The sequence below is a fragment of the Roseovarius sp. B-10 genome, assembly GCF_056859295.1.
On the sequence record NZ_JBSXOE010000044.1, the window covers coordinates 109,969 to 165,265 of the forward strand.

53 protein-coding genes (2 of these 53 running past the window's edge) are annotated in these 55,297 nt (G+C 65.8%); 28 read left to right on the forward strand and 25 right to left on the reverse strand.

Annotated elements, in window-relative coordinates; genetic code table 11:
* From AC13D8_RS19740 to AC13D8_RS19750, 3 genes are all read right to left on the reverse strand, one after another.
* A protein-coding gene (locus tag AC13D8_RS19740) for a phosphodiesterase (RefSeq protein WP_482970245.1) crosses the window boundary here: on the reverse strand, window positions 1-398 show its 5' portion. The gene continues 403 nt to the left of window position 1, outside the view; 398 of the gene's 801 nt are visible here — the first part of the coding sequence; the start codon lies at window positions 396-398; its stop codon lies off the left edge, out of view.
* Window positions 399-563: 165 nt separating this feature from the next.
* The gene (locus AC13D8_RS19745) at window positions 564-4,001 is read right to left on the reverse strand and encodes a pyruvate carboxylase (RefSeq protein WP_482970246.1); all 3,438 of its coding nucleotides are present in this window, start codon (window positions 3,999-4,001) and stop codon (window positions 564-566) included.
* Window positions 4,002-4,149: 148 nt separating this feature from the next.
* On the reverse strand, window positions 4,150-5,289 hold the full coding sequence (locus tag AC13D8_RS19750) for an alpha-hydroxy acid oxidase (RefSeq protein WP_482970247.1): 1,140 nt from the start codon (window positions 5,287-5,289) through the stop codon (window positions 4,150-4,152).
* Window positions 5,290-5,397: 108 nt separating this feature from the next.
* Here AC13D8_RS19750 and AC13D8_RS19755 point away from each other — a divergent pair, with 108 nt between their 5' ends.
* Complete coding sequence (locus tag AC13D8_RS19755) at window positions 5,398-7,734, forward strand: ATP-dependent helicase (protein ID WP_482970248.1); 2,337 nt, start codon at window positions 5,398-5,400, stop codon at window positions 7,732-7,734.
* Between the two features lie 94 nt (window positions 7,735-7,828).
* Here AC13D8_RS19755 and AC13D8_RS19760 read toward each other — a convergent pair whose 3' ends face one another.
* Together AC13D8_RS19760 and AC13D8_RS19765 are read right to left on the reverse strand one after the other, a co-directional pair.
* Complete coding sequence (locus AC13D8_RS19760) at window positions 7,829-10,930, reverse strand: valine--tRNA ligase (RefSeq protein ID WP_482970249.1); 3,102 nt, start codon at window positions 10,928-10,930, stop codon at window positions 7,829-7,831.
* Between the two features lie 136 nt (window positions 10,931-11,066).
* The gene (locus AC13D8_RS19765) at window positions 11,067-11,501 is read right to left on the reverse strand and encodes an Lrp/AsnC family transcriptional regulator (RefSeq protein WP_129431534.1); all 435 of its coding nucleotides are present in this window, start codon (window positions 11,499-11,501) and stop codon (window positions 11,067-11,069) included.
* A gap of 108 nt (window positions 11,502-11,609) precedes the next feature.
* Between AC13D8_RS19765 and AC13D8_RS19770 the strand changes: the two genes are divergently transcribed.
* Together AC13D8_RS19770 and AC13D8_RS19775 are read left to right on the forward strand one after the other, a co-directional pair.
* Window positions 11,610-12,740: a type III PLP-dependent enzyme gene (locus AC13D8_RS19770; RefSeq protein ID WP_482970250.1), complete on the forward strand. Its 1,131-nt coding sequence runs from the start codon at window positions 11,610-11,612 to the stop codon at window positions 12,738-12,740.
* A gap of 110 nt (window positions 12,741-12,850) precedes the next feature.
* Window positions 12,851-13,939: a DUF2235 domain-containing protein gene (locus tag AC13D8_RS19775; RefSeq protein ID WP_482970251.1), complete on the forward strand. Its 1,089-nt coding sequence runs from the start codon at window positions 12,851-12,853 to the stop codon at window positions 13,937-13,939.
* 290 nt (window positions 13,940-14,229) lie between these two features.
* On the opposite strand, the gene AC13D8_RS19780 is transcribed toward AC13D8_RS19775, so the two are convergent.
* A complete protein-coding gene (locus AC13D8_RS19780) occupies window positions 14,230-14,721 on the reverse strand; it encodes a PaaI family thioesterase (protein ID WP_482970252.1) in 492 nt (163 codons plus the stop codon).
* 130 nt (window positions 14,722-14,851) lie between these two features.
* Window positions 14,852-15,718, reverse strand: coding sequence for a methylenetetrahydrofolate reductase [NAD(P)H] (gene metF / locus AC13D8_RS19785; protein WP_482970253.1), 867 nt, complete (start codon window positions 15,716-15,718; stop codon window positions 14,852-14,854).
* A 103-nt stretch (window positions 15,719-15,821) separates the two neighbouring features.
* Here metF and AC13D8_RS19790 point away from each other — a divergent pair, with 103 nt between their 5' ends.
* Entirely contained in the window at window positions 15,822-16,727 is a 906-nt protein-coding gene (locus AC13D8_RS19790; protein WP_104017542.1) for a LysR family transcriptional regulator, read from the forward strand.
* Between the two features lie 46 nt (window positions 16,728-16,773).
* On the opposite strand, the gene AC13D8_RS19795 is transcribed toward AC13D8_RS19790, so the two are convergent.
* From AC13D8_RS19795 to AC13D8_RS19805, 3 genes are all read right to left on the reverse strand, one after another.
* A complete protein-coding gene (locus AC13D8_RS19795) occupies window positions 16,774-17,676 on the reverse strand; it encodes an EamA family transporter (RefSeq protein ID WP_482970254.1) in 903 nt (300 codons plus the stop codon).
* Between the two features lie 313 nt (window positions 17,677-17,989).
* Complete coding sequence (locus tag AC13D8_RS19800; protein WP_241691051.1) at window positions 17,990-18,895, reverse strand: fatty acid desaturase; 906 nt, start codon at window positions 18,893-18,895, stop codon at window positions 17,990-17,992.
* Window positions 18,888-19,094 (reverse strand): DUF2061 domain-containing protein, encoded by a 207-nt coding sequence (locus AC13D8_RS19805; RefSeq protein WP_129431527.1) that lies wholly within the window; start codon window positions 19,092-19,094, stop codon window positions 18,888-18,890. Before AC13D8_RS19805 ends, AC13D8_RS19800 begins: the two co-directional genes overlap by 8 nt.
* A 108-nt stretch (window positions 19,095-19,202) precedes the next feature.
* On the opposite strand from AC13D8_RS19805, the gene AC13D8_RS19810 reads away from it, so the two are divergent.
* Window positions 19,203-20,063, forward strand: a complete 861-nt coding sequence (locus tag AC13D8_RS19810; RefSeq protein WP_482970255.1) for a helix-turn-helix domain-containing protein — start codon at window positions 19,203-19,205, stop codon at window positions 20,061-20,063.
* A gap of 12 nt (window positions 20,064-20,075) precedes the next feature.
* Here AC13D8_RS19810 and AC13D8_RS19815 read toward each other — a convergent pair whose 3' ends face one another.
* Window positions 20,076-20,783, reverse strand: a complete 708-nt coding sequence (locus AC13D8_RS19815; RefSeq protein ID WP_482970256.1) for an NUDIX hydrolase — start codon at window positions 20,781-20,783, stop codon at window positions 20,076-20,078.
* A 27-nt stretch (window positions 20,784-20,810) separates the two neighbouring features.
* Window positions 20,811-21,209: a DUF983 domain-containing protein gene (locus AC13D8_RS19820; protein ID WP_482970257.1), complete on the reverse strand. Its 399-nt coding sequence runs from the start codon at window positions 21,207-21,209 to the stop codon at window positions 20,811-20,813.
* 218 nt (window positions 21,210-21,427) lie between these two features.
* Here AC13D8_RS19820 and AC13D8_RS19825 point away from each other — a divergent pair, with 218 nt between their 5' ends.
* The 4 genes from AC13D8_RS19825 to AC13D8_RS19840 are packed head-to-tail and all read left to right on the forward strand — an operon-like array spanning window position 21,428 to window position 23,559.
* Window positions 21,428-22,063 carry an EF-hand domain-containing protein gene (locus AC13D8_RS19825; protein ID WP_482970258.1) on the forward strand — a complete coding sequence of 212 codons (636 nt, stop codon included), beginning with the start codon at window positions 21,428-21,430 and terminating at the stop codon, window positions 22,061-22,063.
* A 56-nt stretch (window positions 22,064-22,119) separates the two neighbouring features.
* Window positions 22,120-22,710: an RNA polymerase sigma factor gene (locus AC13D8_RS19830; RefSeq protein WP_482970259.1), complete on the forward strand. Its 591-nt coding sequence runs from the start codon at window positions 22,120-22,122 to the stop codon at window positions 22,708-22,710.
* A complete protein-coding gene (locus AC13D8_RS19835) occupies window positions 22,697-23,062 on the forward strand; it encodes a hypothetical protein (protein WP_482970260.1) in 366 nt (121 codons plus the stop codon). Before AC13D8_RS19830 ends, AC13D8_RS19835 begins: the two co-directional genes overlap by 14 nt.
* Complete coding sequence (locus tag AC13D8_RS19840) at window positions 23,062-23,559, forward strand: periplasmic heavy metal sensor (protein WP_482970261.1); 498 nt, start codon at window positions 23,062-23,064, stop codon at window positions 23,557-23,559. The genes AC13D8_RS19835 and AC13D8_RS19840 overlap by 1 nt, the downstream gene beginning before the upstream one ends.
* 100 nt (window positions 23,560-23,659) lie before the next feature.
* Here AC13D8_RS19840 and AC13D8_RS19845 read toward each other — a convergent pair whose 3' ends face one another.
* Window positions 23,660-24,034, reverse strand: coding sequence for a hypothetical protein (locus AC13D8_RS19845; protein ID WP_482970262.1), 375 nt, complete (start codon window positions 24,032-24,034; stop codon window positions 23,660-23,662).
* Between the two features lie 95 nt (window positions 24,035-24,129).
* Here AC13D8_RS19845 and AC13D8_RS19850 point away from each other — a divergent pair, with 95 nt between their 5' ends.
* Entirely contained in the window at window positions 24,130-24,888 is a 759-nt protein-coding gene (locus AC13D8_RS19850; protein ID WP_482970263.1) for an alpha/beta fold hydrolase, read from the forward strand.
* 9 nt (window positions 24,889-24,897) lie between these two features.
* Here the strand turns inward: AC13D8_RS19850 and AC13D8_RS19855 are convergent, their stop codons facing one another.
* Complete coding sequence (locus tag AC13D8_RS19855) at window positions 24,898-25,083, reverse strand: CTP synthetase (RefSeq protein WP_482970264.1); 186 nt, start codon at window positions 25,081-25,083, stop codon at window positions 24,898-24,900.
* Between the two features lie 245 nt (window positions 25,084-25,328).
* On the opposite strand from AC13D8_RS19855, the gene AC13D8_RS19860 reads away from it, so the two are divergent.
* The 3 genes from AC13D8_RS19860 (at window position 25,329) to AC13D8_RS19870 (ending at window position 28,084) form a co-directional block, all read left to right on the forward strand.
* Entirely contained in the window at window positions 25,329-26,210 is an 882-nt protein-coding gene (locus AC13D8_RS19860; protein WP_482970356.1) for a GAF domain-containing protein, read from the forward strand.
* Window positions 26,211-26,318: 108 nt separating this feature from the next.
* The gene (gene adh / locus AC13D8_RS19865; protein WP_482970265.1) at window positions 26,319-27,839 is read left to right on the forward strand and encodes an aldehyde dehydrogenase; all 1,521 of its coding nucleotides are present in this window, start codon (window positions 26,319-26,321) and stop codon (window positions 27,837-27,839) included.
* Window positions 27,840-27,964: 125 nt separating this feature from the next.
* Window positions 27,965-28,084: an entericidin A/B family lipoprotein gene (locus AC13D8_RS19870; RefSeq protein ID WP_104017707.1), complete on the forward strand. Its 120-nt coding sequence runs from the start codon at window positions 27,965-27,967 to the stop codon at window positions 28,082-28,084.
* 24 nt (window positions 28,085-28,108) lie between these two features.
* Here the strand turns inward: AC13D8_RS19870 and AC13D8_RS19875 are convergent, their stop codons facing one another.
* From AC13D8_RS19875 to AC13D8_RS19885, 3 genes are all read right to left on the reverse strand, one after another.
* Window positions 28,109-28,354, reverse strand: a complete 246-nt coding sequence (locus AC13D8_RS19875; protein ID WP_129431515.1) for a hypothetical protein — start codon at window positions 28,352-28,354, stop codon at window positions 28,109-28,111.
* 202 nt (window positions 28,355-28,556) lie between these two features.
* Entirely contained in the window at window positions 28,557-28,793 is a 237-nt protein-coding gene (locus AC13D8_RS19880; protein ID WP_482970266.1) for a hypothetical protein, read from the reverse strand.
* Window positions 28,794-28,957: 164 nt separating this feature from the next.
* Window positions 28,958-29,614 carry a GntR family transcriptional regulator gene (locus AC13D8_RS19885; RefSeq protein WP_104017706.1) on the reverse strand — a complete coding sequence of 219 codons (657 nt, stop codon included), beginning with the start codon at window positions 29,612-29,614 and terminating at the stop codon, window positions 28,958-28,960.
* Between the two features lie 141 nt (window positions 29,615-29,755).
* Between AC13D8_RS19885 and dctP the strand changes: the two genes are divergently transcribed.
* The 5 genes from dctP (at window position 29,756) to AC13D8_RS19910 (ending at window position 35,451) form a co-directional block, all read left to right on the forward strand.
* On the forward strand, window positions 29,756-30,739 hold the full coding sequence (dctP, locus tag AC13D8_RS19890; protein WP_482970267.1) for a TRAP transporter substrate-binding protein DctP: 984 nt from the start codon (window positions 29,756-29,758) through the stop codon (window positions 30,737-30,739).
* 77 nt (window positions 30,740-30,816) lie between these two features.
* Window positions 30,817-31,365: a TRAP transporter small permease gene (locus AC13D8_RS19895; RefSeq protein ID WP_129431511.1), complete on the forward strand. Its 549-nt coding sequence runs from the start codon at window positions 30,817-30,819 to the stop codon at window positions 31,363-31,365.
* Window positions 31,365-32,678: a TRAP transporter large permease gene (locus AC13D8_RS19900; protein ID WP_482970268.1), complete on the forward strand. Its 1,314-nt coding sequence runs from the start codon at window positions 31,365-31,367 to the stop codon at window positions 32,676-32,678. Before AC13D8_RS19895 ends, AC13D8_RS19900 begins: the two co-directional genes overlap by 1 nt.
* Window positions 32,678-33,922, forward strand: a complete 1,245-nt coding sequence (locus AC13D8_RS19905) for a malonyl-CoA decarboxylase (RefSeq protein WP_482970269.1) — start codon at window positions 32,678-32,680, stop codon at window positions 33,920-33,922. The genes AC13D8_RS19900 and AC13D8_RS19905 overlap by 1 nt, the downstream gene beginning before the upstream one ends.
* A gap of 11 nt (window positions 33,923-33,933) precedes the next feature.
* A complete protein-coding gene (locus AC13D8_RS19910; RefSeq protein ID WP_482970270.1) occupies window positions 33,934-35,451 on the forward strand; it encodes a malonate--CoA ligase in 1,518 nt (505 codons plus the stop codon).
* Window positions 35,452-35,568: 117 nt separating this feature from the next.
* Here AC13D8_RS19910 and lepA read toward each other — a convergent pair whose 3' ends face one another.
* Entirely contained in the window at window positions 35,569-37,368 is a 1,800-nt protein-coding gene (gene lepA, locus AC13D8_RS19915) for a translation elongation factor 4 (protein WP_482970271.1), read from the reverse strand.
* Between the two features lie 80 nt (window positions 37,369-37,448).
* Between lepA and AC13D8_RS19920 the strand changes: the two genes are divergently transcribed.
* A complete protein-coding gene (locus AC13D8_RS19920) occupies window positions 37,449-37,727 on the forward strand; it encodes an acylphosphatase (RefSeq protein ID WP_129431507.1) in 279 nt (92 codons plus the stop codon).
* A gap of 124 nt (window positions 37,728-37,851) precedes the next feature.
* Here AC13D8_RS19920 and metG read toward each other — a convergent pair whose 3' ends face one another.
* Complete coding sequence (gene metG, locus AC13D8_RS19925; RefSeq protein WP_482970272.1) at window positions 37,852-39,582, reverse strand: methionine--tRNA ligase; 1,731 nt, start codon at window positions 39,580-39,582, stop codon at window positions 37,852-37,854.
* 210 nt (window positions 39,583-39,792) lie between these two features.
* Between metG and AC13D8_RS19930 the strand changes: the two genes are divergently transcribed.
* The gene (locus tag AC13D8_RS19930) at window positions 39,793-41,061 is read left to right on the forward strand and encodes an MFS transporter (protein ID WP_482970273.1); all 1,269 of its coding nucleotides are present in this window, start codon (window positions 39,793-39,795) and stop codon (window positions 41,059-41,061) included.
* Between the two features lie 5 nt (window positions 41,062-41,066).
* On the opposite strand, the gene AC13D8_RS19935 is transcribed toward AC13D8_RS19930, so the two are convergent.
* The 6 genes from AC13D8_RS19935 to uvrB form a co-directional block, all read right to left on the reverse strand.
* A complete protein-coding gene (locus AC13D8_RS19935; RefSeq protein WP_482970274.1) occupies window positions 41,067-42,290 on the reverse strand; it encodes an MFS transporter in 1,224 nt (407 codons plus the stop codon).
* 201 nt (window positions 42,291-42,491) lie between these two features.
* On the reverse strand, window positions 42,492-42,773 hold the full coding sequence (locus tag AC13D8_RS19940) for an aspartate aminotransferase (RefSeq protein ID WP_482970275.1): 282 nt from the start codon (window positions 42,771-42,773) through the stop codon (window positions 42,492-42,494).
* A gap of 126 nt (window positions 42,774-42,899) precedes the next feature.
* Window positions 42,900-43,826, reverse strand: a complete 927-nt coding sequence (locus AC13D8_RS19945; protein ID WP_482970276.1) for an HNH endonuclease signature motif containing protein — start codon at window positions 43,824-43,826, stop codon at window positions 42,900-42,902.
* A gap of 82 nt (window positions 43,827-43,908) precedes the next feature.
* On the reverse strand, window positions 43,909-44,181 hold the full coding sequence (locus AC13D8_RS19950; protein WP_482970277.1) for a type II toxin-antitoxin system RelE/ParE family toxin: 273 nt from the start codon (window positions 44,179-44,181) through the stop codon (window positions 43,909-43,911).
* Window positions 44,174-44,395, reverse strand: coding sequence for a hypothetical protein (locus AC13D8_RS19955; protein WP_482970278.1), 222 nt, complete (start codon window positions 44,393-44,395; stop codon window positions 44,174-44,176). Before AC13D8_RS19955 ends, AC13D8_RS19950 begins: the two co-directional genes overlap by 8 nt.
* 32 nt (window positions 44,396-44,427) lie before the next feature.
* Window positions 44,428-46,629 (reverse strand): excinuclease ABC subunit UvrB, encoded by a 2,202-nt coding sequence (gene uvrB / locus AC13D8_RS19960; protein ID WP_482970279.1) that lies wholly within the window; start codon window positions 46,627-46,629, stop codon window positions 44,428-44,430.
* Window positions 46,630-46,913: 284 nt separating this feature from the next.
* Here uvrB and acs point away from each other — a divergent pair, with 284 nt between their 5' ends.
* From acs to AC13D8_RS20000, 8 genes are all read left to right on the forward strand, one after another.
* Window positions 46,914-48,848 carry an acetate--CoA ligase gene (gene acs / locus AC13D8_RS19965; protein WP_482970280.1) on the forward strand — a complete coding sequence of 645 codons (1,935 nt, stop codon included), beginning with the start codon at window positions 46,914-46,916 and terminating at the stop codon, window positions 48,846-48,848.
* Between the two features lie 13 nt (window positions 48,849-48,861).
* On the forward strand, window positions 48,862-49,548 hold the full coding sequence (locus AC13D8_RS19970; RefSeq protein ID WP_482970357.1) for an adenylate kinase: 687 nt from the start codon (window positions 48,862-48,864) through the stop codon (window positions 49,546-49,548).
* Between the two features lie 68 nt (window positions 49,549-49,616).
* On the forward strand, window positions 49,617-49,877 hold the full coding sequence (locus tag AC13D8_RS19975; RefSeq protein ID WP_050662583.1) for a DUF4212 domain-containing protein: 261 nt from the start codon (window positions 49,617-49,619) through the stop codon (window positions 49,875-49,877).
* Between the two features lie 14 nt (window positions 49,878-49,891).
* Window positions 49,892-51,673, forward strand: coding sequence for a sodium:solute symporter family protein (locus AC13D8_RS19980; RefSeq protein ID WP_482970281.1), 1,782 nt, complete (start codon window positions 49,892-49,894; stop codon window positions 51,671-51,673).
* 115 nt (window positions 51,674-51,788) lie between these two features.
* Entirely contained in the window at window positions 51,789-53,630 is a 1,842-nt protein-coding gene (locus tag AC13D8_RS19985; protein WP_482970282.1) for a DUF294 nucleotidyltransferase-like domain-containing protein, read from the forward strand.
* 3 nt (window positions 53,631-53,633) lie between these two features.
* Window positions 53,634-54,140 (forward strand): hypothetical protein, encoded by a 507-nt coding sequence (locus AC13D8_RS19990; RefSeq protein WP_482970283.1) that lies wholly within the window; start codon window positions 53,634-53,636, stop codon window positions 54,138-54,140.
* A 34-nt stretch (window positions 54,141-54,174) separates the two neighbouring features.
* Window positions 54,175-54,555 (forward strand): response regulator transcription factor, encoded by a 381-nt coding sequence (locus tag AC13D8_RS19995; RefSeq protein WP_482970284.1) that lies wholly within the window; start codon window positions 54,175-54,177, stop codon window positions 54,553-54,555.
* Window positions 54,552-55,297, forward strand: partial view of a 3'-5' exonuclease gene (locus AC13D8_RS20000; protein WP_482970285.1) — the beginning only. The gene runs 1,321 nt beyond the window's last position; 746 of the gene's 2,067 nt are visible here — the first part of the coding sequence; the start codon lies at window positions 54,552-54,554; its stop codon lies off the right edge, out of view. Before AC13D8_RS19995 ends, AC13D8_RS20000 begins: the two co-directional genes overlap by 4 nt.

The following is a 55,297-nucleotide window of genomic DNA, read 5'->3' on the forward strand; positions in this document are numbered from 1 at the left end:
CCGCAGAGCCAGCCGGAATGGGTATCGTCGGCGTCCTCGTTGAGCGTGTCGAGGCAGATCAGGCGATAGCCGGGCAGGTCCGTGACATGCTGGATGTGGCCCGTATCCATCCGGTCGGCATCGGGAAAGGCGCCGAGAAAGGGCGCGCGGCGGTCGTGGTTGCCGAGCATGAGCGAGACGGGCAGGGGGCAGGTGTCGAGGGCGGCGCGCAGGCGGGCGTATTCCGGCGGGGCGGCGTTGTGCGTGAGGTCGCCGCACAGCACCACGCGCGCGGCATCGGGGTGACGGTCGAGCGCGTGGGCCATGCCCTGTGCGAATCGCGCAAACGGGTCGAGCCCGATGATCGTCTCGCCCTCGGGGACGAGGTGGATATCGGTGAACACGAGGATTTTCTGCATGGGGCGGCCTGTGACGAAAATACTGCGCGCAGCATGGCCGAATTCAAGCGGATGCAAAAGCCCGGAAGGCGAGCGCCTTGGGCTTCGTCATCCTCGGGTCAAGCCCGAGGATGACGGGTGCGTCGGTGCCGTAGGCCCTCGGGGCGAGCACGAGGGTGGCGGCGATTACTCCAGTTCGACCAGCAGGTCCTTGGCGTCGATCTGGCCGCCGGGCTGGACGTGCACGGCCTTTACCACGGCGTCGCGCTCGGCGTGGATGCCGGTCTCCATTTTCATCGCCTCGATGGTCAGCAGCAGGTCGCCCGCCGAGACCTTGCTCCCCGCCGTTGCCGCGACGCTCGCGACCACGCCGGGCATCGGCGCGCCGATATGGTTGGGGTTGCCGGGTTCGGCCTTGGGGCGTGCGGCGGTCTGGGATTTCACCAGCCGGTTGGGCACGCGGATCACGCGGGGCTGGCCATTGAGTTCGAAGAACACCTTGACGTCGCCTTCCTCGTTGGTCTCGCCCACGGTCTGCAGGCGGATCTCGAGGATCTTGCCCGGGTCGATCTCGACGCTGATCTCCTCGCCCGGCTCCATCCCGTAGAAGAAGGTGCGGGTGGGCAGGGTGCGCACCGGTCCGTATTGCCGGTGGCGGCCCATGTAATCGAGGAAGACCTTTGGATACATGAGGTAGCCGTTGAGGTCCTCGTTGTCGATTTCCTTGCCTTCGAGTTGGGCCACCACGTCCTTGCGCGTGGCCTTGAGATCGACCGGCTCGAGATGCTTGCCCGGGCGCTCGGTATTGGGGCGCTCGTCCTTGAGCACCTTGCGCAGGATGGTTTCGGGGAAGCCGCCGGGCGGCTGGCCGAGATTGCCGCGCATCATGTCGATGACCGAGTCGGGGAAGGCCACATCCGTGTCCGGGTTCTCGACATCCGCGCGGGTGAGACCCTGGGACACCATCATCAACGCCATGTCGCCCACCACCTTCGACGACGGCGTGACCTTGACGATATCGCCGAACATCTGGTTGACGTCGGCATAGGTGCGGGCCACCTCGGGCCATTTTTCCTCGAGCCCGAGGCTGCGCGCCTGCGCCTTGAGGTTGGTGAACTGTCCGCCCGGCATTTCGTGCAGGTAGACCTCGGAGGCGGGGGCCTGAAGCCCCGATTCAAACGCCACGTATTGCGCGCGCACCGCCTCCCAGTAGTTGGAAATCTCGCGGATGCGGGCAAGCGGAAGCCGCGTGTCGCGGGCCGTGTTGCGCAGGGCGGCGACGATCGAGCCGAGGCAGGGCTGCGAGGTGCCGCCAGAGAAGGCGTCCATCGCCGCATCCACGGCATCGACGCCAGCCTCGGCGGCGGCGAGGATGGTGGCGCCCGCGATGCCGCTGGTGTCGTGGGTGTGGAAGTGGACGGGGATGTCCAATTCGTCCTTGAGCGCCTTGACGAGCACCGTTGCCGAGGCCGGTTTCAGCAGCCCGGCCATGTCCTTGAGCCCCAGCACATGCGCGCCGGCGTCCTGAAGCTCGCGGGCCATGCCGACGTAGTATTTCAGGTCATACTTGGCGCGGTCCGGGTCGAGGATGTCGCCGGTATAGCAGATCGTGCCCTCGCAGATCTTTCCGGAGGCGATCACCGCGTCCATTGCGACGCGCATGTTCTCGACCCAGTTGAGGCTGTCGAAGACGCGGAACACGTCGACGCCGGTTTCCGCCGCCTGCCGCACGAATTCCTGCACCACGTTGTCGGGGTAGTTGGTATAACCCACCCCGTTGGACGCGCGCAGCAGCATCTGCGTGAGCAGGTTGGGCATCTTGGCGCGCAAATCGCGCAGGCGCTGCCACGGGCATTCCTGAAGGAAGCGGTAGGCCACGTCGAACGTGGCGCCGCCCCAGCATTCGACGCTGAACAGGTCGGGCAGGTTGGCGGCATAGGAGGGTGCCACGCGGATCATGTCGATCGAGCGCATCCGGGTGGCCAGCAGCGACTGGTGCCCGTCGCGCATGGTGGTGTCGGTCAGGAGCAGCCGGTCCTGCGCCAGCATCCAGTCGGCCACCGCCTTGGCGCCCTTTTCCTCCAGCAGCGTGCGTGTGCCGGGCGCGGGCTCGGCCACCGGCGCGGGGGGGCGGGGCAGCTTTACATCCGCAGGCTTCGCGCGCCCCGTCGTCTCGGGGTGCCCGTTGACGGTGATGTCGGCGATATAGGTCAGCACCTTGGTGCCCCGGTCGCGCCGCTTGGTGAACTTGAAAAGCTCGGGCGTCGTGTCGATGAACTTGGTGGTGTACTCGTTGTTCAGAAACGTCGGGTGTTTCAGCAGGTTCTCGACGAAGGCGATGTTGGTGCTGACGCCGCGGATGCGGAACTCGCGCAGGGCGCGGTCCATCCGGGCGATGGCGGCCTCGGGCGTCGGTGCCCAGGCGGTGACCTTGGTCAGCAGGCTGTCATAGTAGCGGGTGATCACGCCGCCCGAATAGGCGGTGCCGCCGTCGAGGCGGATACCCATGCCGGTGGCCGAGCGATAGGCGGTGATGCGGCCGTAATCGGGGATGAAATTGTTGAGCGGATCCTCGGTGGTGATCCGGGTCTGGAGCGCGTGGCCGTTGAGCGTGATGTCGTATTGCGAGGCCTTGCCGGTGGCCTCGGTGAGGGTCTTGCCCTCGGCGATCTTGATCTGGGCCTGCACGATGTCGATGCCGGTGACCTCTTCGGTTACGGTATGCTCGACCTGCACGCGGGGGTTGACCTCGATGAAGTAGAAAGCGCCGGTATCCATGTCCATCAGGAACTCGACGGTGCCCGCGCATTCGTAATTGACGTGTTTGCAGATGCGATGGCCGAGCTGGCATAGTTCCTCGCGCTGCGCCTCTGACAGGTAGGGGGCGGGGGCGCGTTCCACGACTTTCTGGTTGCGGCGCTGGACCGAGCAGTCGCGTTCGTAGAGGTGATACATGTTGCCGTGGCTGTCGCCGAGGATCTGCACCTCGACATGGCGGGCGCGCAGGATCATCTTTTCTAGATAGCCCTCGCCGTTGCCGAATGCCGCCTCGGCCTCGCGTCGGCCCTCGAGCACCTTTTCCTCCAACTCGTCGGCGCTGTTGATCGGGCGCATGCCGCGCCCGCCGCCGCCCCACGACGCCTTGAGCATCAACGGATAGCCGACCTCATCGGCGGCAGCGCGGGTGCGCTCCATGTCCTCGTCGAGGACGTGGCTGGCGGGAATGACGGGAACGCCCGCCTCGATGGCGACGTGCCGGGCGCTGGCCTTGTCGCCAAGCGCGCGCATGGTGTCGGCCTTGGGGCCGATGAACGTAATCCCCGCCGCCGCGCAGGCATCGACGAAATCGGGGTTCTCCGACAGCAGGCCATAGCCGGGGTGGATCGCGTCGGCGCCGCACTCGCGGGCCACGCGGATGATTTCCTCGATGCACAGGTACGCCGCGACCGGCCCCATCCCCTCGCCGATGCGATAGGCTTCGTCCGCCTTGAACCGGTGGAGGCTGAGCTTGTCCTCCTCGGCGAAGATGGCGACGGTGCGCTTGCCAAGCTCGTTGGCCGCGCGCATCACGCGAATTGCGATCTCGCCACGATTGGCGATGAGGATTTTCCGGAATTCGGCCATAGGCGCTCTCCCCCCCGATGGTCTTTGATCCTTTGCCGCGCTGCGGCACGACGCTGGCGTCTTGTAGGATTTGTGAAAGGTTTGCGCAATCCGGCATTCCCGGTATCCGCCGTGCGAGGGTTTTTCCTCACCGTGCGGGTGGGGCGCCCTACCCGGACGGGAGCAGCCGGTCGCGCACATCGGCGAGCCGTCTTGTGCCAAGCTGGCCCATGTTGGCGCGCAGATCCTCGGCGAGGATATCGGCGAAATGCGCGGGGCCGCGCTCGCCGAGCGCGCCGAGGGCGTAATGCCAGGCCCGCCCCATCATCACGAAATCCGCGCCGAGAGCGATGGCGCGCAGGATGTCGAGCCCGCCCTCGATGCCGCCGTCGAGGATCAGTGGCAGCGCGGTGGCGGCGCGGATCGAGGGCAGCGCCTCGATGGTGGCGGGGGCGGCGTCGAATTGGCGGCCTGCGTGATTCGATATCCAGACCGCATCCGCGCCTTCGGCCTCGATCCGTGCGGCATCGTCGGCGCGCAGCACGCCCTTGACGACGAGCGGCCCGTCCCACGCTTCGCGCAGCCAGCGCAGGTAGTCCCAGTCGGGCGAGGTGCGCAGCAGATACCCTGCGTGCTTGTTCGACGGCAGCCCCTTGGTCTGCCCGGCGTAATCGTCGATCAGCCGCATCCGCGGCATGCCCATCCGCGCCATCCCCAGCCCCCAGGCAGGGCAGCGCGCCACCTGCGCCATCAGCCGCGGCGTCAGGCGTGGCGGCGTGGTCAGCCCCGAGCGCACCTGCCGTTCGCGCCGCGAGCCCACCGGCACATCGACCGTCATCACCAGCACCGAGAACCCGGCGTCGCGTGCGCGTTTCAGCATGTCGGCGCGGATGTTCGGGTCGCGCGGCGGATACATCTGGAACCAGCCCTGACCATTCAGGTGCGGCGCCACGTCCTCGGGGCGTGTCGTCGCCACGGTCGAGAGCGTGTAGGGAATACCCGTCGCCGTGGCGGCGCGCGCAAGCAACCGCTCGGCATCGGGCCAGACCATCCCCGACATGCCCACCGGCGCGATCCCCACCGGCAGGGCATGGTCATGCCCGAAGAGCGTGGTGCCGATCTCGGGCGTGAACTCGCCGTGCAGGATCGAGGGGCTGAGCATCACCCGGTCGAGCATCAACCGGTTGCGTGTCTTGGTGGCCTCGACCCCGGTGCCGCTGTCGAGATATTCCCAGACGAAACGCGGGATGCGGGTGCGCGCGCGGGCGCGCAAATCGGCGAGGGCGGGGTATCTTGCGTGCAGATTCATGGTCGGCATTTGTCCGGGTTTTCCCGTGCTTGTCCAGTGCCGTAACGCCTGTGGAACATATCCCGAACACGGGCTTTAATTCGGGGGGTGGGCGCGCTATCAAGGGGCATGAGCAGTTTCGACGAATCCGACGCCTTTGAGGGTGCGAGCCTTGCGGCGCGCGCGATGGCCGCGCGGCCCGCGCCCTATCTCGACGATCTGAACCCCGAGCAGCGCCGCGCCGCCGAAACGCTCGACGGCCCGGTGCTGATGCTGGCGGGCGCGGGGACGGGCAAGACCAAGGCGCTCACGACGCGGATCGTGCATCTGCTCAACACCGGGCGCGCGCGGCCCAATGAAATCCTCGCCGTGACCTTCACCAACAAGGCCGCGCGCGAGATGAAAGGGCGCGTTTCGCAGCTCATGGGGCAGAGTGTGGAGGGGATGCCGTGGCTGGGCACGTTCCACGCGATTTGCGTCAAGCTCTTGCGGCGGCACGCGGAACTGGTGGACCTCAAGTCGAATTTCACCATCCTCGACACCGACGACCAGCTGCGCCTGCTCAAGCAATTGGTGCAGGCGGCGAATATCGACGACAAGCGCTGGCCCGCGCGGATGCTGGCGGGGATCATCGACCAGTGGAAGAACCGCGCGTGGACGCCTGACAACCTGCCCGCCTCCGAGGCGTCGGCCTATGACAGCAAGGGCCCCGCACTCTACCGGCTCTACCAGGCGCGGTTGAAGGAGCTGAACGCCGTCGATTTCGGCGACCTGCTGCTGCATGTGGTGACGATCTTTCAGAAACACGACGATGTGCTCGCGCAATACCAGCGCTGGTTCAAATACATCCTCGTGGACGAGTACCAGGATACCAACGTCGCCCAATACCTGTGGCTGCGGCTCTTGGCCGGGGGGCATCGCAACATCTGCTGCGTGGGAGATGACGACCAGTCGATCTATGGCTGGCGCGGCGCCGAGGTGGGCAATATCCTGCGGTTCGAGAAGGATTTTCCCGGCGCGGCGGTGATCCGGCTGGAGCAGAATTACCGCTCCACCCCGCATATCCTCGCCGCCGCCTCCGGCGTGATCGCGGGCAACCGCGACCGGCTGGGCAAGGAATTGTGGACCGAGGCGGAGGCGGGCGAGAAGGTGCGCCTGATCGGCCATTGGGACGGCGAGGAAGAGGCGCGCTGGATCGGCGAGGAAGTGGAGTCGATGCAGCGTGGCACGCGGGGGATGCGCGCGTTCGGCCTTGATGACATGGCCATCCTGGTGCGCGCGTCGCACCAGATGCGCGCCTTCGAGGACCGGTTCCTGACCATCGGCCTGCCGTACCGCGTGATCGGCGGGCCGCGTTTCTACGAGCGGATGGAGATTCGCGATGCCATGGCCTATTTCCGGCTGGTGGTCTCGCCTGCCGACGATCTCGCCTTCGAGCGGATCGTGAACACGCCCAAGCGGGGGCTGGGCGACAAGGCGCAACAGAAAATCCAGGTGACGGCGCGCGAACACGGCGTGCCGCTGGTCGAGGGCGCGCGGATACTGCTCGATCAGCAGGGTCTGAGCGGCAAGGGCGCGACGGAACTGGGCAAACTGCTCGACAGCCTCGGCCGATGGGGCCGCATGGTGGGCGACGAAAGCATCAGTCATATAGAGCTGGCCGAGATCATCCTCGACGAATCGGGCTACACCGAGATGTGGCAGAACGACAAGACGCCCGAGGCGCCGGGGCGGCTGGAGAATCTCAAGGAACTGGTCAAGGCGCTGGAAGGGTTCGAGAACCTGCAAGGGTTCCTCGAACACGTCTCGCTCATCATGGATAACGAGAGTGACGAGGCGGGCGAGAAGGTCACGCTGATGACGCTGCACGCCGCCAAGGGGCTGGAATTTCCCGCGATCTTCCTGCCGGGCTGGGAGGACGGGCTTTTCCCCTCGCAACGCTCGATGGATGAGAGCGGCACGCGGGGCCTCGAGGAGGAGCGGCGGCTGGCCTATGTCGGCATCACCCGCGCCGAGGAGGTCTGCACCATTTCCTTTGCCGGAAACCGGCGGGTCTATGGCCAGTGGCAATCACAAATGCCCTCGCGCTTCATCGACGAGTTGCCCGAGGCGCATGTCGAGGTGCTGACCCCGCCGGGCCTTTACGGTGGCAATTATGGCGCCTCCGCCGCAGGGATCGAGACCCGCGCGGCGGAGGCCAATGTCTACAACTCGCCCGGCTGGCGACGGCTTCAGGCGCGCGGGGGCGAGCGTCCGATGACCCAGCCGCGCGAGGCGCGGTCGCCGGTGATCGACGCGCAGGCGGTGAGCGCGCACACGGTGGGCGAGCGGGTGTTTCACCAGAAATTCGGCTATGGCGCGATCCTCGGCATCGATGGCGACAAGCTGGAGATCGAGTTCGAGAAGGCGGGCGTCAAGAAGGTGGTCGCGCGCTTTATCGCGGGCGCGGACGACGTGCCGTTCTGAAGGGTTCTGACCGTCGGGATCTGGATATTTTTGGCAAGATGAAGCGGTATAAGCCCTTCATCTTGCCTTGAATATCCCCGCCGGAGGCTCCCTGTCAGCCGAGTTCCGCGAGCCGGTCGAGCGCCGCGCGCAGCTTGGCTTCCTCGTCCTCGCGCAGGGCGAGGTTGTCGCGGGTCTCCGCGACCACGTCCTCGGGGGCGCTCTCGACGAAGTTCGGATTGCCGAGTCGCCCGCGCAGGCCGGAAAGCTCCTTTTCCAGCTTCGCCAGCGTCTTTTCCAGCCGCGCCTTTTCCTCGGTCACGTCGATGATGTCCGCGAGCGGCAGGCCGAAGGTGCCGCCCTCGACCGCGACGGTGACGCAGCCCTTGGGGAAGCTCTCCACGTCCGTCAGGCTGTCGATCCGGGCGAGGCGCTTGATCATCATCTCGTTGCGCGCCCAGGCCGCGCGGCCTGCGTCGCTCAGGTCGGAGACCAGCAGCGGCACGTAGAGGCCCGCGGGCACGTGCATCTGCGCGCGTGCCGAGCGGATCTGTTCGATGAGCGCGATCACCCAGTTCATCTCGCGGTCGGCGGCGGGGTCGACGAGGGCGGGGCCGTAATCGGGCCAGTCGGCGTGGACGAGCATCTTGGCCCGCTGCCCCAGCGTGCCCCACAGTTCCTCGGTGACGAAGGGCATGATCGGGTGCAGCAGGATCAGGCACTGGTCGATCACCCAGGCCATGGTCGCCTGTGTCTCGGCCTTGGTCGCGTCGTCGCCATCCATCAGCAGCGGCTTGGAAAACTCCACGTACCAGTCGCAGACCGTGCCCCAGACGAAGACATAAAGCGCGTTCGCGGCGTCGTTGAAGCGGAAGTTTTCCAGTGCCTCGTCTACCACGGCACGGGTCTTGGCCGTCTCGCCGATGATCCACTTGTTGACCGTCTGTGTCGCGTCGGTAACCTGTCGGTATTGCGTCGGGTCCGCGGCGGCGGCGGTGGCGCCGTTCATCTCGGCAAAGCGGGCGGCGTTCCACAGCTTGGTGGTGAAGTTGCGATAGCCCGCCACGCGTTCTTTCGACAGCTTGAGGTCGCGCCCCATCGCCGCCATCGCCGTCAGCGTGAACCGCACCGCATCCGCGCCGAACTCGTCGATCAGGTCGAGCGGGTCGAGCACGTTGCCAAGCGACTTGGACATCTTCTTGCCCTTCTCGTCGCGGACGAGGGCGTGGACATAGACGTGGGAGAACGGCTTTTGCCCGACCACGGCGTATTGCATCATCATCATCCGGGCGACCCAGAAGAAGATGATGTCGAAGCCGGTGACGAGCACGGAGGTGGGGAAGTATTTGCGCAACTCCTCGGTATCCTCGGGCCAGCCGAGCGTGCCGATGGGCCACAGACCGGAAGAGAACCACGTGTCGAGCACGTCCGGGTCGCGCCAGACGGGGTAGACAAGGTGGGTGGGATCCTGCGTCGCGGTGTAGTCGGCCAGTGACGAGGCGAGCCGGTGCAGCGCCTCGTCGCGGCTCTCGACCTCGACCACGGGCATCGCCGCGAGCGGCACCGGCAGATCGGCCAGCCGGCCGTGATATGCCTCCGAGACCGCATCGAAATCCTCGCCGCATTCCATGAGCGGGCCGATATGCCCCTCGTTCAGGAGGCGCAGCATCTCGGCGAGGTCGAGCGTGCCATCGCCCTCGTCATCGGCAAAGTCCGGCGCGCTGAGGTCGAAGCCATACCACACCGGGATCTGGTGGCCCCACCAGAGCTGGCGCGAGATGCACCACGGCTCGATATTCTCGAGCCAGTGGAAATACACCTTGCGGTCGGCATCGGGCATGATCGAGACCTCGCCCGTGCGCACGGCATCAATGGCGGGCTGCACGATCCTGGCGGTATCGACGAACCACTGATCGGTGAGCATCGGCTCGATCACCACCTTGGAGCGATCGCCGAAGGGCTGCATGATGGGTTTGTTCTCGACGAGCGGCTCTTGCGCGCCCTCGTCGTTCAGCACCGTCACCGCGAGCCCCTCTGCGGTGATTTCCTCGATCACCTTCCTGCGCGCCTCGAACCGGTCGAGCCCGCGCAGGTGATCGGGCACGAGGTTGAGCGCGTCGATCTCGGTCTCCGACCAGTCCGCGCCCTCGGCGATTGCCTGCGCGCGGGCGGCGGCCTCGGCGTAGGGCGCGCCGTCGTCGCGCATCTGCGCGCGCGTGTCCATTAGGCGGTAGAGCGGGATGCCTCCGCGGCGTGCCACGGCGTAGTCATTGAAATCATGCGCGCCGGTGATCTTGACGGCACCACTGCCGAATTCCGGGTCGGGATACTCGTCCGTGATGATCGGGATCAGGCGGCGGTGTTCTTTCGGTCCAACCGGGATTTCGCAGAGTTTTCCGACGATTGGCGCATAACGTTCATCCGACGGATAAACTGCGACCGCGCCGTCGCCCAGCATGGTCTCGGGGCGCGTGGTGGCGATGGAGATATAGTCGCGCTCTTCCTCCAGCACCACGTTGCCGTTCTCGTCGCGTTCGACATAGGTATAGGTCTCGCCCCCCGCCAGCGGGTACTTGAAGTGCCACATGTGGCCCGCGACCTCGATGTTCTCGACCTCGAGATCGGAGATCGCGGTCTCGAAATGCGGGTCCCAGTTCACCAGGCGCTTGCCGCGGTGGATGAGCCCCTTGTGATACATGTCGACGAAGACCTTGATGACGGCGTCGTGGAAATTGCCCTCTTCGCCCTCGGGGGCGTTGGGTGCGCCCGACATGGTGAATGCCTCGCGCGACCAGTCGCAGGAGGCGCCGAGGCGCTTCAACTGCCCGATGATCGTGCCGCGCGACTTGATCTTCTGTTGCCACACGCGCCGCTCGAAGGCGTCGCGGCCCATTTCCACGCGGGTCGGTTCGCCGCGCGCGGCCATTTCCTTTTCGGTGACCATCTGTGTCGCGATGCCGGCGTGATCGGTGCCCGGCTGCCACAGCGTGTCGTGCCCGCGCATCCGGTGCCAGCGGGTGAGGATGTCCTGCAACGTGTTGTTGAAGGCGTGGCCCATGTGCAGGCTGCCGGTCACGTTGGGCGGCGGGATCATGATCGAGAAGGCCTCGGCCCCCGGCTGCGCGTTGGCGCCGGCGGTGAATGCCTCGGCCTCTTCCCACGCTTCGTAGATGCGCGCTTCGGCCTCGGCCGCGTTGAATGTCTTGTCCATCGCCATGATGTATCATCCCTGCAAGATCACGGGTTTGAGGTGGCTTAACGAATGTGCGCGAGAAGGAAAAGCCAAAGCGCCGACGAATCTGCGCAGGCGGTGTTTCTTCCTGGCGAAAATACTCCGGGATCCGTGGTGCGTCTCATGCGCCCCGGTCGAGTTTCGTGGCGAGGTGGATGAGGCTTTCCGAGCCGTGCACGCCCTTGGCCTCTCCGATGCGGTCGAGCGTGTCGTCGAGCGCCTCGGTGCTGTCGGCCTCCAGCGTCACGATCATGTCGAAGCGGCCCGAGGTCGTGTGCACGCGCCGCACCCCGGGCAACGAGCGCAGCCGGGCGAGCACGGCAGGCGCGGCACGCGGCTCGATGCTGAGCAGCACGGTGGCGTGCAGTGCCGGGCGCGCGGCCTGTCCGAGGCGCAACGCGTAGCCCGCGATCACGCCCGCGGATTCCAGCCGGTCGAGGCGTGCCTGCACGGTGGTGCGCGCGAGCCCCATGCGCCGCGCCAGCGTTGCGACGGGCGCACGGGCGTTTTCCTGCAGGAGCGCGATGAGGGCGTGATCGGTTTCGTCTATCTGCATTATATTGTCGTCTATTAGTCAATCATGAACGCCAGATTATACGATATGACACGATGAATCGACAGCTTCATGGGGCAAACTAAAGAAAAAGCAGTGAAGAGGCCCCCGATGCAGCACGCCGAACCCTGGCCCGACCCCGTCTCTCATATTGCGCGCATGGCGCCGGATGAACCGGTGCTCTACTTCTCGCCGGACCGGTTGCAGGCCACGGCGCGCGCCTTTCAGGCGGGTTTTCCCGGGCTGGTGAGCTATGCGGTCAAGGCCAACCCGGGCGAGGAGGTGCTGGCCAACCTCGTGGCGGCAGGGATTGACGCCTTCGACGTGGCGAGCCCCGCGGAGATGCACGCGGTGCGCGCGGTCTCGGGCCGCGCGGTGCTGCATTACCACAACCCGGTGCGAAGCCCGGCCGAGGTGGCCGAGGCGGCGCGGCTGGGCGTGCGTGCCTATTCGGTGGATTGCCCGCGCGAGTTCGACAAGCTGTGCGGGGCGGTGCCCGAGGGCGCGGAGATGAGCGTGCGATTGGCGCTGAGCGTCGCGGGTGCGGCCTATGATTTCGGGGCGAAATTCGGGCTGGCCCCGGACGCGGCGGCAGACCTGCTGCGCAGGGTGGCGGCGCGGGGCTATGTGCCGTCGCTGACCTTTCATCCCGGCACGCAATGCGCCGACCCGGCGGCGTGGGGGGCCTATATCCGGGCCGCGGCAGAGGTGGCGGAGATGGCGGGCGTGCGGCTGGCGCGGCTCAACGTCGGCGGCGGGTTTGCCTCGCACCGCACCGGCGCGGCGCCGAACCTGTCGGCGATCTTCGACCATATCGGTGCGGAGGTGGCGCGGCATTTCCCTGCGTATCCGCCCGCGCTGGTGTGCGAGCCGGGGCGCGCGATGGTGGCCGAGGCGGTCACGCTGGGCCTGCGTGTCAAGACGCTGCGCACGGGCGGCGCGGTGTTTCTCAACGACGGGGTCTATGGCGGGCTGACGGAGATTCGCGATATCGGCGCGCCCGACCGCATCCGGGTGATCGCGCCCGGTGGCAGCGAACGGCGCGGCGCACCGGTCGAGCGGGTCGTGTTCGGCCCGACCTGCGACAGCATCGACCGGCTGCCCGATCCGCTGCCGCTGCCGGGCGACATGGAAGAGGGTGACCACCTGCTGATCGACGGGATGGGGGCGTATACGAGGGCGCTCAGCACGCCGTTCAATGGCTATGGTCTGCGCGACGTTGTGACGGTGGCGCGGCTGTGATGGCGCGATCACGATCAATTTGACGGGAATTCAGGATTTTTTCAGCATGGTTCGCCTATATTGAGGGGGCGCGGGGATGGACCCCGCGCGGCATGGAGACCGGCTAAGCAATGGCCTGGCGCAACTGGACACGGGCGATCTATGACTGGCTGCGCCCCGGCCCGACCGAGGGGCACACCGCCGCCGGGCCGCGGCGCGGGCCGGTCGATCACGTGCTGATTCTGGACGGCACCATGTCCACGCTGGCCACGGGCTGCGAGACGAACGCGGGGCTGACCTACAAGCTGTTGCGCGAGGTGGCGGGGCCACAGATGTCGCTGTTCTACGAGGCGGGGATTCAATGGCGCGACTGGCGCGCCACCGGCGACATTATCCTCGGGCGCGGCATCAACCGGCAGATCCGGCGCGCCTATGGGTACCTGTCGAGCCGATACCGCCCCGGCGACCGGATTTTCCTGATGGGGTATTCGCGCGGGGCCTACGCGGTGCGCTCGCTGGCCGGTGTGATCGACCGGATCGGCCTGTTGCGATCGGAAATGGCGACCGAGCGCAACGTGCGCGCCGCGTGGCGGCATTACGAATGCGCCCCCGACAATCCCGCCGCGCTCGATTTCGCGCGCGCCCATTGCCTACCCGACACCCATGTGGAGATGATCGGCGTGTGGGACACGGTGAAGGCGCTGGGGCTGCGTGTGCCGCTCTTGCGGTATTTCCGCGCCGACCGGCACAGTTTTCACAACCATCATCTGGGCCATACCACGCGGCACGGCTATCACGCGCTGGCGCTTGACGAGACGCGGCGCGCCTATACGCCGGTGTTGTGGGAGTGCCCGCCCGGCTTCGGCGGCCATGTGGAGCAGGTCTGGTTCCGTGGCTGCCATTCGGACGTGGGCGGCCAGCTCTGCGGCTTTCTCGCGGCGCGGCCGCTGTCGAACATTCCGCTGGTGTGGATGCTGGAACGGATGGAGGGCTGTGGGCTGCGCCTGCCCGAGGACTGGCGCGCGCGCTTCCCGCAGGATGTGGCGGCGCCCTCGGTCGGTACATGGGTGGGCTGGAGCAAGGCGCTGCTGTTTCGCGGGCCGCGCATCGTCGGGCGCGACCCGTCCGAGCGCATCCACGAGAGCGTGGGCGGCCGGGTGCGCACCGGCTGGCGTGGCCCGCGCCTGACGGGGCTGCTCAAGGAGCGTGGCGGGGTGTGAGCGCGAAGGGGGTTGGGGTGCGGTTTGGCCTTTAGCGAACCTTCACAGCTTGGTGCCAATGCGCGGAATCAAGGCGCGGAACGCGCCGCCGCGCAGCGCCCGGCCGCCCCCTCGGGCGGGCGCCCCTCAACGTCGCAAGTAGCTGTGATTGCAGAAGTATTTTGCACCATAAATCGCGCCGCATAACCGGTATTGCGCCCACCCGGCGGTCGGGCGCTGCGCGGCTCTTCAACCGTTGTACGGACCGTCCGCTCCAGGCCAACCGTGCGCCTCCGACGCACCGCGCGCACCTACCCCTCCTCGGGCCGCATGACGAGGCAGGTGGTGGTGCCGGTGGCGTAGAGCCGGTCGTCGTCGCGTCCGCGTAATTCTCCGCGCGCCACGGCGGTGCTGCGGCCGCGGTGCTGCACCTCGCCCACGGCGCGCACAGGGATGCCGAGGGGCAGCGCGCGGGTAATGTTCACCGAGAAATCCAGCGTGGTGTACAGCTCGCCCTGTGCGAGGTCGGTCATCACCGCGCATCCCATGCAACTGTCGAGGATGGCCCCGTACCAACCGCCATGCACCCCGCCCATCGGGTTCATCGCATCGAACCGCGCCGCCCCCTCGAAGACCGCGCGACCGCGCGCGGCCTCGGTGGGTGCAAAGCCCAGGGCCACGCCGATGGGCGGTGGCGGCAGGCGTCCTGCGATCATGTCCTCGACGAAGGCGAGGCCCGTCCGTGCGAGGATCGCCGCGCGGTCGGGCAGGTCAGCGGGGGAGGTAGCGGGAATGCGTGGCATGGCGGACTCCGGTCTGGTCCGGCATTGGTAGGGTGCGGCCCCCGCCAAGGCAAGCGCCGCGCGATCCGCCTCGACCGGGGGCCGGGGGGATGGCGCGTCACAGGTCTGCGTGCGCGACCGGCAGGGCCGGTCAGGCCACGTCGCGCAGTTCCAACCGCGGGGTGACGCCGAGTGCGTGGCATACATCGCGGGTCAGATCGGGGCGGTTGAGCGTGTAGAAATGCAGGTCTTCCACGCCTTCCTCGATCAGGTCGCTGCACAGCTCGGTGGCGATGGCCGTGGCCAGCAGGTCGTGGCGGTCATCGCGGATCGCCTTGGCAAAGGCGTCGTCGAGCCACGCCGGGATCTGCGTGCCGCAGGAGACGGCGAACTTGCGCGCGCCGGTCCAGTTCTCGACCGGCAGGACGCCGGGGATGATCGGCGCGTCGATCCCTGCCGCCGCGCAGGCGTCGCGGAAGCGCAGGAAGGTCTCTGCCTCGAAGAAGAATTGCGTGATCGCCTCCGTGGCGCCGGCGTCGATCTTGCGCTTGAGCCAGTCGATATCGGCCTTTTGGTCGGCGGCCTCGGGGTGTTTTTCGGGGTAGGCACCGACGCGAATGGTGAATTTGCCCGTGTCGGCCAGCGCCGAGATCAGCTCGCAGCTATCGGCAAACCCATCGGGGTGGGGGGCAAAGCCATTCGAGCCCTTGGGCGGGTCGCCGCGCAGGGCGACGATTTCGGACACGCCTCCGCGCGCGAACTGATCGGCGATGGCCAGCGTCTCGGCGCGGCTCGCATCGACGCAGGTGAGGTGCGCGGCGACGTTGAGGCCGGTGGCGTTGTGCAGCGCGCCCACGGCCTCGCGCGTCAGCTCGCGCGTGGTGCCGCCCGCGCCGTAGGTGACCGAAACGAAGCGGGGACCAAGCGGGGCGAGGGTGTGGATCGTGTCCCACAGGCGGAACGAGGCCTCGAGCGTCTTGGGCGGGAAGAACTCGAAGGAGATGCGCGGCGTTGTCATCGGGTTTATCCTGTCATGCGAAGAACTGTCCCGGCCCTTGTTGCAGGCGGGGCATTGTGAGACAACCTCATTAATTTCATGGTTTGGATGAGGTGCGCTAATAATGCATATCGAGTTTCGCCATCTCCGCACGATCCGCGCGATTCACCATGCGGGGGGATTGGCGCGGGCGGCGGAGATGCTGCACATCACGCAATCGGCGCTCAGCCACCAGATCAAGGGGCTGGAGGAGCAGGCGGGGGTGGAGCTTTTCGTGCGCCGTTCCAAGCCCTTGCGGCTGTCGGCGGCGGGGCAGCGCCTGCTGCGACTGGCCGAGAAGATCCTGCCCGAGATAGAGGCGCTGGAGCACGAGTTCGAGGGGCTGCGCGAGGGCAGCGCGGGGCGGATGCATATCGCCATCGAGTGCCATGCCTGTTTCGAGTGGCTGTTCCCGGTGCTGGAGCGATTCCGCAAGAGCTGGAGTGAGGTGGACGTCGATATCCGGCCCGGGCTCGCGTTTGACGCGTTGCCCGCGCTGCAAAAGGAGGAGGTCGATCTCGTGGTGTCGTCGGACCCCGAGGACCTGCCGGGGATCACGTTCAAGCCGCTGTTCGACTACGAGCCGGTCTTTGTCGCCTCATCGCAGCACCCGCTGGCGAAGAAGGCGTATGTGGAGGCGGCCGATTTTCAGGACGAGGTGCTCATCACCTACCCGGTGGATCGCTCGCGGCTCGACGTGTTCACCGAGTTGCTGACGCCCGCGCGGGTGGAGCCGCGCAGCATAAGGCAGGTGGAGTTGACGGCGGTGATCCTGCTGTTGGTGGCGTCCAATCGCGGGGTGGCGGTGCTGCCCGACTGGGTGGTGCGCGAGGTAAAGACGAGTACGGATTACGTCACACGCCCGCTGACGGCGGAGGGCAAGACCAAGCGGCTCTATGCCGCGATCCGCGAGGTGGACGGCGACAAGCCCTACATGGCGCACCTGATCCGGCTGGCGCGGGAAATCCCGGTGCGGATGCAGCGGGAGTAGAGGCGCGGCCTGACGGTGTAGCCTGACGGGTGCGCGTGTCGGGCCGTCACCGCAGCGCCGCCACCGCAATCACCGAGACCGTGACCAGCGCGATGCCAAGCCCCTCGCGCCGGGTGAGCCGCTCGCCGAAGATCAGGGCCGAGGCCAGCAGCGAGAAGATCACCTCGACCTGCCCCACGGCAAACACCATTGCCGCGCTTTGCAGCGTGAAGGCGGTGAACCAGCACAGGCTGCCGGCCATGCCCGACAGCCCGATCCACACCGCCACCCGCCGCGCCGCGACGACGCGCCCCAACTGCCCCGGCTCGCGCCATGCCAGCCAGAGCGCCAGCGCCGCCGTCTGCATAAGCGTCACCGCGGCAAGCGTGATGCCCGCGCGCATCAGCGGATCGGCGCTCGCGATTTCAAGCGTCGCACCGCGATAGCCCACGGCCGAGACCGCAAAGAGCGCCCCCGAGCCGAGGCCCAGAAGCGCCGCGCGCGTGCCCAGCCGCCGCCACCAGCGCTCGGCCGTTCCGGGCATCTCCGACAGGAGCAGTACGCCCGCGAGCCCCAGTAGGATCGCGCCGAAGCCGGCCAGCCCGACCCGGTCGCCCAGCACCACAAGACCCACCAGCGCGGTCTGGACCACCTCGGTCTTCTTGAAGGTGATGCCGACGGCGAAATTGCGCTCGGCAAAAAGGGCGATCACGGCCCAGGTGGCGAGGATCTGCGACAGCCCGCCCGCCACCGCGTAGGCCAAGAAGGCAGGTGTCATGCCGGGCCATGCGGCGCTAGTGGCGACGAGGTAGCCACCTGCAAGCACCACCACGAACGGCGCGGAATAGAGGAACCGCGCGAGCGTCGCGCCGCCCGCGCTGAGCGTGCCCATGCTCAGCCGCTTTTGCAGCACGAAACGCAGCGTCTGAAATGCCGCCGCGGCGATGGAGAGAAGGATCCAGGCGTCCATGGCCTGTCATGCAACGGATTGCAGAGAGAGGCCAGCACCGTTGCAGGGTGGGAGTGTCGGGAGTTGGCCTGGAGGGGATCTTCGGCACCTTGCGATGAGCCGCGCGGGTGCCCGACCGCGGGAGGGCGCACCAACGTATGTGCTGCGCGGTTTATGGTGCAAAATATTTCTTACGCTATAGCTACTTGTAACGTTGCAAAAGCGCCCGCCCCGGGGGCGGTCGGGCGCTCGCGCGGCGGCGTGCAAGCACGCCTTGATTCCGCGCGGGGGCAGGAGGCGAGTGGCAGTTCAAGGCCAAACTTTGTCCCTCACCTCACCCCCGGCGCCACGGCCAGAGCGGATGCGGCACCGGGTCCTTGGCCCGCCACAGGTAGTCGCGGAAGATCGCGCCATAGGAGCGGTAGACATAGCCGCTGTTGCGCCGCTGGTAATGCTCGCGCCGCGCGGCGTAGAGCGCGGGCAGCCGGTACCACGGCACCTCGGGGTGCATGTGGTGCACCGCGTGCAGGTTGTTGTTGAGAAACAAGAGCGCCAGCGGTCCCCGATCCTCGACGATCACGGTGCGCCCGCTCGCGCGCTCGTGTGCGCGGTGCTCGAGGAAGGTGCGGATCTTCAGGAGCGCGATGCCGATCCACACTGCTGCGAGGTAGGCCCAGAGCGGCATCGGCGCATACCACACCCATGCCAGCACCACCGCCACCTGCGGCACATGCCAGACCCATGAGCGCAGCACCGACCGGTCGCCTGCGCGGATGGCCTGCCAATCGGCGCGCAGGAAGGCCACCTGCGCGATGAGTGGCCCGAGAATCAGCCGCCCCGCCAGCGTGTTGTTGGCCCGCAGCACCACGCGCCCCCAGCGCGGCAGGCGGCCCCACACGCCCGGGTCGAGATAGTTCGATTCGGGGTCGTCATAGGGGTCGGTCAGGTGCTCTTCTCGGTGGTGCGCGAGATGGGTGTCGCGGAACCGGCCATAAGGGATGACCAGGCACAGGCAGGGAAAGACCACCGCCTCGTTCCACAGGCGCTGACGGAACGGGTGGCCGTGCAGCGCCTCGTGGCACAGCGAGGAATGCAGCGCGATAGCCACCCCGGTGACGGCAACCCCCAGCGGCAGCCACAGCGCCGCCGCCCATGTGGTGCCGATGATCCAGGCGCCGTAGCAGGCGATCAGCAGCGCCAGCGTTGGCCATTCCACGGCGGGCATGCGCAGCTTATCCATGGCTGCGACCCCAGTGGATGCGGGACCAGACGCGCTCGTAGATCACGTAGGTGGCAAAGCCGATCGCGGTGTTGATCGCCGCCATCAGCCCGCCCGCCGTGAGCGAGCCGGTGACGAGCAACCCGACCGTCGCCATGACCGAGAGCCCGAGCAGGTTCCAGATCACCGCCTTCACGATGCTACGCAATCGCGTCTCCATGACACCTCCGATTTGGTTGGACGATGCCTGTAGAATGCTTGCGATTTGATTGATCGGCCATTTCGGAAATGGTTAACATTTCTACGCAAATGTGATTTTAATCACCAAATGACTGAAAAAATCGACAAACGTTTACGCGCCACCCTGTTCCGTAGCCGCCTGGCCGAGGCGATGCGCCTGCGTGATACCAATCAAAGCGCGCTCGCCCGCGCCATCGGGGTGGATCGTTCCACGGTGTCGCAACTGCTCAAGGGGGTGGGGGCGCGGCTGCCCAACGCGCAGGTGGTGGGCGAATGCGCGGGCGCGCTCGGGGTATCGGCCGATTGGCTTCTGGGACTTACCGACCGGCCAGAGACCGCCGCCGACATGCTGGCCAATACGCTGTCGCTGACCGAGGCGCCGCGCGCGCTGGTCGACGAGCAGATTTTCCAGTGGCACAAGGAGGCAGCGGGCTACAAGATCCGCCACGTGCCCGCCGGTCTGCCCGACATGCTCAAGACCCGCGAGATGCTGGAATGGGAATACGCGCCGCATCTGGGGCGCTCCACCGACCAGGCGATCGGTGCGTCGGAGGATCGTATGACGTGGATGCGCGCCGCGCGCTCGGACTACGAGATCGCGCTGCCGCTCTTCGAGGTCGAGAGTTTCGCACGCGGCGAGGGCTATTACCGCGATCTGCCCGACGATGTCCGGCGCGCGCAGCTCGACCATTTCATCGCGGTCACATCACAGCTCTATCCCGGCCTGCGGCTTTACCTGTTCGACGCCCGCCGGCTCTATTCCGCGCCGGTCACGATCTTCGGCCCGTTGCTGGCGGTGCTCTACCTTGGGCGCAATTACCTGGTGTTTCGCGATACCGAGCGGGTACAGGCCATGACCCGGCATTTCGACGGGCTGTTGCGTGAGGCCGCGGTCACCGCGCGCGCCTTGCCGGATCACCTGCGCGCGCTGCGGGACGAGACGACGTAGCGCGGCCCCGGCTCAGGCCGACGGCATCCCCTTGAGCCGCAGGAACAGGCTCTCCTCGTCGTCATTGCGGAAGAACGGCACCGAGGCGGGCGGCGTGCGGTCGTGGGCGCGCGCGCTCACCTCTGCGAGTACGACTTCGGTGATGAAGGGCAGGTCGTGGCGGCGTGCCTCGGTCAAAGGCACCCATTGCAAGTGGCTCAACTCCTCGCAAGCGGCCGAGAAGTCGTCGGGGTCCCCGGCGATGGCCTCGGCATGGACGAGGAAGAACCGCGCATCGAAGCGGCGCGGGCGGCCCGGCGGGGTGATCGCGCGGAACACGAATTGCAGCGCGTCGGCGCGCGGCACAAGCCCGCGCGCGGCGAACCCTGTCCAGTCGGGCGGTGCCGCGCCGGGCCACGCGCCGGGCGTGCCGAGGGCGAGGCCGGTTTCTTCCCACAACTCGCGGATTGCGGCGGCGGCGAGCGCTTGGCCGAGGTCGCGGTCGCAATCCTCGCGCAGCCGTTCGGCGCAGAGCGGCGGCAGCGGGCGCGCGAGGGGAACAGTGGCGTCGGACTCATCGACCGCGCCGCCGGGAAAGACGACCTTGTTGGGCATGAAGGCCGCAGCGGCGCCGCGCTGCCCCATGAGCACATGCGGCGCGCCTGCATGCTCGCGCAGCACGATCACCGTGGCGGCGTCGCGCACCGGCACCGGCGCTGCGTCTGTCTGCGTGTCAGGCATTCGCCCCTCTTTCCGCGTGGCGGGGCGTCAGTCCTCGCCCCCGAATCCGTGCATTCTCTTGGCCCATTGCAGGCCGACCATGGCCCCCTTGAGGCGCGGCAGAAGGTATAGCGACAGCGCGATGGTGCCAACAGCGAATGTGGTGAACAGCACGAGCGGCTCGGGCCGCCACGTCTCGAACACGAACATCAGGAGGGGTGCCATCAGGTGGCCGACGATCAGGATGGTCAGGTAGGCCGGTCCGTCATCTGCGCGCTGGTGGCTGAGATCCTCGCGGCAGACCGGGCAATGGTCGCGCACCTTGAGATAGCTGCGCAGGAGCGGGCCGCTGCCGCAATTGGGGCACTTGCCGCGGAAGCCGCGCCACATCGCGCGGCGGGCGTCGCGTTCGGTGCTGGTGATCTCGGTGGCGGTGGTATCGCGCATTGTGTCCTCTCGCGGCTGGTGGCGCGAACATGGCGTGGTGCGCGCCGGATTTGAAGGCGACAGCCTGTCCTTGCGGCGCCATGTCGCGTGCCCGCGCGGACCGTCTGCGAAAAAAATCGCCCAGGGCGCGCCGGAACGTCCCGCTTGAGCCGTATCAGGCTATGGGTGCCCGGAAAAGAGGTGGCACCGCAACACCGATCACACGAGGAGAGATCATCATGCGACATATGGGACGTCTGGCGGGGCTCGCGCTCGTCATCGCTCTGGGCGGCGGGCTGAACGCGGCGGCCGAGGCGCAACAGCAGGGCGGCATGGGCCAAGGTATGGGCCAGGGCATGGGCATGGGCCAAGGTATGGGCCAAGGCATGGGCATGGGCCAAGGCATGGGCATGCAGGGCTACGGGCCAATGAACATGGCCGAGCGCTTCGGCGAGGCGGATGCAGATGACGACGGCAAGGTCAGCCGCGACGAGATGGTGGCGCGCATGACCGAACAGGCCGCCGAGCGGATCGGTGCGCGTGCAGATCGGATGATCGCCCGGCATGACGGTGACGGCGACGGGATGCTGACGCTGGAAGAGCTGCAAGCAGGCCCCGCCGGGCGCATGTTCGGGCGGATCGATGCCGATGGCGACGGAGCCATTTCGCGCGATGAATTCGCGAACATGCGCGAGATGTATCATGGACCGGAGGGCGGACAGCGCTACGGGCGGCATCACGGCGAGCGCCACGGCGACCGCCACGGAGGTGGCGCGGGCATGGGTCATCACGGCGCGCGGCACCACGGCAAGGACGGGAGTGGCATGGGGCAGGGTGGCGTCGTCATCCACCACCATTACTACTACGACAACTGAGTCCATCCGCGCCCGCCGCTTGTGACGCGGCGGGCGCGGCGCTAGCCTCGCGCGTGATGACCATGCCCCTCGACGCCAGCAGCGACCTGTCCGATGAGGACCTGCTCGACGCCTTCGCGCGCGGCGACCGGGCTGCGGCGCGGGTGCTTACGCTGCGGCTCACCCCGCGGGTGCTGGCCCATGCCGGGCGGCTTCTGGGCAGCCGCGCCGAGGCCGAGGAAGTGGCGCAGGAGGCGATGCTGCGGCTATGGCGGCAGGCTGCGAACTGGCGCGCGGGCGAGGCGCGGGTCACGACCTGGCTCTATCGCGTTGTCGCCAACCTGTGCATCGACCGGCAGCGCCGGGCGCGGGGCGGTACGGTGGCGCTCGATGCCGTGCCCGAGCCGCCCGACCCGGCCTGCGACGCGCCCGGGCGGATGCAGGACCGCGCCCGCGCCGAGGCGTTGCAGGCGGCGCTGGCGCAACTGCCCGCGCGGCAGCGGCAGGCGGTGCTGCTGCGCCATATCGAGGGCTGCGCCAACCCCGAGATCGCCGAGATCATGGATACCACGGTCGAGGCGGTCGAGAGCCTGACCACGCGCGGACGGCGCGCGCTGACGCGGGCGCTGGCCGCGCGCAAGGAGGAGCTGGGATATGTCGACGAGTGACAAAGACAACTGGCAGGAGGCGGCGCTCGCGCCGTTCTTTGACGCCGCGCGCAGGCAGGCGCCCACGCCGTCCACCGACCTGATGGCACGGGTGCTGGAGGATGCCGAGGCCGCGCAGGTCCGGTACGCGGCGGCAACGCGGCCGGTCGCGCCGCGCGCCGGTCTGTGGGTGCGCATCCGGCAGGGGCTGGGCGGCTGGCCGGCGATGACCGGGCTGGCAGCGGCAGGGCTTGCCGGGGTCTGGATCGGGCTCGCCCTGCCCGAGGTGCTGCCGGGTCTGGAACCGACTGCGGGCGATTACGTGGTCGATATCGCGCCCGACCTGGCGCTGGAGACGGGAGGGGGGTTCTGATGTCTGAGGAGACGGGCGGGCAGGGGCGCGGCTGGCGCATCATCCTCATCGCGTCGCTGGCACTCAATCTGCTGGTCGCGGGCGTGATCGGCGGCTGGGTGGTACGCCACGGGATCGGGCCGCACCGGGATCATGGGCCGCATTCCGCGCGGCTGGCGCAACTGGGCGGGCCGCTCACCCGTGCGCTGGATGCCGAAGGGCGCGTGGCCATCGTGGCGCGGCTGCACGGGGAGCCCGGCGCGCAAGAGGCGCGCCGGGCAGCGTTGCGCGAAAGCTTCGAGGCGCTGCTGGCCGATTTGCGTGCGCAGCCTTTCGACGCGGCGCGGGTGACGGCGCGGCTCGACGCGCAGCGCGCGCAGGTGGCGGACCGGTTCGAGGCCGGGCACGCGGCGCTGGTGGCGCATCTGGCCGCGATGAGCGACGCCGAGCGCGCCGCCTATGCCGACCGGCTGGAAGAAAATGTGCGCCGCTGGCGGCACCACCCGCATCATCGCTAGAGCGTGTCGCGTTCATTCGCATTCATGCGACACGCTCCAACTCGTTGATTTCGCATGTTCAAGGGGCTCAAAACCGGTTCCCACTTTTGAGCAACATGCGCTAGGCGGCGTGGACGTAGCGCCACAACAGGTAGAGCAGCACGCCGAAGATCATCAGGTTGAGCACGATCCCGCCCAAGAGCCGCAGGATCGCCGTGTTGCGCCGCTCTCGCGGGTCGATCCGGTCGAGATGGCGGTGCATGTCGGCAAAGGCCGCCTCCACGGCGCGGTGGTCGAGCAGGCGGGCAAGGCGGGGGTGGTTCATCCAGTCCTGCGCGCCCAGAAGCGTAGCGGCGGCGCGGCGCTGGCGGCGCGGCAACAGCCGTCCGGCGCGGCGGACCTGCCGTTCCAGCGAGTGGCCGCGCAGCCCCAGCCTTTCCCTGAGCGCGGCTTGCAACACCGTGATCCGGCCGTCGAATTGCTTCGTGTCGATCATCGGCGGGCTGCTCTCCCCCGTGCTGGTCTCGCGCCGGGTGCGGGCCCGGTCCCGAGGGCTGGTCATCGGCGCGGTGCGGCGATATGCAGGCCCCCATGTTGAACATGATCGAGCATGGCACCGCCTCTGACAAGCCGGGAGTGTTGATCGCGCACGGGCTCTACGGGTCGGCGCGCAACTGGGGCGTGATCGCCAAGCGGCTGTCGGATACGCGCCGCGTGGTGGCGGTGGACATGCGCAATCACGGCGGCAGCCCGTGGTTCGACACGCATGGCTACCCGGAGATGGCGGAGGATCTGGCCGAGGTGATCGGGAACCTCGGTGGCGCGTGGAACGTGCTGGGCCATTCGATGGGCGGCAAGGCGGCGATGGTGCTGGCGCTGAGCCATCCCGATCTGGTCAACAGGCTCGTCGTGGCGGATATCGCGCCGGTGGCCTATGGGCACAGTCAGGTACAGTATGTCGAGGCGATGAAGGCGGTGGACCTGGACCGGGTTGAGCGGCGCCCGGACGCGGGCGCGCAACTGCTGGAGCGGGTGGACAACCCCGACCTGGTCCCGTTCTTCCTGCAATCGCTTGACGTGAAGGCAAAGCGCTGGCTGCTCAACCTCGATACACTGGCGCGGGAAATGCCGAAAATCCTCGGATTTCCCGAGGTGTCGGGTATCTACGAGGGCCGCACGCTGTTCCTGTCCGGGGCGGAGTCGGACTATGTCCGCCCTGAACACCGCGACCGGATCAAGGCGCTGTTTCCCGCCGCGCGCTTCGCGAAAATCCCAGGCGCGGGGCATTGGCTCCATGCCGAGAAGCCGCGCGAGTTCGAGGCGGCGGTGCGCGCGTGGCTCGATAGCTGAGCGCGTCGGTCAGGTGTTTTCGTAGAGCTTTTTGGTCACCATCCACGTCACCGGAAAGGCCACGACGAAGCCGAGCGCGGCGGCGATCAGGATTGGCGTGAGCGTGTCGCGGCCGAGGACGAGCGCGGCGATCACGGCAGAGCCCGCGAGGGTGGAGCCGATGAAGAGATGCAGGATGAATCCAAGGCGTAGCATGGGGCCCTCCGGTTTGATGGTCGTTGCGCCAGAGATTAGCCGGTACTCCGGGCGGGCACCTTGATCTGGGTCACGATGGCCCTGGATTTACACAGGCGGGCCCTGTGGGGTATCTTGATCCGATAGCCAATCGCGGGAGACGCGCCATCACCGACAAGCGCAACCATGTGGACCGGGTGCTTGAACAGTTGCACTCGACCTCTGCTCCGGCACGATCACGGGTGGTGGCGTCCTGGCGGCGGTCGATGCTCAAGCATGGGCTGGACCCCGCGGAGCGGCGCGTGCCCGAGCGGGTGGAGGAGGCCGAGTTGCGGCAGCGGCAGGTGGGGCTGGAGCAGTTCCTTCAGGTGGCCGCGCCGAAACTGGATCAGCTGTTCGGTCTGCTGGGCCATTCGGGCTGTGCCGTGTTGTTGACCGATGCCGAGGGCGTGGTGCTGGATCAGCGCTGTGCCGATGCCGATGCGGCGGTATTCGAGGACTGGGGGCTGTGGCAGGGAGCCGACTGGTCCGAGGCCGCCGAGGGCACCAACGGGATCGGCACCTGCATCGCAGAGGATCGGCGGGTCATCATCCATCGCGACGAGCACTTCCTGGCGCGTAACACGGCGATGAGCTGCATGGATGCGCCGATCTACGGGGCCAACGGGCGGATCATGGCGGCGCTCGACGTGTCCTCGGCGCGGTCGGATCAGACCGAGGCGTTCAACCGGCTGATCGGTGCGATGGTGGCGCAGACCGCGCGGCAGATCGAGGCCGATAATTTTCGCGCCGCCTATCCGCGTGCGCGCATCATCTATGCCGATCACGACGAGAGCGAGGCGGCGATGCTGCTGGCGGTGGATAGCGACGATATCGTGGTCGGGGCCACGCGGGCGGCGCGCAAGGCGTTCAACCTAGGCAATGAAGCGGCGATCCGCCCGGTGCCCGCAAGCGATCTTTTCGGTCGCGAGGACGGCCCGCGCGGCTTTGAGAAGGCCGAACGCGCGGCGGTGATTCGGGCGCTGGCGCGAGCGGGTGGCAATGTCTCGGAGGCGGCTCGGGCGCTGGGAGTCGGGCGGGCGACGCTCTACCGGCGGATGAATCGGCTGGGTCTCTACGAAAGCACGGGCGATCTGTCTCAGGAGTGAGACAGGTTGCCATGCCCGTCCCCGGTGCACGGGGTGACGGGGTGCGCGGTGGCGCGCAGGGTATCCTCATTCCCGGCGGAGGACCGGGGGCAACCGGAGGAAACCCGAATGAACGAGATGACACAGGTCGAAGGCCGCCACGGCGCGCCCTTCAAAGCCCATTACGACAATTTCATCGGTGGCGCGTTCGTGCCGCCCGTGAACGGGCACTATTTCGAGAACATCACGCCAATCACCGGCGCGGTCGTGTGCGAGGTGGCGCGCTCGGACGCGGCGGATGTGGAACTGGCGCTCGATGCCGCCCATGCCGCGAAGGAGGGTTGGGGGCGGACATCCGCCACCGAACGCGCCAACATCCTGCTCAAGATCGCCGAGGCGATGGAAACCAATCTGGAAATCCTGGCGCAGGCCGAGACATGGGACAACGGCAAGCCCATTCGCGAGACGATGGCCGCCGATATTCCGCTGGCGGTCGACCATTTCCGTTACTTCGCGGGCGTGCTGCGCGGGCAGGAAGGCACCATGTCCGAGATCGACCATGACACGGTCGCCTATCATTTCCATGAGCCGCTGGGCGTCGTGGGGCAGATCATCCCGTGGAATTTCTCGATCCTGATGGCGGCGTGGAAGCTGGCCCCGGCGCTGGCGGCGGGCAATTGCATCGTGCTGAAACCGGCGGAACAGACCCCCGCCGCGATCATGGTGCTGGCGGAGCTGATCGTCGATCTGCTGCCGCCCGGCGTGCTGAACATCGTCAACGGCATGGGCGCCGAGGTTGGCGCGCCGCTCGCGAAATCGCCGCGTATCGCCAAGATCGCCTTTACCGGCTCGACCGAGACCGGGCGCAAGATCATGCAGGCCGCGACCGAGAACCTGATCCCCGTCACGCTGGAACTGGGGGGCAAGTCGCCCAACATCTTCTTCTCGGACGTGATGGCAGAAGATGACGCCTTCCTCGACAAGGCCGTCGAAGGTTTCGTCCTCTTCGCTTTTAACCAGGGCGAGGTCTGCACCTGCCCCAGCCGCGCGCTGATCCAGGAGGATATCTACGAGGAATTCATCGCCCGCTGTATCGCCCGGGTGAAGGCGATCAAGCAGGGCGATCCGCGTGATCCCGAGACGATGGTGGGCGCGCAGGCCAGTGCCGAGCAGCAGGACAAGATCATGTCCTATCTCACCATCGGCGTCGAAGAAGGGGCCGAGGTGCTGGTCGGCGGCGATGCTGCGCCGATGGATGGCGACCTGGCGGGGGGCTATTACGTGCAGCCCACGATTCTGAAAGGCCACAACAAGATGCGGGTGTTCCAGGAGGAAATCTTTGGCCCCGTCGTCAGTGTCACGACCTTCAAGGACGAGGCCGAGGCGCTCGCCATCGCCAATGACACGATGTACGGCCTCGGGGCCGGTGTCTGGACGCGCGACGGCAGCCGTGCCTATCGTTTTGGCCGCGCGATCGAGGCGGGGCGTGTCTGGGTCAACAACTATCACGCCTATCCGGCGCATGCGGCCTTTGGTGGCTACAAGCAGTCAGGCGTCGGGCGCGAGAACCACAAGATGATGCTTGACCACTATCAGCAGACCAAGAACATGCTGGTCAGCTACAACCCCAACAAGCTCGGCTTTTTCTGAAGGTGAAAGCGTGATGAGCGCGGGCCGTCGGGGAAACCCGGCGGCCTTTTGGCATCTTTGCGATCGAGTTTGCGGGCAGTCGGCCTGCGCTATATGGATGAGGGGATGAAACAGGAGAACGCGACATGAAACGGACGATGATCGGGCTGCTAGCCTGTATGGCGCTGGCGGCGTGTGAGACGGTGCAGGGCGCCGGGCGCGACTTGCAGAATGCCGGGCGCGCGGTGGAACAGGCGGTGGAGTGAAGCGGGCCGGGCCACCCGCGTGAGTCACACTTCCGGTTGCGATGGCCTGGGAACGAGGCCGCCCGCGCGCGTGTGATCGAAATTCGGATCCCGCCGCTTGATGCGCCGGGAGATCACGTAGGCCAGCGGCCACGCGGCAAGCGCGCCCACGGCGGCTGCCCCGCCGATGGCGGGCCACGAGTAGTAGCCAAGGGTTAGAACGGTGATGACGAGCGCCCCCACCGTCATGGGCCCGGTGGCAAGGGTGAGATAGAAGCTCAGACGGTCCATGCTGGTCCTCCTTTCGCTGTCGCCTTCGAGGTGGGAACGCGAGAGGGGATGTTTCAAGGGGCGCGCCGTAGGGCAGGCGGCAACCCGCCGTTGCGACAGGTGTGGGGGACGGTGGGTTGGCAACCACCCTGCGGTGGCCCGGGCTTGGCGGGGCGGCATCGGCGACGGGTCGCGATGCCGCCCGTGATCCGGAATGGTCAGATCAGTTGATTCCGAGCATGTCCTTGGCCTCGGCAAGCGTGGCGACCGAGGCTGCATGGTCGCCCGCCTCGTGCTGTTCCTCGCCGAGGGCACGCAATTCCTTGACCTTGGTCATCTCGGCGTCGGTGAGGCTGGCCTCTTCCATGGCTGCGTCGATCTTGGACATATCCATCGGGCACTGCCCGGCGATGGCCGGCACCGCGAAGGTGAGGGAAGCGATAAGGGCGAGATATTTCATGATTTGGTCCTCCTGTTGTGACGTTCAGAAAGAAATAGTGTCGCTTTGGCAGATGTCGAGGTTGGGCCTTGGCGTCGCGGGGCGAAGGGCGGCTGAGAGTGCCCGATCTTGCGAACCGCGCCGGAATCCATCCCGATCCCGCTATTGCGAGCGTGCCTCGGGGGTCATTCCGCCGCGTCGCGCAGGCTCGACATCAAGAGGTGGAACTTCTCGCCCTGAATGGCGACATGGCCGCGCAGCGCCTCTGCAGCACGCTCCGCCTCGCCCGCGCGCAGGGCGGCGACGATTGCCTCATGCTCGGCCATGGATTGCTGCATCCGCCCGCGCAACCGCAGTTGCAACCGGCGAAACGGCTTCAGTCGCCGGTGCAGGCGCAGCGCCTCCTGCTCCAGAAACCCGTTGCCCGCCTGATGATAGATCACGTGGTGGAACTGCTCGTTCTCGCGGTAATAGCCATCCGTATCGCCCGCCTCCACCGCGGCCGTGCAGCGGGCGTTGGCGGCGTCCAGATCCTGCAAGGCGGTTTCGGAAATACGCTGCGCCGCCAGCCGACCGCAGACCCCCTCGATCTCGGCCATGGTCTCGAACATCTCCATCAGCTCGACCGGGCCGGGCTGACGGATGAACACCCCCCGGCGCGGTATCTGTTCAGCGAGGCCCGAGGCCACAAGCCGCTGCAACGCCTCGCGGATTGGCGTGCGCGACACGTCGAACTGCCGCGCCAGCCGGATCTCGTCCAGCCGGTCGCCATCGTTGAACCCGCCGGTGAAGACAAGCTCCTCCAGCGCATCCGCAATGATATCGGCCCGGCGTTGTGACATGAAAAAAGTCTAGGCGGCAAAGACTTTGTGCGCAAGATGGAATTTCTTGTATACAAAAATCTTGACTTTGAATTCAAACCACCAAAGACTGCACGCATGCTCGCGGGTCAGACGGCCCCAAGGCAGTAATGGGAGGAAAACATGAAACACACATTCACCGCGGCCATGGCCGCAAGCGTGCTGCTTCTGGGGGGAATGGCAAACGCCACCGAACTGCGCCTGTCGCACCAGTGGTCCAACAGCGACGTGCGTCACAAGGTGGCGCAAATGGTTGCCGACGAGGTTGCCGCCGCCGATGTCGATCTGGAGATCAGGATTTTCGGTTCCAAATCGCTGTTCAAGCCGCGCGAGCAATACACCCCGCTCAGCCGTGGCCAGCTCGACATGACGGTTCTGCCGCTTAGCTATGCGGGCGGTCAGCAACCCGCCTACAACCTCACCCTGATGCCGGGCCTCGTGAAGAACCACGATCACGCCGCGCGCCTGTCCGACAGCCCCTTCATGGAGGCGATCGAGGCGAAAATGGCCGAGGATGACGTGATGGTTCTGGTGCATGGCTATCTTGCGGGCGGGTTCGCCGGCAAGGACAAGTGCATCACCAAGCCAGAAGACATCCAGGGCCTTCAGACCCGGGCGGCGGGCAAGGCGTTCGAGCAGATGCTGGCGGGGGCAGGGGCCTCGATCGCGTCGATGGCAAGCTCGGAAATCTACAACGCCATGCAGACCGGCGTTTTGGATGCGGCCAACACCTCGTCCTCGTCCTTCGTCTCTTACCGAATCTACGAGCAGGTGAGCTGCTACACCCCCGCAGGCGACGTGGCGCTGTGGTTCATGTATCAGCCGCTCCTGATGAACAAGACCACCTTTGAAGGTCTGACCGAAGACCAGCAGGCCGCGCTCTTGGCCGGGGCTGAAAAGGCCGAAGCCTATTACCTCGAAGAGGCCAAGAAGCAGGACGCCAACTCGGTCGAGGTATTCGAGAAGGCCGGTGTCGAAATCGCCCACATGACCCAGGAAGAATTCGACGCCTGGCGCGCGATCGCGCAGGAAACCTCTTACAAGGCATTTGTCGAACAGGTGCCCGACGGGCAGGACCTGCTCGACATGGCGCTTGCCGTCGAGTGACGTGACACCCATGCCGCGCCCCACGATCGGGCGCGGCATCCCTGGACTGAAACCCCGACGACCATCAGGAGTGCCAAATGTCTGGCCAGACCTCGGGCGCCGTCGCGCGCACCGGTAACAATCCATTCCTGCGTGCTGTTGCCGCGATCTCGACTCTCGCTGGCTGGATCTCGGCCGGCATGATCGTCTCGGCAGTGCTGATCACTTGCCAGATGATCTGGATTCGTTTCGTGATGAACGGCTCGACGATCTGGCAGACCGAGGCGGTGATCTACCTCATGATCGCGGCCACGCTTCTGGGTTTGCCCTACGTCCAGCGATTGCGCGGGCATGTGAACGTGGACCTGATCCCGCTCGCCCTGCCGCGCCGCATGCGCAAGGGGCTGGGGATTCTGACGCTGTCGCTCTCCATCCTCGTCGTGGGAAGCATGCTCTGGTACGGCTATGACTTCTGGCATTTCGCCTGGGCGCGCGGATGGACCTCCGACACGGTCTGGGCGGTGCGGCTGTGGATACCCTACCTCGCCATCCCGGTGGGCTTTGGCCTGTTCCTGTTGCAACTGGTGGCTGATCTCGTGGCCCTCATCCTCGATATCGACACCGCTTTCGGACTGGAGGACGCCTGATGGATCCGCTTCTGCTTGGCCTCGTCGTCGCCATCGCGACCATCGTCGTGCTGTTTTCCGGTGTTTCGGTCGCGGTCGGTCTGTTGATCGTCGCGGGCGGGTTCCTGATCATTTTTGACGGGATGCGCTCGTTGGAGCTCATGCCCGAGATATTCTTTGGCAAGCTTGATAATTTCGCGCTTCTGTCGATCCCGATGTTCATCATCATGGGTGCCTCCATCGCCTCGACGCGGGCGGGTGCCGACCTGTACGAGGCGCTGGAGCGGTGGCTCACCCGTGTGCCCGGCGGCCTCGTGATCTCCAACCTCGGGGCCTGCGCGCTCTTCTCGGCGATGTCCGGCTCCTCGCCCGCCACCTGTGCCGCCATCGGCAAGATGGGCATCCCCGAGATGCGCAAGCGCGGCTACCCCGATTCCGTCGCCGCAGGCTCCATCGCGGCGGGCGGCACGCTCGGTATTCTGATCCCGCCCTCGGTCACCATGATCGTCTACGGCATCGCCACGGAGACCTCGATTGGCCGGCTCTTTCTGGCGGGGGTCATTCCCGGCTTTCTGCTTGTGGTGCTCTTCATGGCCTGGTCGCTCTACCAGACGTGGCGCTCGGGCGATGTGAACCTGTTGCGCGTGACCCCCTATACCTGGGCGCAGAAATTCGAGATCCTGCCCCGCGTCCTGCCCTTTCTCGCGATCATCCTCGGCGTGCTCTACGCAATGTATGGCGGCATCGCTACGCCGTCCGAGACCGCCGCCGTCGGTGCGCTGCTGTGCCTGGTGATCGCGATGGTGATCTACAAGCTGTGGGATCCCCGCGCGCTCTGGGTGGTGCTGCGCGACAGCACCCGCGAAAGCGTGATGATCCTGTTCATCATCGCGGCGGCGGGGGTGTTTTCCTACATGCTCTCGTCGCTCTTCATCACCCAGTCCATCGCCGAATGGATCGGCACGCTTGACGTCAATCGCTGGGTGCTGATGGGCACGATCAACGTCTTTCTGCTCATCGCCGGTTTCTTCCTGCCCCCCGTGGCGGTGATCCTGATGGCGGCACCAATTCTGCTGCCGATCATTACCATCGCCGGGTTCGATCCGATCTGGTTCGCGGTGGTGCTGACCATCAACATGGAAATCGGCCTGATTTCGCCTCCCGTCGGTCTCAACCTCTACGTGATCAACGGCATCGCCCCCGATATCAAGCTCAAGACGATCCTCTACGGCTCGCTGCCTTATGTCGGTTGCATGATCCTTGCAATCATCCTCTTGTGCCTGTTTCCGGGACTGGCCACATGGTTGCCGAATGCAGTGATGGGGATGGGCTGATGAGCGTTCTTGCTGACCTCTTGTCGACGGTGTTCGAGCGCCGCTATCGTGGTGCGTCCGAGCCTGACCGGCAAAATCGAAGCATCGAGGCGCTGTGTCGTGATCTGTTGGGCAGTTCCGGCGAGGTGTCGGGGATGGCGCTTGCGCGGCTGATCCTGGACCGTTACGCGGGCCTCGAGGATGAGGGAAAGCTCGCGTTCTTCGAGTTTCTGACGCAGGATATGGGCGTCGATCCAGAAGCGGTGCGCGACACGCTCAATGCGTTCGAGACCGCGCCGGACCGCAAGACCTATCGCGCATTCATGAATGCCGCCGAGCCGCCGCGCCAGGAGTTGGCCCGCCGTCTCAACCAGGTGCCAGGGGCCACGGCGCGGCTTGTGGCGATGCGGGCGGACCTCTTGCGCCTCGCGGACGACAATCCGGCGCTTTCAGTGGTCGATCTCGATCTCAAGCACCTCTTCGCTTCGTGGTTCAATCGCGGCTTTCTGGTCTTGCGCCCGATCAACTGGACCAGTTCGGCGGATGTGCTGGAAAAGATCATCGCCTATGAGGCGGTGCATGCGATTGACAGCTGGGACGACCTGCGCCGTCGTCTGGCGCCCAAGGACCGGCGCTGTTTCGGCTTTTTCCACCCCGCGATGCCCGACGAGCCGCTGATCTTCGTCGAGGTTGCGCTCAGCCGCGGCATTCCCGGTGCAATCCATGACGTGCTGTCGGAGGAACGCGAGGCCATCGCGCCCGACGCGGCGGACACGGCCGTGTTCTACTCGATCTCCAACTGCCAGTCGGGGCTCGCGGGTATTTCGTTTGGCAATTCGCTGATCAAGCAGGTGGTGGCCGATCTGTCGCAGGAGCTGCCCAATCTCAAGACCTTCGTCACCCTCTCGCCGATTCCGGGCCTCGCCCGCTGGATGGACGAGACCGGCACCGCGATGCCAGAGACGAACGACGCCCGCCGCCAGATCGCCGCGCATTACCTGCTGAACGCCAAGCGCGACAAGGGCGGGCCCTACGATCCGGTGGCGCGGTTCCATCTGGGCAACGGGGCCTCTGTCCACGCGATCCACGCGGGCGCGGACCGCTCGCCCAACGGGCAGCGGCAATCGGGCGGCGTGATGGTGAACTACCTCTACGACCTGCGCCAGATTTCGCAGAACCACGAACGATTTGCAGCGTCGGGCGAGATCGCGGCCTCGCCCGATGTCACGGCGCTCGCCGCAGCCTCCGCCAAGACGACGGAGTGAAGGACAAGACCATGGCTAATCCCCTCTACGACACGCTCTTCGGTTGCCATGCGGGACGCACGGCCCCGTTCCTGTATCTCGCGGATGGCGGCACGCTCAGCTATGACGCCTTCTTGCGGCTGGCCGCCCGGTATGCCCATGCCTTTTGCGTGGCGGGGCTCGAACCCGGCGACCGGCTTGCGGCTCAGATCGAGAAATCGCCCGAGGCGCTTGCCGTCTATGCCGCCTGCGTGCAGGCAGGCATCGTGTTCCTGCCGCTCAATACCGGCTATACCGGGGACGAACTCGAGTATTTCGTGACCGACAGCAGCGCGAAACTGCTCTTGTGCGACGGCGCCCGCGCCGATGCGCTGCGCCCCATGGCCGAGGCGGCGGGCGCGGTGCTCATGACGCTCGATGCGGGTGGCAGCGGCACGTTGTCCGACGCGGCCCGGGATATGCCAGAGACCTTCGACACCATCCCGCGCGATGGCGATGATCTTGCGGCGTTTCTCTATACCTCGGGCACGACGGGCCGGTCGAAGGGGGCGATGCTGACACAGGCCAACCTGCTGTCGAATGCCGAGGTTCTGGTCGCGTACTGGCAGTTCAGCGCCGATGATGTGCTGCTGCACGCTCTGCCGATCTTTCACACCCACGGCCTGTTCGTCGCCACCAACATCGTGCTTCTGGCCGGTGGCGCGATGATCTTTCTGTCGAAATTCGATCTCGACCAGGTGATCGCGCACCTGCCGCGCGCCACTACGATGATGGGGGTGCCGACCTTCTACACCCGGCTGCTGGACGATCCGCGCTTTACCCGCGAGTTGGTGGCACATATGCGGTTGTTCACCTCCGGTTCGGCCCCGCTGCTGGCCGAAACGCATGTGGCGTTCGAGGCGCGCACCGGGCACCGCATCCTCGAACGCTACGGCATGACCGAGACCAACATGAACACCTCCAACCCCTATGACGGCGAGAGGCGCGCGGGCACGGTGGGGTTCCCGCTGCCGGGGGTGGAGCTGAGGATCACCGATCCCGAGAGTGGCGAGATATTGCCGCAGGGCGAAATCGGTCTCATCGAGGTGCGCGGACCCAACGTGTTCAAGGGCTATTGGAACATGCCCGAGAAAACGGCGGAGGAACTGCGCGAGAACGGGTTCTTTATCACTGGCGATCTGGGGCTGATCGACGATCGCGGCTATGTCCAGATCCTGGGGCGCAACAAGGATCTGATCATCTCCGGCGGTTACAACATCTATCCCAAGGAGATCGAGTTGCTGCTCGACGATCAACCCGGCGTTCTGGAAAGCGCGGTGGTGGGTGTGCCGCATCCCGATTTCGGCGAAACGGTGGTCGGGTTTCTCGTGCCGCAAGCGGGCATGACACCCGATCTCGATGCGATCGGCGCGGCGGCGACACGGTCGCTGGCGCGCTTCAAGCATCCGCGCAAACTTATCTTACTCGACGCGCTGCCGCGCAACACGATGGGCAAGGTGCAGAAGAACGTCCTGCGAGCTGAATATGGCGGGCTGTTCACCGATTCCTGACAGGGTTGGGCAGGCCGGGGGCCTTTTCGCGACCATGCCGATCCGCTGCCGCGCGTATCAAGCCCGCGTTGAACGAAGCTTTGCGCTGGCGGCTGTGACAAATCCGGTCATTCGCGTTTATCCATCCATCTTCAGCGCCGAGATGAACGCCTCCTGCGGGATTTCCACGCGGCCGAACTGGCGCATTTTCTTCTTGCCGGCCTTCTGCTTCTCCAGGAGTTTTTTCTTGCGTGTCGCATCCCCGCCGTAGCATTTCGCCGTCACGTCCTTGCGCAGCGCCGAGAGCGTCTCGCGGGCGATGATCTTGCCGCCGATGGCCGCCTGGATCGGAATCTTGAACATGTGGCGGGGGATCAGGTCCTTCAGTTTCTCGCACATCGCGCGGCCGCGCATCTCCGCCCGGTCGCGGTGGACCATCATCGACAGCGCGTCCACCGGCTCGTCATTGACCAGAACCTGCATCTTTACCAGCCGGTCCTCGCGGTAGCCTTCGAGCTGGTAATCAAACGAGGCATAGCCCTTGGTCACCGATTTGAGCCGGTCGTAGAAGTCGAACACCACCTCGTTCAATGGCAGGTCATAGACCACCATTGCGCGGCTGCCCGCGTAGGTGAGGTCGAGTTGCAGGCCGCGACGGTCCTGGCAGAGCTTGAGCACGTCGCCGAGATATTCGTCGGGCACGAGGATCGTGGCCTTGATGCGCGGCTCCTCGACCCGGTCGACGAGCGAAGGGTCGGGCATGTCGGCGGGGTTGTGCAGATCGACCCGCTCGCCGTCCTTCATGTAGAGGTGATAGACCACCGACGGTGCGGTGGTGATCAGCTCGATATCGTATTCGCGCTCGATCCGGTCGCGGATCACCTCGAGGTGCAGGAGCCCGAGAAACCCGCAGCGAAAGCCGAAGCCCAAGGCAGCGGAGCTTTCCATCTCGTAGCTGAAGGAGGCGTCGTTGAGGGCGAGCTTCTCGATGGCGTCGCGCAGGTCGTCGAACTGCGCGGAATCCACCGGGAAGAGGCCGCAGAACACCACCGGCACCGAGGGTTTGAAGCCTGGTAGTGCCTTTGCACAGGGGCGTTTTTCATGGGTGATCGTGTCACCGACGCGGGTGTCGCGCACCTGCTTGATCGAGGCGGTGATGAAGCCGATCTCGCCCGGTCCCAATGCGTCCACTACCGTCATCGCCGGGCGGAACACGCCGATGCGCTCAACATTGTAGGTGGCGCCGGTCTGCATCATGCGGATGCGGTCGCCCTTCTTCATCACGCCGTCCATGATCCGCACGAGCACGACGACCCCGAGGTAGAGGTCGTACTTGCTGTCCACGAGCATGGCCTTGAGCGGTGCGTCGGCGTCGCCCGTGGGCGGCGGCAGGTGGGCGATGATCGCCTCGAGCGTCTCGCGGATGCCTTCGCCGGTCTTGGCCGAGACGGGGATCGCGCCGGAGGCGTCGATGCCGATCACCTCCTCGATCTGCTGCGCGGTGCGTTCGAGATCGGAGGCCGGCAGGTCGATCTTGTTGAGCACCGGCACAAGCTCGTGATTGGCGTCGATGGCCTGGTAGACATTGGCCAGTGTTTGCGCCTCGACCCCTTGCGTGCTGTCCACCACCAGGAGCGAGCCCTCGACCGCGCGCATGCTTCGCGACACCTCGTAGGAGAAATCCACGTGGCCGGGCGTGTCGATGAGGTTGAGCACGTATTGCTGGCCGTCATCGGCGGTGTAGTCGATGCGGACGGTGTTGGCCTTGATGGTGATGCCGCGTTCGCGCTCGATATCCATGGAGTCGAGCAACTGTTCCTTCATGTCCCGCTCGGCGACGGTATCCGTCATCTGGATCAGCCGGTCGGCAAGGGTGGATTTGCCGTGGTCGATATGCGCCACGATGGAGAAATTGCGGATTTGCGAGAGCGGTGTCATGGCTGTGGCATATGGCGGGGAAGTGGTGCCCGGTCAAGGCGGATCGTGCTAGGATGGCGGTGCTGGAAAGGGAGGCCAACATGTCTGGGATCAAGGCAGTCGGGGTGCGTGTCGGGGGCCGGGTGCAGGGGGTGAGCTTTCGCGCTTGGGCGCAGGTGGAGGCGCAGGGGCGCGGCCTGTCGGGCTGGGTGCGCAACGAGGCCGACGGGGCCGTGCGCGCGCATCTGGAGGGTCCGGCGCGCGACGTGGATGCGATGCTCGCCGCGCTGCACAAGGGGCCGCCGGCGGCGGTGGTGCGCGAGGTGACGGTGCAGGAGGCGGTGCCGGAGGGGGGCACGCATTTTGACATAAGGCGGTAGTGGGAAAGGGCGCGCGCGCGGGGGCGTTATGGCCTGTTCCTGCCATTCGCATCCTGCCCTCGCGCGGCTCCTCAACCGGTGCGCTGAATGGTAGCTCAAGGCCGGAGACGCCCGCTCGCGCCCCTCAGCCCCGCGTGCCGGAGAACCGCGCCTGCCAGTCCTCGCGCGCCTCGTCGGATATCTTGGCAAAGAGCACCTCGGGCACCTCGAATCCGTGGCCGGGCGCGAGCGTGTCGAGCGCGGCGGGGACGTCGTCGGGCCAGCTTGTGTCGTCGGTTTTCATCGCCGCCAGCATTGCCTGCGCCGCGTCGGGGATGAAGGGCGCGGACAGCACGGCGTAGAGCCGCACGAGGTTGAGTGCGAGCCGGATCTGCACTGCCGCGCGCCCGGGGTCTTCCTTGAAGGTGGCCCAAGGCGCGGCGTCTTGCAGGTACTCGTTGCCCTCGACCCAGATCGCGCGCAGCGCGCTGGCCGCCTTGCGGATCTCGATCGCCTCCATATGCGCCTCGTAGTCCCCGATCCGCGCCGAGAGCCGGTCGATGAGCGCCTGTTCCTGTGCGCCATACTCGCCGCCCTCGGGCACCTGCTCGCCGAATTTCGAGCGGCAGAACTTGGTCACGCGGGAGACGAAATTGCCCAGCACGTCGGCGAGGTCCTTGTTTACCGAGGCCTGGAAATTCTCCCAGGTGAATTCGCTGTCGGAATTCTCGGGCGCATGGCTCAGCAGCCACCAGCGCCAGTAATCGGCCGGCAGGATGTCGAGTGCGTCGTCCATGAACACGCCGCGCCCCTGGCTGGTGGAGAACTGGCCGCCGTCATAGTTGAGGTAATTGAACGACTTGATGTAATCGACGAGCTTCCACGGCTCGGACCCGTCATGGTTTGCGCCCATCAGTGTCGCCGGAAAGGAGAGCGTGTGAAATGGGACGTTGTCCTTGCCCATGAACTGGGTGTAGCGCACATCGGCGGCGCCCTTGTCGGTGCGCCACCAGCGTTCCCACGCCTTGGCCTCCAGCCCCTGTGCCTCGGCCCATTCTGCGGCGCAGGCGATGTACTCGATGGGCGCGTCGAACCACACGTAGAAGACCTTGCCCTCCATTCCCGACCACGGCGCGCCCTCGAACTGCACCGGGATGCCCCAGTCGAGATCGCGGGTGATGCCGCGATCCTGCAAGCCATCGCCATCGTTGAGCCATTTGCGCGCGATCGAGGTGGTCAGTACCGGCCAGTCGACCTTGGTGTCGATCCAGTCGCTGAGCGCGCGGCGCATCACCGACTGGCGCAGGTAGAGATGGCGCGTCTCGCGCACCTCGAGATCGGTCGCGCCGGAGATGGCCGAGCGCGGGTCGATCAGGTCGGTCGGATCGAGCTGCTTCGTGCAGTTTTCGCATTGATCGCCGCGGGCCTTGTCATAGCCGCAATTGGGGCAGGTGCCCTCGATGTAGCGATCCGGCAGGAAGCGCCCGTCGGTTGGAGAATAGACCTGTTTCTCACGCACCTCCTCGATCAGCCCGGCCTCGTGCAGGCGGACCGCGAGATGTTGGGTCAGGCGGCAGTTCTGCGGGCTGGAAGAGCGTCCGAAATGATCGAACCCGAGGCGAAACCCGTCGGAGAGCCGTTTCTGCACGGCCCACATCTCGGCGCAATACTCGTCCACTGGCTTGCCCGCCTTGGCGGCGGCAAGCTCGGCGGGGGTGCCGTGCTCGTCGGTGGCGCAGAGATAGAGCACTTCGTGGCCGCGCCCGCGCAGATAGCGCGCGTAGAGATCGGCGGGCAATTGGCTGCCCACGAGGTTGCCGAGATGCTTGATCCCGTTGATATAGGGGATCGCCGAGGTGATGAGGTGACGTGCCATCGTGCCGGACTGCCTTTGTCGCCTGGAACTGCTTCTCCCGCGTTTAACCGCCCCGTGCCCAAAGGGCCAGAGGCCGCACCCCCGCCTGCCGCATATTTGCGCATGTGCGCGGGCGCGGTGCGGGGGATGCGAATCCGGTTTGACGCGGTCCGTGCGCGGGTGTAGCGGCGCGGGCGAGAAAGGGCCATCAGCCGAGAGGGAATCGCCGCGATGTTCAAGGTTATCGGCTCGGTCTGGGCGCTGCTGCTGGGCATGATGCTGGTCATGATTGGCAACGGCATGCAGGCCACGCTCATGGGTGTGCGCGGCGGCATCGAGGGCTTTGGCACGCTGGAGCTGTCGATCATCACCTCGGCCTATTTCGTAGGCTTTCTCGCCGGCAGCCGTGTGACGCCCGAGATGATCCGCCGGGTGGGGCATGTGCGGGTCTTTGCCGCGCTGGGCTCGTTCCTCTCGGCGGGGCTCATCGCATTCCCCGTGCTGACCGATCCCTATAGCTGGACGGTGATCCGGGTGCTGCTGGGCTTCTGTCTCGCCGGGGTCTACGTCACCGCCGAAAGCTGGCTCAACAACGCCGCCACAAATACCACGCGCGGCAAGATCATCTCGGCCTACATGATCGCCCAGACCTCGGGGATCATCGCGGCGCAGGGGTTGATGAACCTCGGTGACGCCGGGGGCTACCTGCTGTTCGTGGTGCCCTCGATCCTCGTGTCGCTGAGCTTTGCGCCGATCCTGCTGTCGGCCTCGCCGACGCCCGCTTTCGAGACCGACAAGCCGATGACGCTGCGCCAGCTCTATGACAGCTCGCCGCTGGCGAGCGTGGGGATGCTGATCCTCGGCGGCATCTTCGCGGCACAATTCGGCATGGCCTCGGTCTATGGTGCACAGGCGGGGCTGAGCGTGGCGCAGATCAGCGGATTTGTCGCCGCCATCTTTGCCGGCGCGGTGGCGTTTCAGATGCCCATCGGGTGGCTGTCGGACCGGATGGACCGGCGCTGGCTGATCCTCGGGGTGGCGGCAGTGGGTGCGGTGAGTACCGGGGTGGGGGCGTTCCTCGGCGTCGATTTCGAGACGCTGCTGGTGCTGGGATTCGTCATGGGGGGCATGGCCTCGCCGCTCTATTCGCTGTTCATCGCCTATACCAACGACTTCCTCGAGGTCGAGGACATGGCCGCTGCCTCGGGCGGGCTGGTTTTCGTCTACGGGATGGGGGCGATCGCCGGGCCGATGGTGACGGGGCAGCTGATGGACATCGTCGGGCCGCACGGGTTCTGGCTGTTCCTGGCGGCGCTGTTCGCGCTTATCGCCGCCCATGCCACGTGGCGGATGACCTGCCGCCCCGGGGTGCCGGTGGATGAGACGGGGGCCTATGTGGGTGTGTCGCCGACGGGCTCGCCGGTGGCGCTGGCAGCAGCGCAGGAATGGTACGTGGAGACCGCCGAGGAAAGCGCGGCGGAGGACGCGCGCGAGGACTGAGGCGCTCAGTCGCGGTCGCGGCTGCGCCCGGTCAGACGCCCGATGAGGAACGAGGTGCGCGGTGCCCAGACATAGGGTGTGCGCGCCTTGGCCGGGGGCCGGGCGAGCATCCGCATGAGACCGAAAAGCACCAGCCCGGCATGCCCGACTGCTATCATGGCGAACATCGCCCCCGGGCCGAACCGCTCGATCAGTGCAGAGGCCATGAGCGGCGCTGCCATTGCCCCCACGGCAAAGAAGAACATCAGCGCCGCCGACAGCTCTACCCGCTCGGAACTGTCAGCGAAATCATGGGCATGGGCCGCGCAGACCGAGTAGATCGGGAAGGTCGTGAGCCCGAAGAAGAAGGCCGTCGCCAGCACGCCCGCGGTGCCCAGATCGTGGGTCATGGCGGTCGTGACGCTCGATACGATGGCCGCCAGTGACAGGCCGATCAGCACCCAGCGGCGGTCGTAGCGGTCGGCGAGCCATCCCACGGGGTATTGCGCGACCGCGCCGCCCAGCACGAAAACCGCGAGGAACCCGGCGATCTGGTCCACGGCGAGGCCGACCTGCTGGCCGTAGAGGGGGCCGACCATGCGGAAGGAGGCCGACGAGAGGGCGGCGACCAGAACCCCCGCCGTGGCCAGCGGCGAGCGGGCCACCAGCAGCATCGGGCGCAGGCGCGGGGCGGCGGGTGTCTCGGGCTGGCGCAGGCGCGACAGGGTCAGCGGCAGGAGCGCCGCGCAACACAGTAAGGCCAGGAGATTATAGGAAAAATACGTGGCAGGGGGCAGCACCGAGATGAGCAGCTGGGCGGCCAGCGAGGCGCCCATGTCGACCACCCGGTAGACGCCCATGGTGCGCCCGCGGGTGGCGTTGGTGACCTTGGCCTGAAGCCACGCCTCGATCACCGTGTAGCACCCCGCCACGCAGAGGCCGGAGGCCACCCGCATGACGGCCCAGGCATAGGGGTCGGTGACCATCATGTGGCCCAAGAGGCCGATGGCCCCAGCGGCGGTGAAGGCGGCGAAGGCGCGGCTGTGCCCGACCGTCCCCATCAGCCGCGGGGCGTACCAACACCCCAGAAAGAAACCGAAAAAATGCGCCGAGCCCAGGAGGCCGATCTGCGCGGTGGTGTAGTCGAGCGCCAGCCCCGAGAGGGCATCCAGCGGCCCGACCCCGCCGGTGGAAAGCTGCAGCAGGACGACCGAGAGGAACAGGGCGGCGAAGGAGATGATCAGGCGCATGATGACGCCAGCATCGCAGGTGCCGCCCGGAAGGCCAGCGCGTTTTCGACATGACCGTGTCGGATTCTGGCGAAGGGTGGCGAACCGGGGTTAACGGGCGGAAATCAGGCGATTTTGGCTGTCGGCATCCCGTCGGTATCCTGTCGGTATTGCGTCGGTGGGGTTTGGGGCGCGGGGAGCGGGTTAACGGGGCGTGATCTGTCAGACAGTCGTGCTTCGTCCGATTTCTTTTGAAGAAATCGGGGGGGCGCCGGGGATGAGCCAGCGGATCGGGGCGCGGTTGCAGAAGATGATGATCTGGCCCGAGTTCTCGATCACCCGATAGCCGCGCCGGTCGATCTCGCGCAGGAAGAGGTCCATGTCGGCGAAGCGCTCAATGTCGCGCGCTTTGCGCCGGATCACGGTGCCCTGTTGGACGGATTTGGAGGTGAAGAGGTCATGCAGCCAGACCTCGGGCGTGAGGGGAGAATTGCGGTTTTGCATGATGTGAGCATGCGGGGCGGTTGGTTAAGGGGAGGTTAAGGGATGTAGGGTGGGGGATGCCCCGTCGGTGCGGGGTGGTGCGGGGATGGTGGGTTGGCACCCCCGCGGCGTTCTTGATGTATCACTCTATACAGGTTCAAGAGCATGAATACCCAGTGCCACAGGCGTAGCATTTATAATCAGTTCTTTTGATTCTTTTCTGATATCCTTGATTAGAAGGAGTGCTCCAATCCTAGCATGACCTGAAAAGGTGACGCACTTAGCGGAGGTTCCTAACATCCAGCGAGTATCCACGAAGAATGTAAGTCTAATATTGTTCCGAAAGGTGTATACTTCACGAATAGCATAGTTGCTTTCTTTTTGATGATCTCGGAAGCGGAAACCGCGAGAAACGAAAATTAGCGAGCCCGGCTGAGCTAGCCGCTTGAGGGCAGTTCTCGTTAAGCCTTTTGTTGTCACATAGCCGACGGAACGGCATTTGATTAAATCTGAAATTGCATTGGCGTAGCAGTAATTGAGCCTGTGTCCTTCTGGGAACGGTAAGCGTTCAAAAATTGAATTCGACAAAAAGTTCTTGCTCTCTGGGAAAAGGGCATCAGAGTAGGGGAGCCCATACTCATCAATGAAACCTCGATCATAAAGATGATAGCCTTCGGGATAAGTGTTTAGTTTAAGTCCGTGAATTCTACAAAGCTGAGTTAGTCGCTCTATGTTAATGCATGGCCAGAGTATATGGTCAGCCGTTTCTTTTTGCGATATTGGATTCCCAGTAATTATAGTCTTTTCCCGGCGGCTTCTTACCTCCGTTTCCCATTTTAATTTAACCGCGCGTACTCGTTCTTGAGAAAAGTTACTTGTAAGGCCTCTTTGTGTGTGCGCTTCACCATGATGCTCTTGGCAAAGTGCTACGAGATTGGAAGCCACATTATTGGTTGGATCACCGTCAATATGGTGAAGCTGAATATTCGGCTTCTGGCACACAGCGCAGGCTTGAGCGCTGGCGTACCGCACATCAAAAGCTAACTCCCTGGGAATGGGTGGACGCTTCACCATCTTCACCTCCCCCGCCGCTTCACATTTCCCCCGTGCTGCCCCGGTCGTCCCGCCGTTGACCGACCACGCGCTTTACTCTCCCTCACCCCCGCCTCGGATGCAACACCTCGACGATTTCCACCCGCCCCCCCCGCACCCTGTAGATCACTCGATACCGATAGCGTGTGGTGACGTGGTAGCGCAGGCCGGTGCCGTCGATGCGGCGGCCCATGTGCGGGAAGTCCGCGATCAATTCTGCCAAGCGTTCGACCTCGGACAGCACGGCATCGGCGGCGGCGGGTTTGAGGGGGCGGAGATAGTCGTCTTGTGCGGTCAGGCTGGCCAGCGCGCGGGCGGACCAGAGCGGATCAGCCACGCCGCGCGAAGAGGGTGGCGACGGCCTCGCTGTCGGCGGGCGTGAAAGGCTCGCCGTCGATCCGGCGCAGGTGGGCGCGTTCCTCTTCGGTGAAGTCCGGCGCACCGGCATGGGTGGCGATGAAGCCGTCCACGATCTCGGCCAGCGTGGCGCGTGAGGGCGCATCAAGGCTGGCGTCGGCGCGTTCCATCAGGGTTTGAAGGCGGGTATCCATACGCAGAATATAGGCCGCGCGGATATGCGCCGCTAGCCCTTTTTCCGCCGCTTCACATTCCCCCCGTGCTGTCCCGGTCGTCCCGCCGTTGAGCGACCGCGCGAGCCGACGGCGGCCTCGCTTGCCTTCTCCACCGCCTGCTGACGCGCCAGGGGATCGTCCGCCACGGCCAGATCCACCGCTTCCAGCCGCTTGACCTCGTCGCGCAGCCGCGCGGCCTCTTCGAATTCCAGGTTCTCGGCGGCCTTGCGCATGTCCGCGCGCAGCCCTTCGAGCACCGCTTGCAGGTTCGCGCCCGCCAGCGGCTTGTCGACCTTCGCGGTCACGCGGTTCATGTCCACGTCACCCTTGTAGAGCCCCTGCAGCACGTCCTCGACGTTCTTGCGGATCGTGGCGGGGGTGATGCCGTGTTCCTCGTTATAGGCGAGCTGCTTGGCGCGGCGGCGATCGGTCTCGTCGATGGCGCGCTGCATCGAGCCGGTGATGCGGTCGGCATACATGATCACCCGCCCGTCGGCGTTGCGCGCGGCGCGACCGATGGTCTGGATGAGCGAGGTTTCCGAGCGAAGGAAGCCCTCCTTGTCCGCATCGAGAATGGCGACGAGCCCGCATTCGGGGATATCCAGTCCCTCGCGCAAGAGGTTGATCCCCACCAGCACGTCGAAGGCGCCGAGGCGCAGGTCGCGCAGGATCTCGATCCGCTCGATGGTGTCGATGTCGGAATGCATATAGCGCACGCGGATGCCCTGTTCGTGCAGGTATTCGGTCAGGTCCTCGGCCATGCGCTTGGTCAGCGTGGTGCAGAGCGTGCGATAGCCTGCCTCGGCCACGCGGCGCACCTCGTCGAGCAGATCGTCGACCTGTGTCTCGACGGGGCGGATTTCGATCTGTGGGTCGATAAGGCCGGTAGGGCGGATCACCTGCTCGGTGAAGACGCCGCCGGTCTGCTCCATCTCCCATGCCGCCGGGGTGGCCGAGACGAAGACGGATTGCGGACGCATCGCGTTCCACTCCTCGAACTTCAGCGGTCGGTTGTCCATGCAGGAGGGCAGGCGGAAGCCGTGCTCGGCCAGCGTGAACTTGCGCCGGTAGTCGCCCTTGTACATGCCGCCGATCTGCGGGACCGAGACGTGACTCTCGTCGGCGAAGACGATGGCGTTGTCGGGGATGAACTCGAAGAGGGTGGGGGGTGGCTCGCCCGGCGCGCGGCCGGTGAGGTAGCGAGAGTAGTTCTCGATCCCGTTGCAGACGCCGGTGGCCTCGAGCATCTCGAGGTCGAATTGCGTGCGTTGCTCCAGCCGCTGCGCCTCCAGCAGCTTGCCCTCGCCGACGAGCTGATCCAGCCGCTGGCGCAGCTCCTTCTTTATCCCGATGATGGCCTGCTGCATCGTTGGCTTTGGCGTCACGTAATGCGAATTGGCGTAGACGCGGATCTTGTCGAAGCTGTTGGTTTTTTCCCCGGTCAGCGGGTCGAATTCGGTGATGCTCTCCAGTTCCTCGCCGAAGAACGAGAGCCGCCATGCGCGATCCTCGAGGTGGGCGGGGAAGATTTCCAGGCTGTCGCCGCGCACCCGGAAGGAGCCGCGCTGGAACGCCTGGTCGTTGCGCTTGTATTGCTGCGCCACGAGGTCGGCCATGATCTGGCGCTGGTCATAATCGCGGCCCACGACCAGGTCCTGGGTCATCGCGCCATAGGTCTCGACGCTACCGATGCCGTAGATGCACGAGACCGAGGCCACGATAATGACGTCGTCGCGTTCGAGCAAAGCGCGGGTGGCCGAGTGGCGCATCCGGTCGATCTGTTCGTTGATCTGGCTTTCCTTCTCGATGAAGGTGTCCGAGCGCGGCACGTAGGCCTCGGGTTGGTAGTAGTCGTAGAAGCTGACGAAATATTCCACCGCGTTCTCGGGAAAGAAGCCCCTGAATTCGCCATAGAGCTGGGCGGCCAGCGTCTTGTTGGGGGCGAGAATGATGGCGGGGCGCTGTGTCTCTTCGATGACCTTGCCCATGGTGAAGGTCTTGCCTGTGCCGGTGGCCCCGAGCAGGACCTGGTCGCGCTCGCCGTCACGCACGCCCTCGCTCAGTTCCGCAATGGCCGTGGGCTGGTCGCCCGCCGGCTCGTACTCGGTGTGCATGACGAAACGCTTGCCGCCCTCGAGCTTGTCGCGCTCCCGCACTTCGGGCGCGGGGTTGGCGAGGACGGGGGGCGTCTTGTCGGAATGGGCGTAGGGCATCGGGTCTCCGTGGCGGGTTGGCTCACAATTGTGCGCTTTGGCCGCGGGATCAAGGGAGCTGGGCAAGGTCGGACCGCTGGGTACATGGCGGCGGGCCATCGAACTCCGAAATAGTAAAGTAATTTACAACTCATTTGCCGTAGACGTCCATATTTTCACATGATTTTCCTTAATAATTTCCTCAACGTTAATTTTTTACCGATTTTGTTGTATCCCCGTCCCGGGAGACGTTTCGGTGCGTGACCACGACGCACGAACACACAAGGGATGGAGGACAACCCGTTATGGACAAGAGTGTAGTTGCCGTTGGGGAAAGCGGATTTCACATCGATGCCGAAAACTATGCGCGCATGTATGCCGAATCGATTCGCGACCCGGAAGGGTTCTGGGGCGAGCACGGCAAGCGGCTCGACTGGATCAAACCCTACACCAAGGTGAAGAACACATCGTTTGCCTATGACGACGTCTCGATCAAGTGGTTCGAGGACGGCACGCTCAACGTGGCGGCAAACTGTATCGACCGGCACTTGGCGGAGCGCGGCGATCAGACCGCCATCATCTGGGAGCCCGACGAGCCCACCGACGAGGCGCTGCACATCACGTACGCCGAGTTGCACGCGCAGGTCTGCAAGATGGCCAATGTCCTGAAAGGCCTGGGCGTTGAGAAGGGCGACCGGGTGGTGATCTACCTGCCGATGATCCCCGAGGCGGCCTATGCGATGCTGGCCTGTGCCCGCATCGGTGCCATCCACTCGATCGTTTTCGCGGGGTTTTCGCCTGATGCGCTGGGCGCGCGGATCAATGGCTGCGACGCCAAGCTGGTGATCACCGCCGATCACGCGCCGCGCGGTGGGCGCAAGACCAAGCTCAAGGACAACGTCAACCAGGCCCTGTTGCATGACACCGACGATGTGAAATGCCTCGTGGTCAAGCGCACCGGCGATCAGGTGGCGTGGCGCGCGGGCCTAGATTTCTGGTGGCATGAAGAGGCCGACAAGGTCGGCACCGATTGCCCGCCCGAGGAAATGAATGCCGAAGACCCGCTGTTCATTCTCTACACCTCCGGTTCCACCGGCATGCCCAAGGGCGTGGTGCATACCACGGGGGGTTATCTCACCTACGCGTCGATGACGCATGAATACACATTCGACTACCATCCCGGCGACATCTACTGGTGCACCGCCGATGTGGGCTGGGTGACGGGCCACAGCTATATCGTCTATGGTCCGCTGGCCAACGGGGCCACCACGCTGATGTTCGAGGGCGTGCCGACCTATCCCGATGCGGGCCGTTTCTGGCAGGTCTGCGAGCGCCACAAGGTCACGCAGTTCTACACCGCCCCCACCGCCATCCGCGCCCTGATGGGCAAGGGCACGGCCCCGGTCGAAGGCAGCGATCTGTCGAGCCTGCGCATCCTCGGCTCGGTGGGCGAACCGATCAATCCCGAGGCCTGGAACTGGTATAACGAGAATGTCGGCAAGGGCCGCTGCCCCATCGTGGATACGTGGTGGCAGACCGAGACCGGCGGCATCCTCATCACGCCGCTGCCCGGCGTCGTGACCGATCCCAAGCCCGGCTCGGCCACCAAGCCGTTCTTTGGCGTGGCCCCCGTCGTGCTCGACGATCAGGGCAACGAGTTGGAGGGGGCGACCGAGGGCGTTCTGGCGCTCAAGGATAGCTGGCCCGGGCAGATGCGCACCGTCTGGGGCGATCACAAGCGGTTCGTCTCGACCTATTTCGAGATGTTCAAGGGCTACTATTTCTCCGGCGACGGCTGCCGCCGCGACGCGGACGGCGATTACTGGATCACCGGTCGTGTCGATGACGTGATCAACGTCTCGGGGCATCGCATGGGCACGGCGGAGGTCGAATCCGCGCTGGTTGCGCATTCGACCGTCAGCGAGGCGGCGGTCGTGGGATATCCGCATGATATCAAGGGGCAGGGCATCTATTGCTATGTCACCCTGATGGACGGGGTCGAGCCCACGGACGAGCTGCGCACGCAGCTTGCCAACTGGGTGCGTCAGGAAATCGGCCCGATCGCCAAGCCGGATGTCATTCAATGGGCACCGGGCCTGCCGAAAACCCGTTCGGGCAAGATCATGCGCCGCATCCTGCGCAAGATCGCCGAGAACGACTTTGACAGCCTCGGCGACACCTCGACGCTGGCCGATCCGTCGGTGGTCGATGATCTCATCGCCAACCGCGCCGCCGCGTGAGGGGGCTGTGATGATGGACGGAATCGACACCCCCCGCACCCAAGCCAACCTTGTCCTGCTCGGGCCGCCGGGTGCGGGCAAGGGCACGCAGGCGCGCATGCTGGAAGACAGCTTCGGGCTGGCGCAGCTCTCTACCGGCGACCTTCTGCGCGCCGCCGTCAAGGCGGGCACGGAGGCGGGGCTCCAGGCCAAGGCGGTGATGGAGGCGGGCGATCTGGTCTCGGACGAGATCGTCATCGCCATCCTTCGCGACCGGCTGGCCGAGCCCGACTGCGCGAATGGCGTCATTCTCGACGGCTTTCCGCGCACCACGGTACAGGCCGAGGCGCTGGATGGGCTGATGGAGGACATGGGCGCAGACATCCGCGCCGCGATCAGCCTCGAGGTGGACGATGCCGCGATGGTGACGCGCATTTCCGGGCGTTTCACCTGCGCGGGCTGCGGCGAGGGGTATCACGACACGTTCAAGACCCCCGCCGTGGACGGCACCTGCGACAAGTGCGGCGGCACGGAGATGACCCGCCGCGCCGATGACAATGCCGAGACGGTGGAGAGCCGCCTGCGCGCCTACCACGCGCAGACCGCCCCGCTCATCGACTATTACGACGGCAAGGGCGTGCTCGCCCGCGTCGATGCCATGCGCGATATCGACGCCGTGGCCCAAGCACTGACCGCGGTGGTCCGAGAGGCTGTCGCGTAAGGGAACGCCCGCGCCGGGATGGTCCCGGCCCGGGCAGGAGGAAACCTTTGACAAAGGGAGGACACGCTTTGTCCGACAAGGAAGCTGCAAAGGCATATTGGAAAACCAATGTGCGCATCATTCTCTGGAGCCTGGTGATCTGGGCCCTGGTCTCGTTCGGGTTCGGCATTCTGTTGCGCCCCATGTTGTCGGGGATCGCCGTGGGCGGCACCGACCTTGGGTTCTGGTTCGCGCAGCAAGGCTCGATCCTGGTCTTTCTGGCGCTGATCTTCTTCTACGCCTGGCGGATGAACAAGCTCGATGCCGAACACGGCGTCGGTGAAGAATAAGGGAGCCGGGGACAATGGATCAGTTTACACTCAACCTGCTGTTCGTGGGCGCATCCTTCGCGCTCTATATCGGCATCGCGATCTGGGCACGCGCTGGATCGACCTCTGAATTCTATGCGGCTGGCCGGGGTGTTCACCCTGTCACCAACGGCATGGCCACCGCTGCTGACTGGATGTCGGCCGCAAGCTTCATCTCGATGGCGGGCCTCATTGCCTTTACCGGTTATGACAACTCGACCTTCCTGATGGGCTGGACCGGCGGATACGTGCTGCTGGCGCTGCTGCTGGCCCCCTACCTGCGCAAGTTCGGCAAGTTCACGGTGTCCGAGTTCATCGGCGACCGGTTCTACAGCCCGACCGCGCGCATGGTGGCGGTGATCTGTCTGATCGTGGCGTCGCTCACTTACGTGATCGGCCAGATGACCGGCGTTGGCGTGGCCTTTGGCCGGTTCCTCGAGATCAGCAACACCGCCGGTCTGCTGATCGGTGCCTGTGTGGTCTTTGCCTACGCGGTGTTCGGCGGCATGAAGGGCGTGACCTATACGCAGGTGGCGCAATATGTCGTGCTGATCATGGCCTATACCATTCCGGCGATCTTTATCTCGCTGCAACTGACGGGCAATCCGATCCCGGCGCTGGGTCTCTTCGGCGATCATGTCGCCTCCGGCGAGCCACTTCTGGCCAAGCTCGACCAGATCGTGCGCGAACTGGGCTTCAACGAGTATACCGCCCATCATGGCGATACGTTCAACATGGTGCTCTTTACCCTGTCGCTGATGATCGGCACCGCCGGTCTGCCGCATGTGATCATGCGCTTTTTCACCGTTCCCCGCGTGGCCGATGCGCGCTGGTCGGCGGGCTGGGCGCTGGTCTTCATCGCGCTGCTCTACCTCACGGCCCCGGCTGTGGGTGCGATGGCACGGCTCAACATCACCGAGCTGATGTGGCCCAACGGCACCGATGCGCAGGCGGTTTCCGTCGAGCAGATCGATGCCGATCCCAAGTATGACTGGATGGCCACGTGGCAGAAGACCGGCTTGCTGGGCTGGGAGGACAAGAACGGCGACGGGCGTATCCAGTACTACAACGACAAGAACGCCGAGATGCAGGAAAAGGCTGCCGCGAATGGGTGGGAAGGCAACGAGCTGACCAACTTCAACCGCGACATCCTCGTGCTGGCCAACCCCGAGATCGCCAACCTGCCGGGCTGGGTGATCGGTCTGGTCGCTGCCGGTGGTCTTGCCGCCGCGCTGTCGACGGCTGCGGGCCTCTTGCTGGCCATCTCTTCGGCGGTCAGCCACGACCTGATCAAGGGACGGTTCAGCCCGAACATTTCGGAGAAGGGTGAGCTTCTGTCGGCCCGTATCGCGATGGCGGCGGCAATCGTGGTGGCCACCTACCTGGGTCTCAACCCGCCGGGGTTTGCCGCGCAAACCGTGGCGCTGGCCTTTGGTCTGGCGGCGGCGTCGATCTTCCCGGCGCTGATGATGGGCATCTTTACCAAGGTGAACAACAAGGGCGCTGTGGCCGGCATGATCGCGGGTCTCGCGGTGACGCTGATCTACATCTTCCTGCACAAGGGATGGTTCTTCATCCCCGATACCAACAGCTTCACCGACGCCGATCCGCTGCTTGGCACGATCAAGTCGACCTCCTTCGGGGCGGTGGGTGCGATGATCAACTTCGCGGTGGCCTTCACCGTGTCGAAGATGACGGCCCCGATCCCGCAAGAGATCGAGGACCTGGTCGAAAGCGTGCGCGTGCCCAGGGGTGCGGCAGCGGCTGTCGATCACTGAGCGAACATGGCAGGGGCGGCGCGGGCCGCCCCTGTCGATTTCCGCCCGCCGGTATTTACGGCTATCACGGGCGCTTTTAGACTGTTTTCAAATACTTCCCCAGAAAGGCCCGGCGATGCGCGAGACCGACCCCGCCCTGATCGACACGCTGTGTGCGCAGGCGCCGTTCGACGCGCTGACGGACGAGATGCGCGCGCGGCTCGCGCCGGACCTCGACCTGGTCGAACTGGCGAAAGGCGAGACGCTCTTTGCCAAGGGCGCGGCACTCAGGGGGCTTTACGTGGTCGTGTCGGGGGCCTTCGACATCCAGACCGGGGCGAATGACCTCGTGTCGCATCGCGGCCCCGGTGACATCATGGGCGAACGTGGCCTGTTGCGCGACGGCACTGCGCAACTGACGGCCCGGACGTCCGAGGATGCGCGCCTGATCCTGATCCCCACGGCGCATTTCCTGGACCTTATGGAGAGTTGTGACGGCATCGCCCGTTGGTTCGCGCGTGCACGGCCTACCGACCCGGCCGACAGCGGACCCTATGCCACAGGTCTCACCGCGCTCCAGGTTTCGGACCTGATGGCGCAACATCCCGTCACCTGCGCGCCGGGCACCACCATTACCGAGGTGGCGCGGCTGATGCGCGACCACGTGATTTCCTCGGTCGTGGTGATGGAGAATGACCGGCTGGCCGGGATCATCACCGCGCATGACCTGACCAACAAGGTCCTGGCCGAGGGGCTGGACGGCAAGATCACGGTGGCGCAGGTCATGACACCTGACCCGGTGACCATCGCGCCGGGGCAGCTGGGCCTCGATGCGCTGATGCTGTTGTCGGAGCTCAAGGTCAATCACCTGCCGGTGGCGCAGGCGGGCCGCGTCGTGGGGATGATCGGCAAGACCGACCTTTTCCGCCAGCAGGCCGCCACCGCGAGCCACATGGTCGCGGACATCGCACATGCCGAGGGCGCGCAGGACATGGCCCATGTGATGGAGCGGGTGCCGGGCCTGCTGGCGCAACTGGTGCAGGCAGGGGTCAAACCCGCCTCGATCACCCGCCGGATCACCGACATCACCGATGCGATCACGCGCCGCCTATTGCGGCTGGCAGAGGCACGGCTGGGGCCCCCGCCCGTGCCGTATCTCTGGGCCGCATGTGGCAGCCAGGGGCGGCGCGAGCAGACCGGCATCAGCGATCAGGACAATTGCCTTATCCTCGATGACGCCTTTGATGCGACGCAACATGACGCCTATTTCGCCGATCTCGCGAAATTCGTCAGCGACGGGCTGGATGCCTGCGGGTTTTTCTACTGCCCCGGCGACATGATGGCGACCAACCCGCGCTGGCGGCAGCCGCGCCGGGTGTGGCGCGCGTATTTCGCGGGCTGGATAGCGCAGCCAGACAACGAGGCGCAGATGCTCGCCTCGGTCATGTTCGACCTGCGCGCCATCGCCGGTGAGACGGCGCTGTTCGAGAACCTTCAGGCCGAGGTGCTGGGGCAGGCGAAAAAGAACTCGATCTTCGTGGCACACATGATTTCCAACGCGCTCAAGCATACCGTGCCGCTGGGTCTCTTCCGGGGGTTTGCTCTTATCCGGTCGGGCGAGCACAAGAACACCATCGACCTCAAGCATTCCGGCGTGGTGCCGGTGGTGGACCTGGGACGCATCTACGCGCTGCTGGGGTCGCTGGAAGAGGCGGGCACCCGCGACCGGATCGAGGGCGCGCGCGCGAGCGGCGTGATCTCCGAGAGCGGGGCGCATGACCTGCTGGACGCCTATGACCTCATCGCCGAGACGCGGCTGCGCCATCAGGCGGCACAGATCGCGGGCGGCCATGGCCCGGACAATTTCATGAACCCGTCCGATCTGTCGGATTTGGAACGCAATCACCTGCGCGACGCCTTCATGGTGGTCAAGACGATGCAATCGGCCCTCGGGCAGTCGCGCGGAGCGAGAGGATGACCCATGTTCTTTGAACTCATTGCCACCTTCGCCGCCGGGATCGCCGCCGCAGGGCTCGCGCTCATCGCTGGTCACCTCACCGGTGGGCGCCTGCCGCGCTGGGCCGTGCCGGTGGCGGCGGGGGCCGCGATGCTGGGCTACACGGTCTGGTCGGAATACACATGGGCCACGCGCACCGTCGAGAGCCTGCCCGAGGGGGTGGATGTTCTGGTCACGGTCGAGGAAAGCAAGCTCTGGAAGCCCTGGACATATCTCGTGCCGCAGACCACGCGGATCATGGCGCTGGACCGCTCGAGCGTGCAGACCAACCAAGAGGCGCCGGACATCCTGCTGGTCGATCTCTACTTTTTCGCCCGCTGGACGCCCCCCGCGAAGCGCCCGCAACTGGTGGATTGTGCCGGTCAGGTGCGCGCCGACGTGAGCGAGGCGGCGCTCGCCGACCCGTCCGAGGCCGCGTGGCGGAGCGCGGATGCGGACGACCCTCTGCTGGAGGCGCTGTGCCAGCCATGATTGAGCCTGGCATGACCGGGAGAGGAGGCCCGCAATGTCGCAAAAATCCGTTTTGCTCGTCGAGGATGAGGACAACATCGCGCTGGCGCTCGGCTACCTGATCGGGCGCGCGGGCTACCGGGTGCGGCGGGTGGCGACGGGCAATGCCGCGCTCGACGCGCTGGCCGAGGGTCGCCCCGACCTTGTGGTGCTCGACGTGATGCTGCCGGAACGCTCGGGTTACGACATCTGCCAGATGATCCGAAGCGACGCGGCGCTCGCGGGGATCAAGGTGCTGATGATTACCGCGAGCGGTGGCGAGGTGGAGCGGCGCAAGGGGCTGGCCGTGGGGGCGGACGCCTTCATGACCAAGCCCTTTGCCACGGCCGATCTCACGGCGCAGATTCACGCGCTTCTTGCGGAGGGCGCGCCATGATCGAGCGATTGACCGAGCGGCTTGGCCTCCGGTTGCGCTTTGCGCTCTTCTTCGCCGCGCTCGGATTGGGGGGCGCGGCGCTGATCGCGGGGGCGCTGGTCCTTGGTCATATGCGCGCGGGCGGGCCGCCCGACGGCTACGTGATTGCGGGGCTAGTGTCCGGGCTGGGTGTGCTGGGCCTTGCGGCGTGGATCGGGCTCTTGTTCGATGAGAACGTCGCCAAGCCGATCCTCGCGCTCGCCTCGGACCTGACCACCCGCGCCCGCGCCGACGTGGATCTGCAGATCGACCAGGATCAGGCCCGCCATCTCAGCACGCTTGCCCCTGCCGCCAACGCGATCAACGCCGCGCTCTCGGAGGCGCGCGCCGCGCGGCAGCGCGCGGTCGAGCGCGAGACCGCCCGCATCGCCCGCGAAAAGGCGCTGTTCGAGGCGCTGTTTCGTGACCTGGGCGAGGGGGCGGTGGTGGCCACGCCAGACAACCGCGTGATGCTCTACAACCGCATGGCGCAGGAGTTGCTGGGCGATATCGGGCTCGATCGCCCGCTCTCGGCATTCCTGCGGCCCGAGCCGGTGATGAACGCGCTCGCACGGATGCAGGAGGCCCGCATTCGCGGCGAGATCGGCGCCGAGACCTTTCTTGCCGCCTCTGCCGACGGCACGCGCTTTCTGTTGGGTCGCGTCAGCCCGATCCTGTCGGATGAAGAACTGTCGGGTCATGTTCTTATCTTCCGCGACGCGAC

Coding starts and splice junctions, on each gene's coding strand:
- AC13D8_RS19990 (WP_482970283.1), top strand. CDS start 53,634: ATGTTCTTTGAACTCATTGCCACCTTCGCCGCCGGGATCGCCGCCGCA.
- AC13D8_RS19835 (WP_482970260.1), top strand. CDS start 22,697: ATGTCGACGAGTGACAAAGACAACTGGCAGGAGGCGGCGCTCGCGCCG.
- AC13D8_RS19815 (WP_482970256.1), bottom strand. CDS start 20,783: ATGCCTGACACGCAGACAGACGCAGCGCCGGTGCCGGTGCGCGACGCC.
- AC13D8_RS19910 (WP_482970270.1), top strand. CDS start 33,934: ATGGCTAATCCCCTCTACGACACGCTCTTCGGTTGCCATGCGGGACGC.
- AC13D8_RS19870 (WP_104017707.1), top strand. CDS start 27,965: ATGAAACGGACGATGATCGGGCTGCTAGCCTGTATGGCGCTGGCGGCG.
- AC13D8_RS19765 (WP_129431534.1), bottom strand. CDS start 11,501: ATGCAGATAGACGAAACCGATCACGCCCTCATCGCGCTCCTGCAGGAA.
- AC13D8_RS19860 (WP_482970356.1), top strand. CDS start 25,329: ATGCTCAAGCATGGGCTGGACCCCGCGGAGCGGCGCGTGCCCGAGCGG.
- AC13D8_RS19820 (WP_482970257.1), bottom strand. CDS start 21,209: ATGCGCGATACCACCGCCACCGAGATCACCAGCACCGAACGCGACGCC.
- AC13D8_RS19755 (WP_482970248.1), top strand. CDS start 5,398: ATGAGCAGTTTCGACGAATCCGACGCCTTTGAGGGTGCGAGCCTTGCG.
- AC13D8_RS19795 (WP_482970254.1), bottom strand. CDS start 17,676: ATGGACGCCTGGATCCTTCTCTCCATCGCCGCGGCGGCATTTCAGACG.
- AC13D8_RS19790 (WP_104017542.1), top strand. CDS start 15,822: ATGCATATCGAGTTTCGCCATCTCCGCACGATCCGCGCGATTCACCAT.
- dctP (WP_482970267.1), top strand. CDS start 29,756: ATGAAACACACATTCACCGCGGCCATGGCCGCAAGCGTGCTGCTTCTG.
- AC13D8_RS19850 (WP_482970263.1), top strand. CDS start 24,130: ATGTTGAACATGATCGAGCATGGCACCGCCTCTGACAAGCCGGGAGTG.
- AC13D8_RS19760 (WP_482970249.1), bottom strand. CDS start 10,930: ATGGCGATGGACAAGACATTCAACGCGGCCGAGGCCGAAGCGCGCATC.
- AC13D8_RS19955 (WP_482970278.1), bottom strand. CDS start 44,395: ATGGATACCCGCCTTCAAACCCTGATGGAACGCGCCGACGCCAGCCTT.
- AC13D8_RS19895 (WP_129431511.1), top strand. CDS start 30,817: ATGTCTGGCCAGACCTCGGGCGCCGTCGCGCGCACCGGTAACAATCCA.
- uvrB (WP_482970279.1), bottom strand. CDS start 46,629: ATGCCCTACGCCCATTCCGACAAGACGCCCCCCGTCCTCGCCAACCCC.
- AC13D8_RS19875 (WP_129431515.1), bottom strand. CDS start 28,354: ATGGACCGTCTGAGCTTCTATCTCACCCTTGCCACCGGGCCCATGACG.
- AC13D8_RS19930 (WP_482970273.1), top strand. CDS start 39,793: ATGTTCAAGGTTATCGGCTCGGTCTGGGCGCTGCTGCTGGGCATGATG.
- AC13D8_RS19750 (WP_482970247.1), bottom strand. CDS start 5,289: ATGAATCTGCACGCAAGATACCCCGCCCTCGCCGATTTGCGCGCCCGC.
- AC13D8_RS19985 (WP_482970282.1), top strand. CDS start 51,789: ATGCGCGAGACCGACCCCGCCCTGATCGACACGCTGTGTGCGCAGGCG.
- AC13D8_RS19885 (WP_104017706.1), bottom strand. CDS start 29,614: ATGTCACAACGCCGGGCCGATATCATTGCGGATGCGCTGGAGGAGCTT.
- AC13D8_RS19980 (WP_482970281.1), top strand. CDS start 49,892: ATGGATCAGTTTACACTCAACCTGCTGTTCGTGGGCGCATCCTTCGCG.
- AC13D8_RS19825 (WP_482970258.1), top strand. CDS start 21,428: ATGCGACATATGGGACGTCTGGCGGGGCTCGCGCTCGTCATCGCTCTG.
- AC13D8_RS19935 (WP_482970274.1), bottom strand. CDS start 42,290: ATGCGCCTGATCATCTCCTTCGCCGCCCTGTTCCTCTCGGTCGTCCTG.
- AC13D8_RS19880 (WP_482970266.1), bottom strand. CDS start 28,793: ATGAAATATCTCGCCCTTATCGCTTCCCTCACCTTCGCGGTGCCGGCC.
- AC13D8_RS19940 (WP_482970275.1), bottom strand. CDS start 42,773: ATGCAAAACCGCAATTCTCCCCTCACGCCCGAGGTCTGGCTGCATGAC.
- AC13D8_RS19855 (WP_482970264.1), bottom strand. CDS start 25,083: ATGCTACGCCTTGGATTCATCCTGCATCTCTTCATCGGCTCCACCCTC.
- AC13D8_RS19920 (WP_129431507.1), top strand. CDS start 37,449: ATGTCTGGGATCAAGGCAGTCGGGGTGCGTGTCGGGGGCCGGGTGCAG.
- AC13D8_RS19900 (WP_482970268.1), top strand. CDS start 31,365: ATGGATCCGCTTCTGCTTGGCCTCGTCGTCGCCATCGCGACCATCGTC.
- AC13D8_RS19780 (WP_482970252.1), bottom strand. CDS start 14,721: ATGCCACGCATTCCCGCTACCTCCCCCGCTGACCTGCCCGACCGCGCG.
- AC13D8_RS19830 (WP_482970259.1), top strand. CDS start 22,120: ATGACCATGCCCCTCGACGCCAGCAGCGACCTGTCCGATGAGGACCTG.
- AC13D8_RS19945 (WP_482970276.1), bottom strand. CDS start 43,826: ATGGTGAAGCGTCCACCCATTCCCAGGGAGTTAGCTTTTGATGTGCGG.
- AC13D8_RS19810 (WP_482970255.1), top strand. CDS start 19,203: ATGACTGAAAAAATCGACAAACGTTTACGCGCCACCCTGTTCCGTAGC.
- AC13D8_RS19800 (WP_241691051.1), bottom strand. CDS start 18,895: ATGGATAAGCTGCGCATGCCCGCCGTGGAATGGCCAACGCTGGCGCTG.
- AC13D8_RS19840 (WP_482970261.1), top strand. CDS start 23,062: ATGTCTGAGGAGACGGGCGGGCAGGGGCGCGGCTGGCGCATCATCCTC.
- adh (WP_482970265.1), top strand. CDS start 26,319: ATGAACGAGATGACACAGGTCGAAGGCCGCCACGGCGCGCCCTTCAAA.
- lepA (WP_482970271.1), bottom strand. CDS start 37,368: ATGACACCGCTCTCGCAAATCCGCAATTTCTCCATCGTGGCGCATATC.
- AC13D8_RS19770 (WP_482970250.1), top strand. CDS start 11,610: ATGCAGCACGCCGAACCCTGGCCCGACCCCGTCTCTCATATTGCGCGC.
- AC13D8_RS19805 (WP_129431527.1), bottom strand. CDS start 19,094: ATGGAGACGCGATTGCGTAGCATCGTGAAGGCGGTGATCTGGAACCTG.
- AC13D8_RS19905 (WP_482970269.1), top strand. CDS start 32,678: ATGAGCGTTCTTGCTGACCTCTTGTCGACGGTGTTCGAGCGCCGCTAT.
- metG (WP_482970272.1), bottom strand. CDS start 39,582: ATGGCACGTCACCTCATCACCTCGGCGATCCCCTATATCAACGGGATC.
- AC13D8_RS19970 (WP_482970357.1), top strand. CDS start 48,862: ATGGACGGAATCGACACCCCCCGCACCCAAGCCAACCTTGTCCTGCTC.
- AC13D8_RS19995 (WP_482970284.1), top strand. CDS start 54,175: ATGTCGCAAAAATCCGTTTTGCTCGTCGAGGATGAGGACAACATCGCG.
- AC13D8_RS19845 (WP_482970262.1), bottom strand. CDS start 24,034: ATGATCGACACGAAGCAATTCGACGGCCGGATCACGGTGTTGCAAGCC.
- AC13D8_RS19745 (WP_482970246.1), bottom strand. CDS start 4,001: ATGGCCGAATTCCGGAAAATCCTCATCGCCAATCGTGGCGAGATCGCA.
- metF (WP_482970253.1), bottom strand. CDS start 15,718: ATGACAACGCCGCGCATCTCCTTCGAGTTCTTCCCGCCCAAGACGCTC.
- acs (WP_482970280.1), top strand. CDS start 46,914: ATGGACAAGAGTGTAGTTGCCGTTGGGGAAAGCGGATTTCACATCGAT.
- AC13D8_RS19775 (WP_482970251.1), top strand. CDS start 12,851: ATGGCCTGGCGCAACTGGACACGGGCGATCTATGACTGGCTGCGCCCC.